Genomic DNA, 57181 nt, shown 5'->3' on the forward strand with positions numbered 1-57181 from the left:
CAGGAGATCCCCAGCAAGCCCATGACCTGGCCGGATGACATTATCGGCAGGCGCAAGGTCGCGGTGCCTGCGCAGGATCGTCTCCGGGCGCGCCAGCAGCGCAAGGTGTCGCAGCGTGTCCCCCGGCAGGAGGCCGAGCAGTCCGGCGAGCACGAAGCGGTCACCGGACGTGAAGGCAGGCTTGGACACCTGGCGCTGCAAGACTGTCAGCTGGTGCCGCAGCACCAAGATCTCGATCTCCTTGTCATGATCGTTTCCCGGCGGCAGCCGCAGGAACGCGAAGACGGCCGTCACGATGAGGTAGACCAGACGCAGCGGCACGACAGATCATCATGCCGCGGCGGTGCAGACCTCACGATCCCGAGACTCGAGGCATGTGATCATCAGCCAGCGTTCTGACCTGCGCGGATGAGTTTCCGGCACCCACACGTCCAAGCGCGGTGGACCGCAGGAACGTCGCTGAGCCGCCGGACCTTCGGCGGCGCGGCACCCCAGCATCTCGGCCGCCTGCGGCATCAACGCGGGCTTGAGCGCGCCACCGAGGGTGACCGCCCAACCGCGGGCAGCCCCACCGCGCCAGGCGGACCCCGCCACGACACTGTCCGGATCCGCGAGACAGCCGGACCGCGACACCGGTGCCCGCAGTATTTCCAACCGTACGGGCAGGGGTCGTGCGTACACTCGAAGACATGACCGCCGCCCATGACTACGACGACGTGCACCACCTCGTCGAGCAGCTGACCCCCGACCAGTTGGTCGAGGTCCGCGCCCACGCGCTCCGGCTGGTCACCGGCCGCCGGACCTTCGTGCCGTGGAGCGAGCTCAGGCGCACCGCCGCCCGCCTGCCGCGCATCGACCACGCCGAGTTCCGCAGCGACGTCGACGCCGCGATCGACCCCGACACCCTGCTCGGGGACGCTCGGTGAGCGACCCGCACAACCTCCTGCTGGACACCTCCGCCATCATCGATCTCGAACGGCTCGACGAACAGCACATCGCAGGCACACTCGGCTGCCGACCGGGTGACCTGCGCCCGGCGGTCAGCTCCATCTCGATGGCCGAACTCGCAGCCGGTCCGCACGCGGCCAAGACCGCCGACGCGCGAGCCGTACGGCAGGCGGTGTTGCAGTGGGCGGAGTCCACCTTCGACCCGATCCCTTTCGACACCGACGCGGCCCGCGCCTACGGGATCATCTACGCGCTCGTGCTGGACCTCGGCCGCCAACCGCGCAAGCGGCTCGCCGACCTGCTGATCGCATCAGTCGCCGCGGCCAACGCTCTTCCCCTGGTCACCCGGAACCCCGACGACTTCGCCGGACTCGAATCCCAGATCCAGGTGATCACTGCCTGAAACGGCCACCGTAGGGACGGCCGAACGGGTCAAGTGGCCATGTTTGCTCGGTGGTTGCTCATATGTCGCGGTTCGGTGCGGCACACGGCGACACAACCCGGCAGGACAAAAAGGACAGTCATGGACAGGTTGTCGTCAGACGGCACGTCGCGGCACCGTACGGCAGTGAACCCGTCGACTTTTAATCCGTAGGTTCTGGGTTCGAGTCCCAGGCGCCCTACTACTCAGACCCCGTCTGATTTGTGCTTTCTCGGGCCAGGCGGGGTCTTGGCGTGCAGCAGGCCGCCGATGTTTGCTCCATGTTTATGAGCTTGAAGGGTCGAAGTTACAGCGCCGAAGGGTAGTGACGACCGGCGTGGGACCGTGTACCGCTTCGAAATCCATCGCATAGAGCTTGAGCTGGGAGTTCTCCGGAGTGGCTACGCGGCTCGGTGGTACTCGTTGATCAGCCCGCCGAGCACCTTCCGGCGCTCGATCCGACCTTCCAGCGGTACGGTGGCCCGCTCGTTGTGATCGGGTGGTCGCTGCGCGCGGGACTGGTGCGGCCGATGCCCGTTGTAGTGATCGGCGTACTCGGCCAGCACCGAGTGCAGGTGCCGTTCGCCGTAGATCAGTATGCGGTCGGTGCACTCGGCTCGTACGGTGCGTACCCACCGCTCGGCATAGCAGTTGGCCCGCGGCGTTCGCGGCGGGGTCTTCAGCACCGTCACGCCCTCGCCGGCGAAGACCTCGTCGAAGACATCGGTGAACTTGGTATCTCGGTCGCGGATGAGGAAGCGGAAGGAACCGGCCCGGCCGCCGAGGTCCATGAGCAGGTTGCGGGCCTGCTGCGCCGCCCAGGCGCCGGTCGGGTTCGCGGTCACGCCGAGGACATGAACACGCCGGGTCGCCACTTCCATCACGAACAGCACATACAGGCGCTTCAAGAAGATCGCGTCGACGTGGAAGAAGTCGACGGCCAGCAGCCCTTGCGCCTGGGCACGCAGGAAGGTCCTCCACGAGGTGTCGACGTTCCGAGGAGCCGGGCCGACCCGTCCGTGTCGAAGCATCCGGCGTACGGTCGCTTCACTGACCTGGTAGCCGAGCCGGACCAGTTCACCGTGCACCCGACGACATCCCCAGGCCGGGTCCTCCCCCGCCAGGCGCAGCACCAGGTCCCGGATCTCCTTGCTCATCGGGGGACGGCCGGACGTGCTCGGATACGTCCATCGGCGCCGGATCAGGCGGCGGTGCCAGGCCAGCGGTGTGCCCGGCGTGACCAGCCGATGAGCCCGCAACCCGGGCGGCAGGAGTCGTGCCAGCGCGGTCAGGACCGCCCGATCGGCCCAGTCCGGCTTGGGCCGGGCGACCTGACGCCGCAGCACCGCCGCCTCATGCCGCAGCACCATGATCTCGACGTCCTTGGCCGCCTCGCTCCGGCCCAGCAACGCCAGCCAGCCGAACACCCGGACCACGATCAGATACAGGAGACGGACAGACACAAGAACCGATCTTGCCCGTACCGCCGCATCTGGTCGACTTGCAGGTCAAGCACCCTGCGACGACTTTTGAAGCGGTACACCGCTGCGGCGGGACTCGGGCCGATGGCGGAGCAGCTCACAAAGAACCTCTGGGTGGTTCCCACGAGGGTCCGTGACCACTTCGGCTGGCACCCCGTGGGCAAAGGCATTCTGCACGACCTCGAGTACGGCTCATACCGAAGCTGACGTGGCTGGGGCGGCCGTACAGTGCTGGAGCGGGCATCTCTACGGGAGCGAGCACGGACCAGGCCCCTGTTTTTCAGAAGGTCGGGTAGCCCGGATGGATCTCCCCTCCGGGTTCCCGCAGATCCGTGCGTAGCAGTCTCCCGTCACACGGCTCTTGTCGTTCTGGTCATCTGACCGCCGGTTTTGCCCAGGCCCGGTGCGTGAAGTGCCGAGGTCGCCGGACCACCTCGTCGCGCATCGCCCGGGGGGACGCCGAAGCCGGCTGCCAACGTGGGCAGCCGGCTCGTTCTGGTGCAGGTCACCACCATGTACGGCGTTCGCACCACCGCGACGGCCAGGAGCCTCGCCTCGTTACTCGCTCCCCCACCACTTCGATGAATCTGCGGCGACCGGCCCCGGCACGGGTGTACGCCACCGGAGCCAGCCGATGATCAGTTCTTGGGATCGCCCTCGAGGCCCGCGCCGAGATAGGTGGGGACGTCGGCCAGCATCTTGTGCGTTTCGGGGCTCAGTTCGTTACGGCGCCGGTGCAGCTCCTCGATCTTCGCGGCCAGCTCGGGGTCCTCGTCGTCACTGATGTCGAAGATGTCGAGTCGCTCGACCACGGGCAGGCCGACCTTGTCGGAGTTCAGGGTCGCGGGATGCGTCAGGTATTCCCAGAGCCCGTCGAGGTCCTCGATGACGTAGGTGGCGCCCCAGTCGAAATCGCCGCCGTGGTCGCGGCCGACGACGAACGACTTCACCGAGGACACCTGCCGGCCCTGGTTGCGGAGGCTTTCAAGCGCCTCCTCCACCTGCGCCGACGGGGCATCCGGCTTGAGCTTGATGCGATTGACGTGGTAGATCATCACACTTCCTAACGACGTAAAAAAATCTAACGTCGTTAGATTAGGGGTGCGGCGACTCGATCGTCAAGCAGGGCGTTACTGTGCGGTGCGACACCGAAGTGAAGTGACGGGACATGCCGAGCAGTACACGACGCGCGCGCGAGCGGGCGAACATCCGCGCCAGCATCGTCGAGACCGCCATGCGCCTTCTCGAGTCCGAGGGCGCCGCGGCACTGACGATCCGGCGTATCGCCGCCGACGTGGAGTACACGGCGCCGATCGTCTACCAGCACTTCGCCAACAAGGACGCACTTGTGCTGGAGCTGGTCGTACGCGGTTACGACCAGCTACTGGCCGAGCTGAGGCGGGTCGACGAGGCATCCGACATCGACGGACGCATAGTGCGGGTCGCCGCCCAGTACGTTCGCTTCGCCGGCGAGCACCCCCACCTCTACCAAGCCATGAACGGCACCGTGACCAGCGCGGATGAGCGTCGGCGCGCTGCGGCGCCTGCCATCGATCTGCTCACCGAATTGCTGGACGCGTGGTCTGAAGCGCACGGCGTGACCCTGCCTGATCAATCGGATGCCTGCGAGATCCTCTGGGGCACCCTGCACGGCATGGCCGCACTTGGATATCTCGGCACCGTCGGGACCGAACGGGCGCAACGCCTCGCCGAACAGGCGTGCAGCACGATTCTTCTCGGCTGGCGCGCCGCTGGGTCCGCGAACGGTCTTCGCGCAGGCTCCTCGCCGAGGTCGGGGAACTCGGGCTAGTGTCCTCCGCGAGTCGGCCGAGGTCGGTGCCGAAGCCGTCGGCTCTGCCGGTGCGGTGCCGGGCGGCGACATGAGTGCCGAGGCTCAGCCTCGGACGGGGTACGGGATCCGGCGCGCGTCGGCCAGGTTGGCGGCGAGTTGCTTGCGCGTCTGGTGAGCGTGCGACAGCCAGGCGGGCTGGCCCGGGCCGCTTCGCCAGGACTCGCTGAGTGGGCTGTTGTCGACGGTGTTGAACCCGAACTCGTCGTACAGCCGCGTGACGAGCTCCACCGCCTCGGGGTGGTCGCTGGAGACCGAGAGGGCATGCCGGCCGGGAGTGCCCGGGGGCCTTGCGGACAGGAAGAGGCGTGGAGCCTGGATGTGGGTGAACGCCTTGGCGACCTTTGAGGTGGGCAACTGCTCCTGCCGCAGCTCGTGCACGGTCTTCTCCCCTGAGTCGATGGTCGGGAAGTGTCCGTCACGCCAGGGCATGTAGTTGTTGGTGTCGAGCACGATCTTGCCGGCCAGCTGCTCCACAGGCATGTCGTTGACCAGCTTGAGGGGGACGGCGGTGATCACGGAGTCACCCGCTTCGGCGGCGTCGGCCGCTGTCGCGGCACGGGCCGAGGGCCCGAGCTCGTCGACGAGGTGCGTCAGCGTCTCCGGTCCTCGTGAATTGGCGATGACCACCTGGTAACCGTGGGCAACGGCTGCGCGGGCGAGCTGACTGCCCACCTCGCCCGCTCCGATGATGCCGATCGTGGTCATGCGTCGCTCCCCTGCGGGGAGATGATGCCGGCGAGCTCGAGCTTGGACTCGTCCTCGCTGCCCGGGACCGCCGTATAAGCGACGACTTTGAGGTCGGTGTCCCCGTCCGTCAGGACGTCGCAGTCGACGCTCACCTCCCCGATGACGGGGTGCCGGATGGTCTTGCGGTCCTCGGCGTGCCGGCCCACGGCGGCATCGGCCCAGAACGCGGCGAACCGGGGATTGCCGGCGACCCTGCTGGCCACCAGTTCGGACACGCGCGGATCTTCGGGGAACCGGGCCGCGGCTCGGCGCAGGTCGGCCACGAGGGCCCGGTCGGCGGCCTCGGCGTTGATCGGGATCACCGGCCAGCTCGTCAAACGGCCGCGGTCCGAGGCGATGGGAAAGCGCAGCCGCACCAGGTTGCGTTCCTCGGCCCCGATCCGCGTGGGTTCGCCGAACAGCGCTGCCCACCTGGCGTTCCACCAGACGAGCTTCCAGTCTGCGGCGAAGACCGCGACCGGAGTGGAGCCGAGCAGGGCCAGCAGCCGTTGCATGCTCGGCGGAATGTCGTCGACGACCCGCTGGTCCTGCGGCGGCCCGAACCCGGCAAGCCGATGGAGGTGGTCCCGCTCGTCCTGGGAAAGCTGCAGCGCGCGGGCCAGCGAGCCGACGACCTGCTCGGAGGGGCTGACGGCCCGGCCCTGCTCGAGCCGCACAAGGTAATCGACGGAGAGGCCGGCCAGCTCGGCGAGCTCCTCCCGCCGCAGGCCCGGCGATCGACGCGCCCTGTCCATCGGCAGTCCGGCGGCTTCTGGCGAGAGCCGATCCCGCCAGGCCCGAAGTGTCACTCCCAGTTGATTATCGACGATATGTCCGTTCTTCACCTCTGCATCCTAAGCAGCCGAACGTCGGTTTCCGTGCTCGCCCGGTGGTACTGCTGGTCCTACTGAAAACCGTTCTCTGGCTGGTCCCGGCAGACTCGGCAAGGCTCTGGGCATGCCCAAGACCACATTCATCACCGGCGCCAACAAGGGCCTCGGATTCGAGACCGCCCGCCGCCTCACCGAACTCGGCCACACCGTGCTCCTCGGCGCCCGCGACGCCGATCGCGGACGCCGTGCGGCGGCGGAGCTCGGTGCCCGCTTCGTCCAGATCGACGTCACCGACGATGCCTCGGTCGCGGCCGCGGCCGCCGACGTCGCGGCCAACGAGGGCCGGATCGACGTTCTGATCAACAACGCCGGCATCACCGGCAGCGTCGTGTCGGCCGAGGAGCTGACCGGCGCGGAGGCCGCTCTGGTGCTCGACACCAACGTGGCCGGCGTCGTGCGCGTCACCACCGCCTTCCTGCCGCTCCTGCGCGCCTCCGGCGCTCCGGCCGTCGTCAACGTCACCAGCGGCCTGGGCTCCCTCGCACTCACCCACGACCCCGAACGGGTCGAGTCCAAGGTGATCGCCCCCGCCTACGCGGCCTCCAAGGCCGCCGTCACGATACTGACCACGCAGTACGCGAAGGCGTTCGGCGACGTCCGGTTCAACGCCGTCGATCCCGGCTACACCGCGACCGACCTCAACGGCCACACCGGCACCCAGACCGTGACCGAGGGAACCGACGCCATCGTGACGCTGGCCACCGAGAACCCCAGCGCCGGAACCGGGCGGATCATCGACCGCTACGGCCCCCTCCCATGGTGAAGCGGAGGGGGAGCACGCACCAGCCCCGCTCGGGCCGGCAGCGGCCATCGTACTGATCGCCGGCGACAAAGCAGGGGAATGGAACCGGTGGTACGGCACGGCGATTCCCCTGGCGGGGAACGCTACGCCGCATACCGCACCGAGAAGGAGAAGGAACGCTTATGAGCGAGTCGTGAAGTTGTCCGACACCAAGGCCAAGGTCCGTGAGATCGACCCCGATTGGGACTCCCCCGAGCGCGTCGCCGCCCGGGAGGTCGGCCGCGAGCGACTCCGGGCGGAACCGCGCGGCGCCCAGCTCGCCGAGATGCGCAAACGCCTGGGCATCTCCCAGAAGCTCCCGGCCGAACGCATGGGTGTCTCCCAGGCGCGTGTGTCCCAGATCGAGCACGGCCAGATCGGCGGCCTGGACATCTCGCGTTCCTACGTCGTCGCCTTGGGCGGCACGCTGGACGTGGTGGCCGACTTCGGCGACCACACCGTGAAGGCCGCCTGAGCCATCCTGAACCCGGACATGGTCAAGGGCCCATGCTTGCTCGGTGTTTGCTCGCCTGTCGCGGTGCGGCACGGCACGCAATGACGCCCGGCGAGCACGAAGCGGTCGCCAGGGGTGAAGGCGGGCTTGGACACCTGACGCTGCAGGACCATCAGCTGGTGCCGCAGCACCTCAGATCTCGATCTTCTTGTCACGATCCCCTCCCGGCAGCAGCCGCAGGAACGCGAAGACGATCGTCGCGGTGAGAAGACCAGACGCAGCGGCACGACAGATCATCATGCCGCGGCGGCGTAGGCCTCACGCCCCCGAGACTCGAGATACGTGATCATCAGTCAGCGCTCTGGCCTGCACGGATGGATTCTCGGCACCCGCACCGCGGCGACCTGGGCCATCAGGATGAAAAATCCTCAAGGCTTCGGCGAGTCGGGGTGGAAGTGCAGGGAGGTTGGCTCAGGTGCTGTTCAGCTGCTTCAGGGCCAAGTGCCGGGGATAGATGTGAAGGCGGTCGGCTCCGGAGCCGGGGGCATGGGGCTCGAACTGGCCGGGGCCGAGTAGAACGTGTACGCCTTCGGCTCGCAACGATTCGACGCCGCGGCGGAACGGGACACGGGAAGCGAACGCCGTGTTGACGAAGGGCAGGACCACCACGGGGACGCCCAGGCCGGGGGCCTCGGCGAGCAGGCCCAGAGCGTAGGCGTCGGTGATGCCCTGGGCGAACTCGTCGATGGTGTTGTAGGCGGCCGGCGCCACGATGATCGTGTCCGCCCGGGGCGATCTGGGCTCGCCGGGGAGCGGACCTCGCGGCGCTCCGGCTCATGCCGGTCATGCTGCCGATGCCGGTCTGCGACACCCCGGTGTGCTGGCGCACCGATCGGGAGGAAGGCCGGATCGAACGCCGGAAGGTGCTCGGCGGGTTGATCGACGAGTACCGCCGAGCCGCGTAGCCGTTTCGGAGAGCTCCCGGCCCAAGCCCTTCGCGATGGATTTCGAAGCGGTATTACAGGGGTCAGCCGGTGAAATCGGCCCGGTGGTCCGCGGCCCATCGAGCGTAGGTGCGTGCCGGGTGCCCGGTGATCTGCTCGATGACGTCGTTGACCGGCGCGGGCTTGCCGACCGCCTGCGCCATGAGACCGAACAGCGCCGTCAGGAACTCGTGGTCCATGAACCGGCTCATCTGCTGCAGCACGGGTTCGGGGTCGACGTCCTCGACGGTGAGCGGACGCTCCAGCGCCTGGCCGAGGATGTGGACCTGCTGTGCCTGGGTGAGCGACTCGGGGCCGGTCAGGTCGTAGGCCTGCCCCGCGTGCCCGCCGCCGATCAGAATCCGCGCGGCCACCTCGGCGACGTCTCGCTCGTGCACCGCGCTGAAGGCCGCTTCCGCGTACGGTGCGCGGATGACGTCACCGCCCTGGAGCTGCATCGCGAACGTCAACGAGTTGATGGCGGGGAACAGCAGCCGCAGGAACGTCCACTCGATCCCGGACGCCTCGATGGCCCGCTCGACGCTGCGGTGATAACGGGCGATCACGTCGGGCTGCGGCTCGGTGCCCGGGACGACCGCCCCTGAGGACAGGAGTACCAGCCGCCGTACTCCGGCCTGGCCTGCGGCCTCCAACAGCGGAGTGAAGTCCAAGCCGTACTGCGGGACCAGGAAGGCGGCCTCGACGCCGGTCAGCGCCGCGGGCAGCGTCTCGGGTTTGGTCAGATCGCCCCGCACGACCTCGGCTTCCGCCGGGAGTCCGGCTCGCTCCGGAGTACGGGTCAGCGCCCGAACCGGCACGTTCGCGGCGACCAGTTCCTCCACCGTCTGACGGCCGAAGTGAGCGGTGGCACCGATGACCAGATACATGAGGGATTCCTTTCGTGTGAAGACACCGGGGGACTGCGGACTGGCGGAGGTAGGTCAGCGCACCTTGCGGAAGAACTGCCGGATGTCCTGGACGAGGAGATCGGGCGCGTCGTGTGCGGCGAAGTGTCCGCCCCGGTCGTAGACGTTCCAGGAGATGATGTTCTTGTGGTCGCGGTCGGCGAACGTCCGGATCGACTGGTAGTCCCAGGCGAAATTGGCCAGCCCGAGGGGCACGGTGGTCGGCTCGGGCACGATGGCCCCCCGGCCGTTGGACTTCTGCCGGGCGGGGGCGGTCGCCGCGTCCTCGCAGTAGAACCGGGCGGCGGAGGCGGCGGTGTTGGTCAGCCAGTAGACCATCACGTTGGTGAGCACGTAATCCGGGTCGAGCGAAGGGCCGAAGAGCTGGGCGTGCCAGCCCAGCAGGCCGGCGGGAGAGTCGGCCAGAGCATGCGCCAGGTTCTGCGGCTCGGTGGACTGGAGCTTGTCGTAGGCGCCCCGGTTCTGGGTGAACCACTCGGCGAACGCGAGCTTGCCGCGCTCCTCCTCGCTGAGTCCGCCCAGCTCGGCGGGGTCACCCGAGGGGAATGAGAAGACCTGCGTCACGTGCACGCCGCACACGTGCTCGGGGTCGGCCCGGCCGACCTCGGGCGAGATCAGCGATCCGCCGTCGTTGCCGGCCGCGCCGTAGCGGTCGTATCCGAGCCGGCGCATCAGCTCGGCCCAGGCCCGGGCCACCCGGTACCGGTCCCAGCCGCGTTCCCGGGTCGGCCCGGAGAAGGCGAAGCCCGGCACCGACGGAATGACCAGGTGGAACGCGTCCGCCGGATCGCCGCCGTGGGCCCGGGGGTCGGTGAGCGGGCCGATCACGTCCAGCCATTCGACCACCGAGGTCGGCCAGCCGTGGGTCAGGATCAGCGGTGTCGCGTCCGGCTCCGGCGAGCGTACGTGCAGGAAGTGGATGTTCTGGCCGTCGATCTCGGTGGTGAACTGCGGATACGCGTTCAACCTGGCCTCCCAGGCGCGCCAGTCGTATCCCGTGCGCCACCGCTCGACCAGCTGCTTGACGTAGCCGACCGGGACGCCGTACTCCCAGCCGGGTGGCACCGGCCCGGCGGGCGCCGGCTCGCCGGCGGGAAGCTCCTCGGCCCACCGGGTCCGGGCCAGCCGCTGCTGGAGATCGTCGAGGTCGCTCTGGGGGATCTCGATCCGGAACGGGGTGATCGTGCTGTCGTTCGTCATGGCTTCACCATAGGAACCGAATAGGCAAGGTTCGTTCCTAATAGCTGTGCAGACTTAGAGATGGCGGAAACCTCGGCACGGCTTGTACCGATTCAAAATTCATCGCGTAGATCCTGAACTGGGAGTTCTCCAGGGCGGCTACGCGGCTCGGTGGTACTCGTTGATCAGCCCGCCGAACACTCTCCGGCGGCCGATCCGGCCTTCCAGCGGCACCACGGTCCGCTCATCGTGATCGGGCAGCCGCTGCGCACGGGACTGGTACGGCCGGTGGCCGTTGTAATGAGCGGCACACTCGATCAGAACGGACCGTAGGTGCCGCTCGTTGTAGGTCAGCATGCGGTCGGTGCGCTCGGTCCGCACAGTGCGGCCCCACCGCTCGGCACAGCAGTTCGCCCGCGGCGTTCGCGACGGAGTCCTCACCAGCACGCCCGCGCCGGCGAAGACCGCGTCGAAGACAGCGGTGAGCTCGGTGTCTCGGTCGCGGATGAGGAAACGGAAGGGACCTGACCCGGTCGCCGAGGTCCACGAGCAGGTTGCGGGCCTGCTGGGCCGTCCAGGCACTGGCGGGGTTGGCGGTCACGCCGAGGACGTGCACGCGCCGGGCTCTCCCGCGCCAGGCTCAGCGCCAGGTCTCGGATCTCCTTGCCCGTCCTCGGGCGGCCGGACCGGCTCGGGTACGTCCACCGATCTCGGACCAGGCGGCGGTGCCAGGCCAGCAGGTTGCCCGGCGTCACCAGCCGATGAGCCCGCGACCTCTGCGGCAGGAGTCGCGCCAGGGCAGCCGGAACCGCCCGATCGGTCCGGTCCGGCTTCGGCCCGGACGACCTGACGCCGCAGCGCTTCAGATCGCCCCCTCCGCAGCCGCTACCGCTCCCCGGCGAGCCCAGGTCACCCCGGGCGGACGCGATCATCGTGGCGCCGGCCACCTACAACACCATCGGCGAGTTCGCCCGGGGCATCGCCGACACCTACGCCCCGGGCCTGCTCGCCGAGGCCCCCGGCCTGGGCATCCCCCGTGATGGTCCTGCCCTTCGTCAACACCGCTCCCACCGCCCGCGCCCCGTTCCGCCGCAGCGTCGAACGACTCCATGCCGAAGGTGTGCGCGTCCTTCCCGGTCCCGGTCGATCCGAGCCCCACGCCCCCGGCTCCGGGGCCGACAGCACCGGCGCCTACCCCTGGCATCCGGCTTTGAGCAGCCTCAAGAACCCCGCACGGAAAGACCGAGAATCTCGCGACAGGGATTCAAGGAAGAAGACCCTTCGGGTGGGCGGCCGCGGCCGCAAGACCAGGAGCCTCCCCGAGCTCAGTGACGCCGGCGCCCGGCCTCCGGCATGGGCATCGCCGGACTGTTCTTATGCCGAACTGTTCTTGTGAGCTGTCAAACGGCGGCGCGGCGCGCCGCCGTACCCCGGCCCTCTGCCGCCCGCCGTCCGGGCGTGCGGCCTGGGCGCCGGTCCCGGCCGGCGGAGCCCCGGACCGTCTCCGCACCGCGCGCCCGCCGCACCACACCACCGCGCCGACCACCGGCACGCCACCGCCCGACGTGCCACGCAGCCGCCCCGCCGTGATCAGATAGCTGAACCTCCGGAAGGCTGAATCCACATGACCAGACGGGCTATACGCGCTCTCGCCGCTCCCGCAGCTCTGCTGACCTTGATGGTCACCGGCGCGTCCACCCCCCTCGACTCCTGGGTGTCGGAAGCGGAATACGAAGCCATCTGCCACCCTTACGAAACCGAACGCGGCGCGGAAGGGAACCGGCGCTATGCCGACGACACCTCCGCGCCCGTAGTACCGCCCCGGCCTGGAGCGGCCAGAGTGCGGAACATCGTTCTCTGCACGACGATCAACCGTTGACCTGCGACCAGACGCGTCATGCCTCCGGCGGGGGCGCTCCGACTCCGCGATCCGATCCGACGCCCTCCCTGCCGGAGGTGCTGCGTCCTCCGGAGGCGACAGCGACGACGGCGACCGGAGGCGACACGATCCGGAATCCGGGCACAACGAGCAGTCCGGGAGAGGGGAGGCCCTACTCGGACAGTGCGGGGGTCCGGCGCGGCTCCGCGTCGGCCGGTGGGCGGGGGGCGGTGAGCCGGGCTTCCAGGCCGTCGAGGAGTGCCTGCAGGCCGTATTCGAAGGTCCGCTCGGGGGCGGCGGCGTAGTCCGCGGCCATCGGGGTCTCGATACGGGCGCGCAGCCGAGGGAATTCCAGGGCGACCTCGCGTGCCTTGGCCATCGTGTCCTCGACGACGGCCGCGGCGTCCGCGCCGTCCCTGCCCAGCCGCCGAATCAGGGAGACCATGGCCGAGGCGCCCAGGACGTTGCCCAGGACGAAGGTGAAGACGGCGGCGGCGGCGGAGTCGGCCTGCGCCCCGGTGAAGCCGGCCGCCTCGTAGACCGCGAGGCTGCGGTCGTCGTAGCGTGCCTTGCCCGGGCCGTGGAAGAGGTGGGAGCCGAAGGCCTGCACCAGCCACGGGTGCCGGCCGAGCATCGCGTGCAGGCCGGTGGCCAGCGTGACGGCTGCGGCGCGCCAGCCGGCCGCGTCGGGGTCGGGCAGGTCGATCTCGTCCCAGACCCGGTCGCCGGCCAGGGCGATGAGGTCGTCCTTGTTCTTGACGTGCCAGTAGACCGCGGTGGCGGCGGCGCCCAGCCGCCTGCCCAGGCTGCGCATGTTGAGGCCGTCCAGGCCCTCGTCGTCGAGCAGCTCGATCGCGGTCCGGACGATCTGCTCCTTGGTCAGGGTCTCGCGCGGCATGGGCTCACGATAGGCCACCCCACCCTCCTTGCACAAAGTTCAAGAGATGGCTTGCACTTAGTTCGAGAAGCGGGTTACCGTCCTATTGAACTTAGTTCAAATCGACGGGGTGCCGGAGGGCGCCCGCGAAGGAGACCCACGTGAACGCTCTCACCACCGTCATGCAGCTGCTCGTCGCCGTGGCCTTCCTGAGCATCCCCCTGGTCCGCCACCGCTACGGAGCCGCCGCGACCGCCCGCGCGCAGGCGGAGCTGGCCCGTCAGGGCGTGCGGACCACGGTCCTGGCCGAGAACGGGATGAGGTTCGACGCGGGCGGCCACGAGACCGCCGCCCCGGCCGCGGTCGCGGCGGTGATGGCGGCGCTGGCCGCGCTCAACCTGTCCGGCGGCGACTGGGCCCGACCCCTGACCTTGGTCTTCCAGGCGCTGGTCCTGGTCGTGAACTGCCTCATCCTGTACAGCCAGCTGACCGCCGCGACGTCCGTGCAGGCCGCCTTCCGGCGCAATGGCGACCCGATGCTCGCCCGCATCGACGTGCCCGCCCTGCTCAAGGCGGCCGAGGGCGGCTTCCCCTCCTGGACATGGACCCTGCAGAACGTCCGGCACGCCGTGGTGTTCGGCGCCTCGATCCTCGCTCTGGCCGCCGCGGCCCTCGCCTGACACCGCCTGCCCTCTCACGCGGAGCCGCTTCGCCCGCTCCGCCGCCGAACCCGTCGACCAGGCACCCCGGAGGTCCACCATGCCGGTACCCGTCGCCATCGCCGTCACCTTGCAGTTCCTGCTCGCCGCGGCCTTCCTCATCATCCCGATCACCGTCTGGATCACCGGAGGCGCGGCCCAGCACGCTGCCGAAACAGAGGTCGTCAGGCAGGGCCACCCCGCAGCGGTCCTCGTGCGGCACGGGATCAGGTTCAAAGAGGAGCGCTGGGAGTTCGCGCTCGCGCTCGGCATCGCCGCGGTGATGGCGACGCTGGCTTGGCTCAACCTCACCGCCCACCGAAGCGGCCGCATCCTGTCCTGGATCATCGAACCGGTCGTCCTGCTCGCCGCCGGCACGGTCACCGCCGGCCAGGTGTTCGCCGCCCGCTACACCCAGGCCGCCTTCGCCCGGTCCGACGACCCCGCCGTGCGCGACATCGACACCCATGCCGTGATCGCCGCCGCGAGTACCGAGTTCCCTTCCTGGCTGCGCCCGCTGGTCCTGACGCGCTTCGCGCTCACGACTCTGGGCTCGCTCCTCGTCATCATCCTGCTGGCCACCCCGGAAGCCGGCACGCACTTCCCCTGATGGGCGTTTCGGGCGCGATCAGCGTTTCCTCGGCTCAGGGACACCTTCCGGGCAGGCGAACAGGGTGATCGGCAGTCCCCCGGCGTGATGACGAACGTGAGACTGCGGGTACGGGAAGTTCATTCACCCAGATCAAACGGAGAGACGGCCAGCTTCCATGATCGGTTGCGCGCTGAAGACGCCGGAACCGATCACTGCACGGTCCCCCGGTCCTGCCGGAGGGCGATTCGTCTTCGCCGGGACACATAGGGGCCGGGTCCGGCACTGGTAGGAGACGGCGGCGGCCGGCGCCCAGCCGTATCCGCCCCAGCCGTATCCGCCGCACCGCGGAGGGCGCCGCGTGCGGCGCGGGACACCGCCGGCCCGACACCCGCGAGGGTGCGCCCGGTCGCACCGGGGACAGAGGCCGGCACCACGGCGGGCATGCGCCGGCGCGGTGGCCGTGAACAGGGTTCCCACGACGGCCAGGCACAACCGCCCGGCGAATGTCACTCCGCCGCCGTGGCGGTCGGTGACGGGGTCAGGGCCAGCTGAATCAGGTCGAGCAGCGCTCAGCAGCCGCCCGTCAGGGCCACGTCACGCTCCACACGCCGACCGACACGGCGCCAGGAGGCACCCGCGCGCCCCACGGGCGCACGGTCGCCACCGCGACCACGGATCCGGCGAGCAGCACCGCCGCACCCGGCCACGTGACGTCGGGCAGGCCGAGGTCCGGGAATCCCCGGGGAATCCGGATCCGGCGTCGCGGCCCATGCGGCCGACGGCGGAACCGCTCCGACCGAGTACGGCCGGCATCCTGCAACCGCGACATGCGGCTGCCGGAGGGCACAGCCATGGCCTGGCGCGGGCGACCGCCGACGACCGGGACTTCACCTACTCTGCCGACGGCCGCCTGACCACCGCGTTCGGCCCGCGCTCCCACCGTTTCCGGGAAGGGCCGATCCGCCCTATGCCTTCTCGCGGTGGACGTCCTCGCGGTGGACGTCCTCGCGGCGGACGCTCTCGCGATGGACGTCCTCGATCACCATCGCCTGGCGCGGAGCATCGAGGACCACGTCGGAGAAGACACCGAACGCGAAGATCAGGATTCCACCGAGTACACAGATGCCGATCCCCGTCCACAGGAGCGCCCAGTTCGGGCCGAGCGTGAGCGCCACTCCGCCCACGGCGAATCCGGCTGCGACCACCGATACGGCGAGCCATGACTTCGGCCGCCCCCAATGACTCGCTTGCCCACCGGCCATCCGCACTCCTCCTCATCTGGATTCGCTGCGTGCAGCTACTTCGATGATGCGCCTGGAGCGGACGATGGGAAACGCGATAGAGAAACCGCCCCGGGATCCCATCGCACAGATTCGTGCTGGTCGGAAGAGTGTCCGCCGCCCAAGGCCAAAACATGATCACATGCAGATCACCGACGAGTCAAGGGCGCATTTCGCGCATCATCCGATTCATCTATCACAGATGCCGGCCGATGACCAGAGTGACGCACGTCACATTGACTTCATCGGTGCCACCGATATCTCATGACGATCATCACGAAATGAGGAGAAACCACCGCCGATCGGTCACGGAGTCGACGTATGCGCATTGATGTCCAGGCTCGATTCCGCACGGAGTGAGGCACCCGCACAAGAGGTTTCTCCTGCTCATCCATGGATTCTCGGCAATCCCGGAGGCTCATGATGAAAACCAACGCACCATCCGCCGGTGTTCCTTTCGCTCGAACCGGCGCCTCCGATCCGCTGTCGCGGTGACGCCGGGCGCGTCGTCGCCCTTGGCGCCTCGGCGCGATCCGCGCGGTGCCGGGCACCCGCGGGCACTCCACCGGGTGGGCCCGCTCCACACGGTCCGCCGCTCCCGCCGGCCGACTCCGGCCGGGGCCGTCCGCGTCCCGGAGAGACCCGCCGCCCGGCGCTCCTGCCCCGGCATCCGGAACACAGCCTGATCCACCCGGCGGTTCCTCGACTCACGACCAACTCACAGGGGGAAGACTTGGTCGCCATCGCCATCGCCACTCGGCGGCAAGGGGCATCCGGCGCCCCTATCCGTTTCCCGCGGGGAAGGACTGCGTCCCGTCGCCCGCCATACGCCTCCGGCGCGGGCCGTCACTCATTGCGATCAGTTGGCGTCGCCACCCCGCCCCGGCACGAAGAGCCGTGAGGCAGGGAAATCCACCGTCCGGCACATCTGAGCGGGATCTGGATACGGGTCGGGATGCCCATGTCCTTGAACACGGCTCCGATGCCCGGCACAAGTCCGTCTCGGCACGGGAATGGAGTCCGCCCTCACCGAGGACGGATCTCCTCCTCCACGCCCCCGGGCCCCGTCGCACCCGCCTTCAGCAAATCGAACAGACCGCGCGCCGAGCCTGCCGCCCCATGATGCCATGGCGGTTCGCTTATGGCATTCGGAGGTTTCCACATGCCACTATCCGCCACCCTCGACGACTTCATGATCGACCCGTACTCGATTTATCGGGACATGAATTCGAGGGCGCCGCTGACCGAGATCGGTCCCGCCGAATTCGTCGTGACCGATCCCGCGCTGATCCTCGAGATACTCGAGAACCACGACAAGTTCACGAGCGTCCACAATCTGGAAGGCCAGGTCCCGGTCTGCGACGAGGCGCGAGCCGTTCTGGAGAAGACGCTGTTCTACCGGGGCGCGCTCTTCAACGAGACACCGCCGGCGCACTCCGCCTTCCGCAAGACCTTCATCCGGCCGTTCACCCCCGCCGCGGTGGAGAGACTGGAGCCGAGGATCCGCGAGCTGGCCGCCGGCATGTGCGGTGACCTGTCCGGCAGGCGCACCTTCGACGTGATGCAGGAACTGGCCTTCCCCCTGCCCATCAAGATCGTTTCCGACATCATCGGCATCCCGGAGGACGACCGGCAGCAGGTCAAGCAGTGGAACGACATGTGGATCGCGCTGCAGGTGGCCCCGCTGCCGCCGGAGGCTCAGGTGGGCGCCGCCATGGCGGTGCGCACCTACGAGGACTACGTGCGCGGCCTGATCGAGGAGATCCGGACCGAGCGTCGCCCGAGTCTCATCCTCGACATGGCGGAGGCCATCGGCACGCCGGGCGCGGTGCACGACGTGGACGACATCATCGTCGCCATCAGAGTCATGATCGCCGCGGGGCACGAGACCACTTCCGGGTTGATCGGCAACGCGGTCAACCGGCTCATCGAGACCGGCCGCTGGGCCGAACTCGCCGGTGGCCCTGACGCCATACCGGCGTTCATCGAGGAGACGCTGGCCGCCGACCCCTCGGTACAGAGCGCGCCGCGGTCGGTCGAGGAGGAGACCGAGATCCGCGGCATCACCGTTCCCGCACGTGCCCGGCTCCACCTGGTGATCGGCGCGTACCCGATGCTGACCGCCCGGAACGACGTGGACGGGGCCGCCGCCCACAAGCACATCGGATTCGGACACGGCATCCACCGCTGCGTGGGATCCCACCTGGCCCGGACCGAGGCGCGCGTCGCGCTGGAGACGTTGCTGAGGGCCGTTCCGGCGGCACCGCGCTTCGACGAGTCGGCGCCACCGGTCCGCCTGCCCGGCGGCTTCGTCTTCCGCAGTTTCAGTTCGCTACCCATCTCCTGGTGAGGAAGTCACCGCCATGGCCGTCAAACCACCGCTGGTGCCGCACGCCAAGCCAATCGTCGGACACGCTCTCGACATCTGGCGGGATCCGCTGAAGTTCTTCAACTCGGCCGCCCGGGTCGCGCCGCTGTCCCGCATCAAGATCGGCTGGAAGGACGCCTGCCTGGTCTCCAATCACGAGCTGCTCTACCAGATCCTGGTCACCGACGCCAAGAAGTACGACAAGGGCATCCAGTACGAACGCGCGCGGAGCATGCTCGGCAACGGCGTGCTACTGGCCGAAGGCGATTTCCATCTGCGGCAGCGCCGGCTGATGCAGCCGATGTTCAACAAGCCGTCGATCAACGACTACATCGACGCCATGCACACCTACAGCACGGCCATGGTGGACTCGTGGGCGGACCGCGACGTCGTGGAGCTGTATCCCGAGTTCTACCGGCTGGCCACCCGGGTCGTCATCGACACGCTGTTCTCCACCAAGATGAGTGACCGCGACGTGGAGCTCGTCCGCGAGAAGATGCCCATCGTCATCTCCGGCATCGAGAAGCGCGGCGCCCTGCCGCCGCGCCTGTTCGACACCATCCCGACCCCCGAGAACCGCGCTTTCTACTCGGCCATCTCCGATCTCCGCGCCCTCGGTGACCGGTTGGTCACCGAGCGGTTGGACATGGAACGCGAGCACGACGCCCGCGCCGACCTCATGGACGTGCTGACCCGGACCGATGACGAGGTGGCCCGCCGGGACAACGACCGCGCCCAGATCCTCAACGAGTTCCTGACCTTCCTCACCGCCGGTTCCGAGACCACGCCGAGCGCCATCGCCTGGTCCTGTTACCTGCTGGCCCGCCACCCGCAGATCCAGGAGGAGGTGCGCGCCGAGGTCGCCGACTTCGATCCGGGCACCAACACGGTGGCCGCCGTCCAGGGGTTGCCCCTGCTGCAGGCGGTGGTGAGAGAGGCACTGCGCCTCTACCCACCGGTGTGGGCACTGGGGCGGCGCACCCTGCAGACCACCACCCTGGGGGGTTACGAGCTGCCGCCCGGCACGCAGGTCTTCTACTCCGTCTACGCCATCCAGCGGGACGAGAGCGTCTACGACGAGCCCGACGAGTTCCGGCCGCACCGGTGGATCGACGACGCCAAGAAGTATCCGCGCACCGCCTTCCTGCCGTTCGGCGCCGGGATACGCAATTGCATCGGCGAGCACTTCGCGTGGGTTGAGATCTCCATCGCGATCGTCAACATCCTCAAACGCTACGAACTGTCGCTGCAGCCGGGCCAGCAGGTGCCGCCCGCGGCCATGGGCGCCCTGGTACCGGGCAACCTGCCGATGCGGTTACGCAGGATGGTCTCGCGATGACCTCCACCGCCGCGCGACTGGTCGATCGCGTCCGGACGGATGTGGCGGCGCTGCTGGACGAGTTCGCCGTTCTGACAGCCGGCTCGCGGTCCAGCGGCACCGGCGTGTCCGCATTCACGCAGCGACTGTCCGACTACGTCATGCGGTTCGGCAGCATGCGGCGCACCCGGGTGGCGGCGCACGTCCTCGACGGGTACCGCCGCACCGACGAGGCGACCGTCACGGCGCTCGGCCATGCCTGCGCCGCGCTGGAGCTGTTCCACGCGGCCGCGCTGATCCACGACGACATCATCGACGACAGTCCCATCCGGCGGAACCATCCGGCCTTCCACATCGGCTGGGGCGGGGCGGATCCCGGCGGGCGGGAACCGTCGTCGATCTCGTCGACCCGGCTCGGCATCGCGGCCGGGCTGCTGGGTGGTGACGTGCTGCTGGTGCTGACCGCCCGCGCGATCGACCGCGTCCCGGCGCCGGCCCGGGATCGGGTGGCGCGGTTCTTCCAGGAGATGCAGTTGCGGACCGTGGTCGGCGAGTTCCAGGACTCGGTGCTGCAGCACCACCGGGTCCGGGCCGACCGCACCGCCGTCGCGGAGATGTCGGTGAACAAGACCGGCTGGTACACCGTGATCGCGCCCATGATCCTGGCGGCCCACTGCGCGGACGCCGACGCGGATGCGATACCGCTGCTCATCGCCGCGGGGTCGGCCTTCGGAGAGGCGTTCCAGCTGCTCGACGACCTGGTCGAGGTGTACGGCGAGTCCGCCGTGACCGGCAAGAGCCCGCTGGACGACCTGAAGGCGGGCAAGGCCACCGTGCTGCACCACATCGTCGCCACGCACTGCACACCGGCGCAGCGGGCGACGCTGGCGCAGATCTACGGTCGCGGTGACTGCACCGAGCACGATCTCGAACAGTACAGACGGCTGGTCGACGCCCACACCGCCCACATATCCGACGAACTCCGCGAGCTCATGGAGCAGGCCCGGTCACTGCTGCGTGACGCCGGATTCCGTGAGCACACGGTCGATCGGATCGAGAACGAATTGAGCCCCCGCTTCCAGATCCCAGCCCTCCTGAATGAGAGCGCCTGACACCATGGCAGTGAATTTCACCCGCACTCTGGCAGGCACCCATGTGCTGCTACCGAGTTTCGAACACTGCGTGCCCGCGCTGGAACGCCCTGACAACGACCAGGTCGTCAAGGACAGCCATGAGTGGTGCCGGCAGGGCTTGGCCGACCTCCTGCCGCCCGCGGAGCTGACCACGCTGCTGGAGGAGCGCGCGTCGCTGTGGACCGCGCTGGTCCTGCCCACCGCGCCCTATGAGTTCCTCGTCGCCGCGGCGCGGTACACCGAATACCTGTCGATCCTCGACAACGCGCTGGTGGACAAGGACCGGCTCGGCAGCGACCCGGTGTACGTGGCCGAGATGAAGGCCGCCATCGATGTGCTGTTCGAAGGGAACCGGGTGGACTCCCCGGCCAACGAGGAACTCGCCATCTGGTTCAAGCCGCTGCACGACTGCCTGTCCACTCTGCGGACCTATCTGACGCCCGAGGTGTGGGACGACTTCCACCGGGAGGTGGAGCGCTTCTTCATCGGGTGCGTCGAAGAGGTCCATTACCGGAACTCCGCCGAGGTCTACGACTTCGACACCTACCTGCGGATGCGGCGCAACAGCGTCGGCATGGGCATGTACTTCGCGCTCGGCGCGTCGCTGGCACCGCCGTTCGCGGCGGAGACGGTGGACGGCTCGGCGTATCGCGAACGGCTGCTCTCCCACGCCCTCGATCACATCGCGCTGGCCAACGACCTGTTCTCGTTCCGCGCCGAAGCCGACGCCGACGACGCCGTGAACGCCGTCGCCACCCTGATCCTCAGTGAGAACCGTTCGGTCCAGGAGGCATTCGACCGGGTGGGGCTCGAGGTCCAGCGCAACGAGATCGCTTTCCGGCGGGCCCTGCACGAGACGGTCGCCGCACTGGGACGCGAGCACGCGGTGAGCGTCTACGGCGGACTGCTGTGGCACATGATGTGCGGCAACGTCGAGTGGTCCTACCGCACCACGCGATACAACGGAGAAAGGCACCAGTGGGATGGCCGGTATCCTCAGGTCGTTCAGCTTCAGCAAGGCAGCACCGTCTTCACCGACAAGACCTACGCCGCCCTCATCGCCGAAGGGCTGGCATGACCGCACGGCCGGGCACACCACCCGCGTGCACCACGGTTTCGGTCTGGTGCGGCAGCTGTGGCGGCTGGCCCGCGATCCGCTGGCCTATGTGACGGCGCAGAATTCCTCCGCCGACATCCATGTGTTCACCGCGCTGGGCAAGAACTTCGTCTTCATCGCCGACCCGCTGCTGATAAACGACATGCTCGTGGACCGGCGCGGTGACTTCGAGAAAGGCGTGTTCTACGACCGGGTCCGGCGGTTGGCGGGTAACGGCGTCGTGCTCGCCAACGGCGCCGAACACCGCAGGCAGCGCGGCTATCTGGACCGCTTCTTCAAACGCGAGCACGTGGTCGGGCTGTCCGGGCTGATGACGGAGGTCGTGCGGGAGGAGCTGTCCGGCTGGAACGCCACGCTCGACATCGACGCGGCCCTGCACCGGATGACGTTCAAGATCCTGGCCGCCACCATGTTCGGCACCGAGATCGATCACGAGAAGTTCGACCGCATCCACGAGTGGCTCGCGCTGACGCTCGAGGCGATCATGTTCCGCACCGTGGTCCCCGGTTGGTACCTGCGCATCCCCACCAGGCGGAACCGCCTGCACGACAGCGCCATGGACCGGTTGCGCGCGGCCATCACGTCGGCGATGGAGTCGTCGGGCACGGCTGAGGCGGACCGTCTCGACCTCATCTCGGTCATGCGGTCGGTGCGCCACGACGACGGATCGCCGCTGACCGCCACTGAGATGGCCGACCAGATCGTCGCGGTGACCATGGCCGGCGCGGAGACGGCGGCCACCGCCCTGTCCTGGCTCACCATGGAACTGGCCCGCGACCAGTCGTTGCAGGACGCGCTGCGCAGCGAGCTGTCCGAGGCGCGGCGTCGCGGCGCCGCCTACGGCCCGGACCTGTCGGAGACGCCGCTGCTCAAGCAGACGTTGTCGGAGCTGCTGCGCTGCCGCCAGCCGATCCTGGTCATCTCCCGGCGCACGGTCCGCGACACCGAGATCCGCGGTGTCGCGCTGCCCGCGGGAACCGAGGTGATGTACAGCCCCTGGGCCATGCACCGGGACCGTACCTGGTTCCCGGCCGGGGCTGCCTTCGAGCCGGAGACGTTCGGCGCCGGCCGCTGCCCGGTTCCCAAGGGCTCCTACACGCCCTTCGGTCTCGGTCCCCGGCACTGCGTGGGCGAGCAGTACGCCTGGCAGATGATGTGGATCGTCGTCGCGGAGATGCTGACGGCGGTGCGCATCGATTCGGCGACGGCGCAGCACCCGGACGGTCGGCCCTTGGCCACCATCATCCCGGGGGCCGTCGGCGCGACGATCGAGCGGTTGTGGCCCGAGCCGGTGGGGGACCCGGCATGACCCGCCTTCTGGAGCCGAGCGAGGTCTTCCACGCCTTCCTCGACTGGCAGACCGGATTCGAGGTCGAGGTGCGCGCGCCGGTGACACCCGCCGCGGCGGCGGCCGGACTGGCGCGGATGTACGCGGCCTTCCCGCGGCTCGCAGCCCGGATCACCCGCACGCCGGACGGTTTCGCGTTCGAGGCGGCCGCGGCGCCGGCCGTCGAGACGACCGCGTACGGCGCCCGCGCCCACACCGCGCTGTCGGCGTTCGCCGTCGAGGCCTCCCGCCCGGAGGCCATCCGCGTCACCGGACGGCTGCACCACGCGCTCTGCGATGTCACGGGCATCCTGTCCGTGGTCGATCACCTGCTCGGCCTGCTCGGCATCCGCCCCGAGGCGGATTCGATGCCTCCGCAGGTCGCGCGGGACTGGCCGATCCCGGCCGAGGCGGTGTTCGGCGAAGCGCAGTCCGCCGACGCGGTCCGCCGGACCCGGCTCTTCTACAGCCAGGCCCCCTCGGCGCCGCTCAAACCCGCGCAGCCGGTGACCCTGCGTCTGCCCGCAGAGCAGGTGCGGGACATCGACGGCGCCTGCGACGCCGCGTCCACCTCGCTGACCGCGGTGATCGCCACGGCCGTCGCACCGTTCGTCCCCGGCCACTCCGACCGGGTGGTGGTGGGCGTTCCGGTGGACTGCCGGGTGTTCATCGAACCCGGGCGGATGGAACGGACTCCCCCGCGCGCCATCGGCAACTGCAGCCACGGCGCGCTGGTGCCGGTGCCGCGTTCGGCCCGCACCCCGGCCGAGCTCCTGGAGGTGGCACGGGCCTGCGACGCCGAACTCATGGATCGGCTGGAAGCGGAGACCCCGGCGGCGCCGTTCCGCGACGGCCGCCTGTACCTGCCGGAGCACAACGCGCCCGCCCAGCTCGTGGTGTCGAACGCGCGCGGCGCGGCGCGGCGGTTCCCGCGCCTGGCCGACGCGCGGAAGGTGCTCGTGCTGCCGGAGTCCTCGATTCCCGCGCTGCCGATGATCGCCGTGAACGAGAGCCCGGCGACGCAGGACGTCGACATCACCCTCATCGCGGACCCAGCCGACTACGTACCCACCGACGTGCGCCGGATCGTCGACGCGCTGGCGCACGCACTCACCGAGATCGGGGAACGGAAATGACCGAACTATCCGAGGGCCTCGCCGAGTCCGCGGACGCCCTTCCCACCATTCCGCGCGGCCGGACCTCGGTGTTCGCGCTGCCGACCGGGCTCATGGACATGGCCGCCGCCGGGCCGATCCACCGGCTGCGGTACGCCGACGGCCACATCGGCTGGATCGTCACCGACTTCGATCTGTGCCGCAAGGTGCTGACCATGCCGGAGTTCAGCTCCCGCCCCGACCTGCGGCACTCGGCCATCCACGAGGCCATCGGCGACGGCCAGCCGCCGGAGGAGCGACCGGGCATGTTCGTCGGCATGGACCCGCCGGAGCACACCCACTACCGGCGCATCGTTGCCGCGGCGCTGCGGCTGGGCGAGATGCGGCAGCTGCAGGCGAGCATCACCGAACGGGCGCGGACCCTGTTCGACGCCGGTGCCGGCGAGCGGATCGACCTGGTCTCGGAGGTCGCCTCGCCCCTGCCCGCCCTGGTCATCACCGAGCTGCTGGGCGTCGAGGAGGCTGTCAGCCACACCCTCGCCGACTGCCTGGAGCGGATGCTGTCGCTGGACTCCACCGCCGACGAGGTACGGCGGATGTTCAACACGATCTTCGACGAGCTGGGCGCGGTGGTGACGCGGCGCCGGCAGGACGGCGCTCCCGGGTTCATCAAGAACATGATCGACGACGGGCGGTTGTCCCACGACGAGATCACCAGCATCGCCTTCCAGCTCTACACGGCCGGTCATGAGACCACCACGAACATGATCGCGCTGAGTTACCTGTACCTGCTGGAGAACCCGGAGACGGCCGCGGCGATCAGCGGGTCCGACACCGCGGTCGCCGACGCCATGGAAGAGTTCCTGCGGTTCTTCTCGATCATCCAGTACGGCATCTCCCGCGCCGCGGTCCAGGAGGTCGAGCTGGGCGGGGTGACGATCCGGCCGGGCGAGACGATCACGATTTCGCTGCCCGCGGCCAATTTCGACAGCCGGCGGTTCCCCGACCCGTACCGGCTCGACGTCACCCGCCGCGACCGCGGGCATCTGGCCTTCGGTTTCGGGGTCCACCAGTGCGTGGCGCAGCAACTGGCGCGGGTCGAGATCACCGTGGCGCTCCGGGTCTTCCTGGAGCGGTACAGCGGCTTCACGCTCGACTCCTACGAGATGAAGTCCGACACCATCGTCCACGGCCTGACCCGGCTGCTCGTACGGCGGGCCGGCACGCGACAGGCATGATCCAGGCCGACCGGACCCGCTGCTGCGGTGCGGGCATGTGCGTGCTGATCGACCCGGTGGTGTTCCAGCAGGACGACACCGGGCTCGTGGTCATCGACACCGGCGCCGCCCGCACCGCCGACCCGGTGCTGCTACGGCACGCCGTCAGCTGCTGCCCCGGGCAGGCGTTGTTCGACGACGGCAGTGCCGCGCCGCCCGCGGAATCCGCTGCCACCGAACGGAAGTGACTGACCTCATGGATCGACGCATCGCCATAGTCGGCATCGGCGCGCGGCTGCCGGGCGGGCGCGGGCCCGCCGGGGTCTGGCGCATGCTCCAGCGGCAGGAGGACGAGATCGGTGCCGCCCCGGTGAGCCGCGTGCGCTTCCTCGCCGACCACCGCATCACCGATCCCCGTTTCGACGCGGTCTGCCGTACCGGTGGATTCGTGGAAGGCTGGGATGAGTTCGACTACCCGGCTTTCGGCATCTCGGCCCGCGAGGCCGAGGTGATGGACCCTCAGCAGCGGATCCTGCTGGAGACGGCGTTCGAGGCCGTGGGCGACGCCGGATTCACCCTCGACTACCTGCAGCGTCACAGCACCGCCGTGGTGAGCGGATGCATCACCCGCGACTACTGGCTCAGCGCCCGCCAGGACGCGGGCCTGGACGCCATGAGCAATGTCGGCAACACCGGCAGCGGCCTGTCCGGCCGGTTGTCGCACGTGTTCGGCCTGACCGGCCCGTCCCTCACCATCGACACCGCCTGCTCGTCGGGACTGGCGGCCGTCGCCATCGCGATCGACAACATCCTGCTCGGCACCTGCTCGATCGCCATCGCCGCCGCCACCAACCTGGTGCTCGACCCGTACGAGACGCTGTCGTTCTACCGGTCGGGCATGCTCGCCTCCGACGGGCGCTGCAAGTTCGGCACCACCCGCGCCGACGGATTCGTCCGCAGCGACGGTTTCGCCGCGGTGGTCCTGCGGCCCCTGGAGGACGCGCTGGCCGAGGGGGATCGGATCTACGCGGTGATCGAGGGGATCGCCACCGGCAACGACGGCGGGCGCAGCGGGTCGCTGCCCACCCCGTCGGCGGACGGCCAGGCGGACGTCATCCGCCGCGCCCTCACGCTGGCCGGACGTTCCCCGGACGACGTCGACTACGTGGAGGCGCACGGCACCGGCACCACGGTCGGTGACCAGACCGAGATCGACGCTCTCACCGCGGTCTTCGGCGACCGGGGGAAACCGTTGCCGGTCGGGTCGGTGAAGACGCGGATCGGTCACTGCGAGGCCGCCTCCGGTATGGCCGGGCTGGTCGTCGCCGCCTTGGGCATCCACCACGCGACGGTGCCGCCGATGCTCGTCCACGGCGACCTGCGGGCCGACCTGGCGGACACCGGCCACGGCGTGTACGCCAACATCGGCGGCGGGCTGCCGCTTCCGGACGACGCGGTGATCGGCGTCAGCTCGTTCGGCATCACCGGAACCAACGCGCATGCCGTCCTCGTGTCACCGCCGCCGCCGAAGGAGTCCGAGCCGCGACCGCTCCCGTCGCTGCCGCGGCTCAGTTCCCCGGCGGTCACGCTCCCGGCCGCTCACCTCGCCGCCGATGCCGGCCGCGTCGACGCGGCACTGGCCTACCGCGTCAACCACACCGCGGGGCACCGGCGGGTCGGCGCGGACGCCCCGCCGGCCGAGCCCGGCCCGGGCCTCCTCGGCGGGCTCTGGCGCGAAGCGCCGAAGGTGGTCTTCGCCTTCGGCGGATTCGGCGCGCACTGGCTCGATCCCGCCACGGCGGCCGACCCGGTCCTCCGTGACCACCTGCACACCGCCTACGCGGCGGTACGGGCCGGCCTGCCCGAGCGGGAACAGCCGCTGCTCGACGGCGGCACCGCCGTCCCGGCCGCGCTGCAGCCGTACGCCACCTGGGCCTCGCAGGTGGCGGTCGCGTTCACGCTCCGGGACTACGGGGTGACGCCGGACGCGGTGCTGGGGCACAGCTTCGGCGATATCGCGGCCGCGTGCGTGGCGGGCGCCCTCGACCTGGAGGTGGCCGCACGGCTGCTGGTCGCCCGCACGGAGGCGGTGCGGGCGTATTCGGACAACACCCGCATGATCGTGATCACCGGGGAGGACGTCGCCCGCGACCGCGCCTGGATCCCGCCCGCGGCGGACGTGGCCGTGGTCAACAGCCCGAGCTGTGTGGTGCTGGCCTGCCCCGCCGACGCCCTCGACGCCGTCGCCGAGCTGGCCGCCGCCCGGGGGCACGACGCCCGCCCGCTGGAGGTCGTCTTCGGCTCGCACAGCCGGTTCGTCGAACCGGCGCTCCCGGTCTTCGCACCCGCCGTGGAGACCGTCGACCGCGACCGGACCACCGCCGTCCCGTTCTACTCGTCCACCTCGGCGGCCGGGGCCACCGCCAAGACCGCGGTCGCGCCGGAGCACTGGCTCGACAATCTGCGTACCCCCGTCGATCTGCCGCCGGTGGCCGCGAGACTCGCCGAGGACGGCTACCAGATCATCCTCGACATCGGGCCGCGGGCGGTGCTGGCCGGGCACCTGCGCACCCAGTTCAGCGGCACCGTCCTGACCACCGACGCGGTGGAGGACGACGACTTCCTCCGCTCCGTCATCGGCGCGCTCTTCACGGCGAACGTCCCGCTGCGCCCGGACCGGTTGCCGCAGTGGACGTCGGAGCTCGCCACCGCGCTGACGTGGAGACCCGCTCCGCGCCGCGTCGCCCCCGTCCGTCCGGCCGGGCGGCCCTCCCCGGCGGCGGCCGCCCCGGCCGCGAGCCGGGCGGTCGAATCGGTGACCTACCGGCTGAGCGGACCGCCGCTGCGGTTGCTGGCCGGGCACCGGGTGCGCGGTGAGACGGTGGCGCCGGGCACGCTGACGCTCAGCTACCTGGTCCGCTCGCTGCGAGACGCCGACCGGCCGGTGCGCATCGACGCGGTGCGGTTCGTGGAGGCGATCGTCATCGACGACACCGACTACCTCGCGCTCACCGTCTCGCGCAACGGATCCCAGGTGGAGGTCCACTTCGCCACCGACCCCGCCGCCACCCCCACCCTGTGCTGCACCGCGACCGTGACGCCGGTCCGCTCCTCCGACGCGACGGCGACCATCGATCTGCCGCTGAACCTGGTCCCCCTGCCGGTTGACGCCTTCTACCGGGATTTCGCCGCGGCGGGCAATCTGTGGGACGGGCCGTTCCGCTCCATCTCCGAACTGTGGGCGTCCTCCTCGCACGCCTTCGTCACCGCCGATCTCGACAGCCCCACCGGGATCGGCGGCGAGATCGACCCGGCCCTGTTCGACGCGGCGCTGCACGGCCTGGCGGCGGTCCACTACGGTCTGGCCGACGGCGCGGAGGCCACGTGCCCCTTCTACTTCGAAGGGGTGGACCGCATGACCTTCTACGGGCGCCCCCTGCGCGGGCGCACCCGGTCGATCATCGCGCCGAGCGCCTCCGGGACCGGTTTCGACATCGCCGTTCTGGACGCCGGGAATCGGCTCGTCGTCCGATGCGAGGGCGTGCGCATCCGCCCGTTGGGGAGCCGGGCCGCCATTCCGGCACTGCACCGGATCTGGGTGCCCTTCACCGGCTCCGCGGCGTCGGGCCGCGCCGAGCATTTCCTGGTCGATCTGTTCGACTCGCCGCTCGGGGGCGCCGTGCGCGCCGCCGCGCAGGGCGCCGGCCACGACCTGGTGGAGTCCGTCTGCGCCGAGCTGGTCTCCGGCCTGGGCCCGGGTCGCGAACTGCTCGTCGACGCGCGCACCCCCACCGCTCTCCCGCAGCTGACGCTGGCCGACCATCTCGCCGGGATCGGGCAGGTGCTGACCCGCCTGGCCCACGCCGCCGCCGAGGCCGGTGCGCCGCTCGGCGTGATCGTGACCGATCCCGAGCAGCGGCCCGCGGACGAACTCGCCGGCGCGGTCAGTGGATTCCTGTTCGCGCTGGCCGGGTCGCTCCCGTACGAGTTCCCGGCCCTTGCCGCCGCGGTGGTGTGCGCCGCCGCCGACGCCCCGCTCGGCGAGCTTCCGCCGATCCGCGACCTGGCAGCGCGGGGCGAGCATCGCCTGCGCCGCGACAGCCGGGGCGCCCTGTCGGTGGCGCGGCTGACCGATCAGCCGCAGCGGCCCCGACCGCGGTACGCGCACCCCGCCGAGCCCCATCTCGACCGCTGGACCGCCGAGGTGCGGCTGCACGCGGGACATGCCTGCGATCTGGAGCTGGTCTGGTCCGATCCCCGGCACGGACCACGCGGCATCGGCATCCGGCCCATGCCCGACCGGTACCGGAAGGCGCAGCGGTTGCCGGACGTGCTGTGGGCGGCGCACGCCGCCCAGCGGATCGACGCGGTGGCGCGGCTGGGCAGCGGTGACGAGCTCGTCGTCTCGGGCGACCCCCACCGCGCCGCCCTGCTGCGGGCCGCACTCGACACCCGGCGCGGCACGGCCGGCACGGCGGTACGGCGCATCGGGATCGCGCTGGACGAACCCGATCCCGGTATCGACGTCGACCTGCTGATCACGGCGGTGCCCTCCGGGGACGCCGAGCGCGAGTCGGCGGAGTTCACCCTGCCCCACCTCGCGCCTGCGGGTGTCTGGCCGCGATCGGTCGCCTATCGGACCACCCCTGCGGACCCCGAGCCCGCGCTGCTCGATCTCGCCGCTTCCGACGGCGGTGGGCATGCGCCGATCCGCGGGCAGGGTACGGCCGAGCGCCGCCGCGCGGCAGTGATCGTCGGCGGCCGCGGCGGTCTCGGCTCCGCGCTCGCCGCCGATCTGGAGGCGCGCTCGTTCAGCGAGATCGTCCTGGTCGGAAGCCGCGACGATCCCGGCGTCGAGGCGCCGTTCCGCTACCTCCGCTGCGACATCGGCGAACCGTCCGCGGTCGACCGGCTGACGGAACAGCTGTCCCTGATCGAGGCCGATGAGGTGTTCGTCTTCCACCTCGCCGGGCGGCTCTCGACCGGGCCGCTCGCCGATCTCGATCCCGGTGACTGGACCCGCGTCCTGTCCCCGAAGACGGACGGCACCCGGCACCTCGTGGAGGTCTCCCGCCGCATCGGCGCGCACATGCTGGTCGCCTACTCGTCGGCGTCGGCGGTGCTGCCGTCTCCGCAGTTCGCCCACTACGGCGCCGCCAACGCCGCCATGGAAGGCATCCTCGCCGCGACCGACCAGGTGCAGGTGCGGAGCGTGCGGTGGGGTTTCTGGGCCGGGGCCGGGATGCTGCACGACCTCGATCCGACCCGCTCGTTCACCCCGGCCGGGGTCGGGGAGATCGGCGTGGACGACGGCCACGCCTTCCTCTGGAACGTCCTCACCACACCGCACACCGGTTTCCCGATCTGCTACCCGGCCGACTGGGCGGAGTTCGGGGGACGGTATGAGACGCTGCGGCGTGACGCGCTGCTGAGTCTGCTGCGCCCGGCCGGCATCCGTGAGATCTCCTCGGCGCCGGCCGGATCGGCGGACCGCGGTCCGGCCGACGAGGCGAGCCCCCTGGAATCGCTCATCATGGAGACCCTCAAGATCCCGGAGGTGTCGGTCGTGCGCGGCGCGGACCGGCTGCGCGACCTCGGTCTGGATTCGCTGCTCGCCGTGGAGCTGCGTACCAAGATAAAAGCGGCGTTCGGTCACACCATCCCCATCCGCACCCTGCTGGGCCCCACCAGCCCCGCCCGGCTGCACACCCTCGTCACGGGAACCGAGGCCCGCTCCGCGTGAGCGCCGCCGATGTCACCGCCCCCTTGCCATGAGGAATCCATGAGCACCGAAACCGATTTCCGCAGACCGATCTCCGCGACCGAGCTGATGTGCTTCTCCATGCGGGACCTGGCGCCGCCGTATGCCATCCAGTACGTGGTCGAGGGCATCGGCGCGATTTCGGCCGCGGCCCTTCGTGACGCGGTGTCCGTGGCCTCGGCGTGCAGTCCGGGGTCGCGTCTGACCCGGTCGGGGAAGGACTGGGTCGACAGCGGTGTCCCGCCGAGCGTCGAAGTGGTGACCGGACGTTCTCTGGACTACTCGCACCCGCACGGCGATCCGGTGCTGACGGGTGCGATCGGCGCTGCGGGCGACGGCCCCGAGCCGACCGTCGAAGTCGTGCTGCTCCCCGGTTATCCCGTCACCGTGGTGTTCCGCGCCTTTCACGGTGTGATGGACGGGCGGGGTCTGGCCATGTGGGTGACCGACGTCTTCCGGGCGCTGCGCGGGGAGGAGCCGCTGGGCGCGCCGGACCCGACCGCCGACCACGACCTGGTGGCGCGCCTGGGCGCGAAAGGCTCACCCACACCGCTGGCTCCGAGGTTCTCCTCCGCCCTCGGCCACGGGGCACCGGTACGCGGCGAGCCCGCCTACCTCACCCGGCTGCGCACCGTCCGCGCCGCACCCCCGGCCGCGGTGGCACGGATCGCGGCCGTCCTCGCCCGCCACAGCGCGACCCCCTCACGCTTCATGATCCCCATCGATCTGCGCCGCCACGATCCCGGCCTGCGTTCCACGGCCAACCTGTCGCTGCCGCTGTTCCTCGATGCGACACCGGGACAGCGGTGGTGGGAGATCAACGACCAGTTGCTGACCGGGCTGCTGGAGCGGCGCGAGCTGAACGAGATGGCGAGCGCCGGACTGGCCGAGGCCCCTGCGGTGCTGTCGAGGACGATCCAGCGGGGGATGCGCCGGCTGGGCGCGCACTTCGGGCGCAATGTGGTGTCCGGGCTCATCTCCCATATCGGCCGGGTCGATCTCGGTGAACTGTCCGGGCCGGAGTTCACGGCGACCTCGTTCCGGATCATCCCGGTGCACACCATGATGATCCCGCTGGGGTTCATGCTGGTGGAGACGGATTCGGTGCTCGAACTCGCGGTGTCGGTGCGCAACGGCCGCGGCATCCCGGAACGGCTGGACCGCCTGCTGGACGAGATCGTGGCGGAACTGGAGGGCGCGGTCCCGGACGCCGGGGACGGCGCGGGGAGGCGGAGTCCCGCCGGATCGCCCGCCGAGGCCCCCGGCGCCACCGCGGTCACGCTCTTCCGGGATCGGGTCGCGGCGGCGCCGGACGCGATCGCCGTCCGGGGTCCCGAGGGGGAGCTGACCTATCGGGAACTGGCCGCCCGTGCCGATGCCGTCGCCGCCGAACTGCTCGGGCTCGGCGTACGCCCCGGAGACGTGGTCGCCGTCCTCGCGGGGCGGACGCCGGGAGGAGTCGTCGCCCAGTGGGCGGCGCTGCTGGCGGGAGCCGCCTTCCTCCCCCTCGACCCGAGCCATCCGGTGGAGAGGATCCGGGAGACGCTCCGCCGCTCCGGGACACGCCACTGCCTGGTGGAGCGCCGCCATCTGGAGATCGTCGGCGACACCGCGGAACCCATCGTGCTCGAGGAGTTCGCGGAGGCGGCCGCGGAACCCGTCCCGGTGGCGGTCGATCCGTCGGACACGGCGTACGTCGTCTACACCTCCGGCTCGACCGGGCTGCCGAAGGGCGTCCGCGTCACGCACGCCGGTGTGGCGAACTGGTACGCCTCGGCGAAGGAGTGGTACCGGCTCGGCCCCGGCACGAAGTACTGCCACTACCACACCCCCGCCGCCGACCTGGCGTGCATCGCGTTCTTCGCCGCCCACCTCAGCGGCGGGTCCCTGGTGCTGGTACCCGACGAGCTGGACCCCGTCACCATCCGCGGCATGCTCACCACGTCCGGGGCCGACACGGTCCTGCTCACCCCCAGCCTGGCCGAGGTGATCGTGAGCCTGGGCTTCGAGCCCGCCCCGATCCGGACATTGATCTTCGCGGGTGAGCAGCTGAACGCCCCGCTCGCCGCCGAGGCCCGACGGTTCTTCGGCCCGGACACGCTGATGGTCAACAGCTACGGCCCCGCCGAGGTGACCTTGACCTGCACCAACCACACGCTCGGGCCGGAGATCGACCCGGCCGGCGGCCCCGTCCCCATCGGACGCCCTTCCGCCGGCACTCCCGTCTTCCTCCTCGACGCCGACCGCAACCCGGTTGCTCCCGGTGAGATCGGCGAGCTGTACTTCGGCGGCCCGCAGGTGGCCCGCGACTATCTCGGCCAGCCGGACCTGACCGCAGAACGGTTCGTCGTCCTCGACGGCGGCGAACGCGCCTACCGTACAGGCGATCTGGCACACGCCCTGCCCGACGGCACTCTCGTCTTCCACGGTCGCGTCGACGACCAGGTCAAGATCCGCGGATACCGCATCGAACCCAACGAGGTCCGCTTGGCGATCGAACGCCACCCCGCCGTCCGCCAGGCCGCCGTCGTCGCCCACCGACGCAACGGGTCAGATCACGCCCTGGCCGCCTTCGTGGTCTCCGACACCACCATCGACCCGGCGGTGCTACGCGCCCACCTCGCCGAACGCCTTCCCTCATACATGATCCCGGCCACCGTCCACCAGCTCCCCGCCCTCCCCCTCAACGGAAACGGCAAACTCGACCGCTCCCGCCTGCCCGTCCCCCTCGGTCCCGGTCCCGACCCAGAGCCTCCGGCGGCCGCCGAGTCGGTGCCCGCCCGCATCCAGCGCATCTGGGCCGACATCCTCGGCGTGCGCCTCACCGCTCTGCATCCCGACTCCGAGTTCTTCGCCCACGGCGGCGACTCCCTGTCCGCCGTCCGCATGCTCTCCGCCGTGGCCCGCATCCTCCCCGTCGAGTCCGAATCCGACTTCATCACCGCCGTCCGCCGCTCCACCGGCCCCCTCACCCTCGCCCGCGTCTGCGAGGCGGCGCACCGCGCCGTCGCCTGACTCCGCCCCGCCGTCGGAAACCGCGCCGCATGCGCTGGCCGGCCTGGCATCCCGGTCACGGACGAGGAAGCGGAGGGAACCGACCCGCCGGCTCCCGCGGCACGGACCCCACCCGTCCGGCGGCGCCGGTGAGCACGACCGTTCGGCCGGTTCGTTCCCGGCGGGTGCGGTGGCACCCGCCGGGGGCTCGGGCCCCATGTCCCGGCGCGACGCCTACGGCGAGGACCGGCCGCCCCCGTTGTCCTCGGACAGTTCCCGGGTACGGCGCAGCAGAGCCTCCCGGACGCCGTCCGGGGAGAGGACCCGCAGCGGGGTACCCAGGCCGAGGAGGTACCGGGCGAGCTGGTCGGCGTCGTTGGCGCCGATCTCGACGATGGTGGCATCGGGCCCGTCCGGGTGGTGGGTGCCGATCGTCGGCGGGATCAACCGCAGGGCCTGGTCCATGGGGTGCGGGAGCCGCACCCGCCCGTACAGGGGGTAGACGACGCTCGCGATGCCTCGGGAGACGAGGAGGGCCGGGTCGGGCGGGTCGACGAGCTCGGCCGGCCGGCCGGTCGGCTCCGCTCGCACCACCCGGTCGGCCCGGAACGTCCGCCACTGGTCCCCGGCCACGTCCCGGGCGACGAAATACCAGCGCAGGCCCGTGTACACCAGGCGGTAGGGGTCGACCTCCCGGACACTGTCCCTGCCCGCATGGTCGCGGTACGACAGACGGGTGCGCTCGCCGCGGCGACAGGCGGCGGCCAGTTCCAGCAGCATGCCGGGGGAGATCCGGCTCCCCTCGGGCCGGGGGGTGTGCACGAAGGTGGCGTCCATCTCGCCCAGCCGGTCGGCGATCCGGGGCGGCAGGACCTGCCGCAGTTTCAGCAGCGCCGACACCGCCGCCTGGTCGCCGCCGAGGACGCCGCTGAGCGCGGCCTCGCGCAGTGCGACGGCCACGGCGAGCGCCTCCTCGTCGTCGAGGAGCAGCGGCGGCACCCGGGTGCCCCCGCCGAGGCGGTACCCGCCCCAGGGCCCGGGATCGGACTCGATGCAGTAGCCGAGGTCCCGCAGCCGGGCGATGTCCCGCCGCACCGTGCGTCCGGTGACCGCCATCCGCTCGGCCAGCTCGTGGCAGGTCCAGACCGGCCGGGTGGGCAGCAGCGAGACCAGTCGCAGCAGGCGGGCGGAGGTGCTGATCACATCTCGTAGTGTTCCCCATGACCAGGACCGAATCTGTCCTGGTCCCGTCCTAGGGTCCCCTCCATGAGCACTGCACCCGCAGCCGCGCCTGCGATCCGTTTGCTGTCCGTCGACTTCGACTGCCCGGACCCCGCCGAGCTGGCCCGTTTCTACGGCGAGGCTCTCGGCCTGCCCGTCGTCTACTCCAGCGACGACTTCGTCCTGCTCGGCCGGGAGGGTTCACCGGGGCTGGGTTTCATCCGGGTCGCCGACTACCGGCGTCCGACCTGGCCGGACCCTTCCCAGGGGAAGCAGGCGCACATGGAACTGGGCGTCGACGACCTGGAGGCGGCTCAGGCGCGGATGCTGGCCCTGGGCGCCGTGGAGCCCCCGGTCCAGCCCCATCCCGAGCAGCGGAGGGTCTTGCTGGACCCGGCCGGCCACCCGTTCTGCATCTCCACGCAGAGCTGAGCGCCGTCGGCCGCCGGGCACGGGCGGCGGCGGACCGGCCCGCGATCTGAACCGCCATGGGCCGTCGGCAGCACCGGCGGCTACGGGGTCGAGGACTCCGTGCGCCGGGCGGCCGCGGGGTCGCCGAACAGCTCGGTGAACCGCTCGCGCGTGAGGAACGCCAGCTGCGCCCGCTTGGTCGGCATGTCGATCTCGTCCTCGAAGGTGAAGCCGGACATCTTCAGCCGGTTCAGGGCCCGCTCGTTGCGGACGTCGGGCTCGACGACCAGGCGCCGCGCCTCGGGGTCGCGGAACAGGAACCGGCCCAGGGCCGAGCCCACCGCCGCGGTCAGGCCGGAGGGCGGCTGCTGGCCGGGCATGAGCAGCAGGTGCATGCCGACGTCGCCGGGCTGCACCTCGTAGCGCTCGCCGACCGGGTCGGCGTCCGGCTCGTAGCTCTGGAACAGCCCGATCGGCCGGTCGTCGAGCCGCATCAGGAAGGCGTGGTGCGTGGGCAGGCTGTCGACCAGCTCGTAGATCTCCCGGACCCGCTCGACGGAGTGGTCGAGCATGCCCCAGAACGCGGCGCGGGGCTGGGTGACCCAGCCGTGCACCAGTTCGGCGTCCGTCTTCGGGTCCAGCACGGTCAGGCTGAACCGGCCCATGCCGGGCAGGTCCTCTTCGTACACGACCACGGCCATCGTCGGGTCTCCTTCCACGGGGATGAGTTCGCCGGCGGCCCAGTGCGCCGACTGGTCGAGGAAATGCGGGTCGCCGGCGCGGCCGGACGCTCCGAACGGGACGATCCACCGGCTGGCGGACCGGTCGCCCGCCTGCCAGACGTAGCGGGCGACGGGCCCGCGCCAGCAGGCGTCGGAGACCCCGGGCACGCTGCTGGTGGCCAGCACCGCGTCGTTGTCGCCGGCGAGCCGGGTGCGGGAGCGCAGGGCCGCGACGGCGGCGCCCGCCGCCGGATCGGCGCCGAGGTGCACCGGGTGCAGCAGGTGGCGCTCGCCCCAGGTGCCCGGCTCCGGGCCGGCCGCCACCTCGTCGAGCGCCGCCGCGGCCGGCGGCAGCGGGTCACCGCCCAGCCTCGGCAGTCCGGTGACCAGGCCGTCGAGCGCCAGGCCCACGCGCGTGGCCGGGTCGGTCCACGGGGCGAAGAGCTCGTCGAAGGCGCTCGGTGCCCGCAGCGGCCGCAGAGCGGGTTCGTCCGCCAGCCGCCGGGCGAGGGCGGCCCGCCAGGCGGCGAACGCGCCGGCGTCGGCGCTGCCGGCGTCCATGCGGCCGTTCCAGGCGAGGAGCCGCTCGCGCAGGGCCGCCCCGGCCGGGCTCAGCCGCTGCGCGGGCAGCCGCCGGAGCAGGCCCAGCAGGGCGGCGGGGTCGACGGACGTGTCGGTGTGCACGGCTTCGGCGGGCGTGCCGCCGGCCAGGAGTGCCCGGATGCGGCGGGCGCGGTGCGGCGGAGCGAAGTCGCCGCCGAGCTCCGCGGTGTCCCCCTCGCGGCGGTCGTTGGCGTGCACCTCGACGTCCGGCACGGCGGCGGACGGCATCGGGGCGTACCCGGCCCGCCAGCGGTAGCGGGGGTCCCAGCCCGGGACCGGCTCGGCACGGCAGCGGTCGTCGCGGACCGGCACCCGGCCGGCGACCAGGCGCAGCACCGTGCCGGTGTCGTCGGCGACGAGGACGCTGTTGACCGGCTCCACCCAGTCGCGCAGGGCCTCGGCGACGTCGCCGGCGCGGCGGGCGCGCAGCAGCGGCAGCAGCGCGTCGAAGCCCAGCTCGCCGTCGACGCGGGCGGGCGTGCGCAGGCTGATCGCCTCGCCGGTGGTCCGGTCGACGTCGATGACCGGACCGCGCGCCGTTTCGACGATCTCGACCTCGACCGGGTCGCCGCCGCGGACCGCGATCCGCTCGACGTGGTGGGGCACGGCGCTCCAGCCGTCCGCCTCCCGGGCCTCGATCCGCCCGCCGCGGCGGCGCAGCCGTTCGCGGTAGAGGTCCTGGTAGTCGGCCATCGCGTTGGTGACGGCCCAGGCGACCGGGCCGGCGTGGCCGAAGTGCGGCACGCCCGGAACCCCCGGGAAGGCCAGCCCGGCCACGTCGAACTCGGGACAGGCGAGGCGGACCTGCTGGTAGATCCCCGGCAGTTCGAGTACGCGGTGCGGGTCGCCGGCGATCACGGCGGGCCGTCCGGCGGCCGGGTCCCCCGCCACCGCCCAGGCGTTGCTGCCCGCGCCGGCCGGTCCCTCCATGGCGAACAGGCCGTGGGCCCCGGGTCCCAGGGTGGCGCTGACGTGGGCGCGCCACAGCTTGTTCGGGAAGGTGGAGAAGAGGATGTGCTGGACGAGGAAGACGCCGAGCGGGGACCAGGGCCGCCACGGGTCGGGAGCGCATCCGGTCGCGCCGAACTCCGGGGCGTCGGCGTGCGGCAGGGCGTCGTTGACGCCGTCCACGTAGGCCTCGATCCAGCGCCTGGTCTCCGGGAGCAACCGCTGGAAGCAGCGGCGGGCGGTGTCGTCCAGCCGGGCCCGCCGGGCGAACCGGTCCCAGGGGACGTGTTCGGGGCCCAGCCGTTCGGCGAGGCGGCCCTCGGAGCGCCATTTCTCGGTCTGCACCTGCCAGGCGCGGTCGGTGACGGCCGTGAACCCCTGCGCGTAGGCCAGGTCGTCGACGGTGTCACCCCACATGCGCGGAATGCCCCACTGATCCCGATGGGTGGCACCCCTCCGCATGTGATCCTCCTTAGGTTACCCTCTCCTTACTAAGGATGACCTTACCGGAGGAAACGTGGCTAATTGGGAGGCATTGGTCCTCAGGGCACTCGGCGGCCGGAATTTCCGGCTGACGGTGCTCGGGGCCGAGCCGGTCGGCGGGCGCTACCACCGTCTGCACGTTGACGACGGTGGGTTGCTCAACGCGTGCGGCGTCCACCCGACGATGTGGATCCGGCTCTGGTTCGACAACGGCGGGCGGCCGCACCAGCGGGCGTACACCCTGGTCGACCCCGACCCGGAGGCCGGACGGTTCAGTCTCGAGTTCGCCCTGCACGACGGGTGCGCGGCCCGGTGGGCCACCGCGGCCGCCGCCGGCGACACGATCGAGGCGACCGTGCAGGGCACGGCCTTCACCTGGCCGGATCCCGGACCCGAGCACCTCTACGCCGTCGGCGACGCGGCGTCGCTGCCGGCGATCAACAGCCTGCTGGACTCGGCGCCCGACGTCGCCGCCACCGTCTGGCTGGAGTACGCCCACGACGACGAGCGGGCGCTGCCGGTACGCGCCCGGGATCACCACACGGTGACGTGGCTCCCGCGCCGGGACGACGGCCTGCTGCTGGTCGACACCGTCCGCGCCGCGGTGCCGGCCGCGCCCGCGGCGTACTACTGGATCGCCTGCGAGGCCGCCAGCACCCGCACGCTCACCCGGCACCTGCGGCGGGAACTCGGCGTCGGCAAGGACCGGATCTCCTCGCTCGCCTACTGGAGCGCCCGCTGATGCGCCGCAACGGGATCCTGCTGAGCCTGTACACCACCCAGTACATCGGGGTGGGCTTCGTCTCCATCGGACTGATCGCCATCCTGCGCGACGGCGGCACCTCGCTGGCGACGCTGGGCGCGCTGACGCTGATCGGCCTGGTCTGGCCGCTCAAGGTGCTCTGGGCGCCGCTGCTCGACCGGTTCGGCTCGCAGGCGCGCGGCCACTACCGGTCCTGGCTGCTCATCCTGCAGTCCGGCCTGGTCCTCACCCTCCTGGCGCTGCTGCCGTTCGACCCCTCCGGCGGGAACCTCGGCCCGCTCGTGCTGGTCTGCGCCGCCTACGTGCTGCTGTCGGCCACCCAGGACATCGCCGTCGACGCGATCGCGGTACGGCTGCTCGCCGAGTCCGACCGCGGTTCGGGCAACGGTGTGCAGCTCGCGGGCGTGTCGCTGGGCACGGTGCTCGGCGGCGGCCTCTGCCTGGTCGTCTACGACCGGGGCGGATGGACGGCGGCGGTCCTGCTGCTGGCCGCGCTGACCGCGCTCGGCCTGATCACGGTGTGGCGGTTCCGGGAGGAGCCGCGCACCGACCGGGCGCCGGGGCTGGGTACGGCGTACCGGGCGCTGCTGTCGGTCTTCGCCCAGCCGGGCTGCCGCCGGTGGACGTTCGCGGTGGTCACCCTGATCTACGTCGGCTCCGGCGCGGCCTGGGCCCTGGTCACCCCGGCGCTGGTGGACGCGGGCTGGTCCGAGAGCCGCATCGGGATCGTCACCGGCGTCGTGGTCAGCATCCCGGCGATCGTGGCCGGGCTCGTCGCGGGCGGCTTCGTCAGCCGCGTCGGCCGCGCCCGGGTCCTGGTCGCCGGCGGCGCCCTGCTCGCGGCGGCGACCGCGGGCCTGCTGCCGCTGCTGTCGGGCCAGGCGCCGGCCACCGGCACGATCGTCGCGCTCAGCGCCTTCATGGCCGCCTACACCGGGGTCAACGTCGTGATCTACACCGTGAACATGGACTACTCGCGGCCGCACAGCGCCGGCACGGACTTCACGGTGCTGTCGTCGGTCGGACTCGCCTGCTCCTTCGTGTCGTCGTCGATCGGCCTGACCGCCGCCGCCTGGTTCGGCTACCCCGCCGTGGCCCTCGGCTCGATCGTGCTGCTGGGCCTGGGCGTGCTGCTCGGCCTCCGGCACCAGGGCCGGTTCGCACCCGCCCGCACGCCCGCCGCCGTCCAGCCGAACCCGGCCGCTTCCGCCTGACCCCTCGCAACCCCCGGAGGAAGACCCCATGCTGCCCGCTGCCCGCGAGCACCTGCTCACCAACGCCACGGCCGACCGGTACCTGCGCACGGTCACCGAGGGCGCGGCCCGTGTCGCCGACCGGATCGCCGGGACCGGCCGGCCGTTCACCGGGATCACCCCGGAGCACCTCGCCCTCGAGGTCGACGCGGTCGACCTCGACCGGCCCCTGGGCGACGCGACCGCCGCCCTGGACGAGCTGAACGACGTGTACCTGCGCGACGCGGTGTACTTCCACCACCCCCGCTACCTGGCCCACCTCAACTGCCCGGTGGTGATCCCGGCGCTGCTGGGCGAGGCGGTGCTGTCCGCGGTCAACTCCTCGCTGGACACCTGGGACCAGAGCGCGGGCGGCACGCTGATCGAGCAGCGCCTGATCGACTGGACCGCCCAGCGGGTCGGCCTCGGCCCGCTCGCCGACGGGATCTTCACCAGCGGCGGCAGCCAGTCCAACCTGCAGGCCCTGCTGCTGGCCCGGGAGGAGGCGCTCGCCGCGTCCGGCCTGCCGCGCGCGCAGGCGCTGCCCCGGCTGCGCGTCCTCGCCTCCGCCGCCGGCCACTTCAGCGTGCAGAAGTCGGCGAAGCTGCTCGGCCTGGCCCCCGACGCGGTCGTCACCGTCGAGGTCGACGCGGACCGGCGGATGCGCCCGGCGGCGCTCGACCGCCCGCTCGAGCGCTGCCGCCGTGACGGCTCCACCGTCATGGCCGTGGTCGCCACCGCCGGCACGACCGACTTCGGCTCGATCGACCCGCTGCCCGAGATCGCCCGGCGCTGCGCGGCGGCCGGCGTGTGGCTGCACGTCGACGCCGCGTACGGGTGCGGGTTGCTGGCCTCGCGCACCCGCCGCCACCTGCTCGACGGCATCGAGCGCGCCGACTCGGTCACCGTGGACTACCACAAGTCGTTCTTCCAGCCGGTCAGCTCCAGCGCGCTGCTGGTGCGCGACGGCCGTACCCTGCGGCACGCCACCTACCACGCCGACTACCTCAACCCCGAGCGGATGGTGGCCGAGCGCATCCCCAACCAGGTGAACAAGAGCCTGCAGACCACCCGCCGCTTCGACGCGCTCAAGCTGTGGATGACCCTGCGCATCATGGGCGCCGACGCGATCGGCGAGCTCTTCGACGACGTGGTGGACCGTGCCGCGGCCGCCTGGAACCTGCTCAGCGAGGACCCCCGCTTCGAGGTCGTCACCCGCTCGCAGCTGAGCACCGTCGTGTTCCGCTACCTGCCCACCGGACCGGGCCGCGTGTACGCCGACGCGGCCAACCTGCACGCCCGCAAGGCGCTGGCCGCCTCCGGCGACGCGGTGGTCGCGGGCACCACGGTCGACGGCCGGCAGTTCCTCAAGTTCACCCTGCTCAACCCCGAGACGACGATCGACGACATCGCCGCCGTCGTGGAACTCGTCGCCGAGCACGCCGGCCGGTACGTCGAACGCGCGATCGGCCCGGTGCTCGCCTGCACCCCCTCGTGACCCATCACTCGACCTTCAGGAGACCCGCCATGTCCACCCACGACTTCATCGCGATCGGGCTCGGCCCGTTCAACCTGGGGCTGGCGTGCCTGACCGAGCCGATCGCCGAACTGGACGGGCTGTTCCTCGAAGCCCGCCCGGAGGCGGACTTCGGCTGGCACCCCGGGATGGTGCTGGACGGCACGCACCTGCAGACGCCCTTCCTCTGCGACCTGGTGACCCTCGCCGACCCGACGTCGCCGTACTCGTTCCTCAACTACCTCAAGCAGTCCGGGCGCCTGTACCCCTTCTACATACGGGAGGACTTCTATCCGCTGCGCAGCGAGTACAACAACTACTGCCGCTGGGCGGCGGGCCGGCTGAGCAACGTGCGCTTCGGCCAGGCCGTGACCGAGGTGCGCTACGACGACCGGGACGGGCTCTACACCGTCCACGTCGGCGATCGGCACACCTACCGCGCCCGGCACCTCGTCCTCGGGACCGGGACGCAGCCGCACATCCCGGAGGCCTGCCGGGACCTCGGCGGCGACCTCGGCGACGTGGTGCACAACTCGGCGTACCTGACGCACCGCGACGCCCTGCGCCGCAAGCGCAGCATCACCGTCGTCGGCAGCGGGCAGAGCGCCGCCGAGGTCTACCACGACCTGCTCGGCACCATCGACACCGACGGGTACCAGCTCAACTGGGTCACCCGGTCGCCGCGGTTCTTCCCGCTGGAGTACACGAAGCTGACGCTGGAGATGACGTCACCGGACTACGTCGACTACTTCCACGCGCTGCCCGAGCCGACCCGGTACCGCCTGGAGAACGAGCAGAAGGGACTGTTCAAGGGGATCAGCTCCGAGCTGGTCAACGCCATCTACGACCTGTTGTACGCCAAGAGCGTCGACCGGCCGGTGCCCACCCGGCTGCTGACCAACACCGCGCTGACCGGTGCCGCCCGCGACGAGGCCACCGGCACGTACACCCTGGAGCTGCGCCACGAGGAGCAGGGGCGCGAGTTCACGCTGACCACCGAGGCCCTGGTGCTGGCCACCGGGTACCGGCACACCGTGCCGGCGTTCCTGGAGCCGATCAGGGACCGGATCCGGTGGGACGCGGCCGGCCGCTACGACGTGGCCCGCAACTACAGCATCGACGTCACCGGCCGCGGCATCTTCGTGCAGAACGCCGGCACGCACACGCACAGCATCACCTCGCCGGACCTCGGCATGGGCGCCTACCGCAACTCGTGGATCGTGCGCGAGCTGCTCGGCCGCGAGCACTACCCGATCGAGAAGAGCATCGCCTTCCAGGAGTTCGGCGCGCCGGCGGGGATGCCGGCATGACCGCCTCCTTCGTCCGCGGCGAGTACGCGCTGCGCCCGCTCGACGTCGAGGCCGACATCGAGCTGCTGCACCGCTGGGTGACGCACCCCAAGGCGGTGTACTGGATGATGCAGGACGCCGACGTGGCCACCGTCGCCGCCGAGTACCGGCGCATCGTCGCGCACCCGCACCGCGGGGCGTATCTGGGCCTGTACCGCGGTGAGCCGGCGTTCCTGGCCGAGCGCTACGACCCCCGCCACGTCGAGCTGGTCGGGCTGTACGAGCCCGAGGACGGCGACGTCGGCATGCACTTCCTCACCGCGCCGGCCGAGACGCCGGTGCACGGCTTCACCCGCGCGGTGATCACCACCGTGATGGCCTGGCTCTTCGCCGACCCCGCCGTGCGCCGGGTGGTCGTCGAACCCGACGTCCGCAACACCGCCGTACACGCCCTCAACGCCGCCGTCGGCTTCACCGTCGTCGGCCCGATCACCAAGCCCGAGAAGACCGCACTGCTCAGCGTATGCACCCGCGCGCAGTTCCTCGCCGCCACCGGAGTACCCGCGTGACCAACGCCGCCACCGCCCACCTCAACCCCGCACACTGGGAGCGCGCCAACCGGCTGCTCGTGCGCAAGGCGCTCGCCGAGTTCGCCCACGAGAGACTGCTCACCCCGGTCCCCGACGGCGACGGCTTCACGGTCCGCAGCGACGACGGCACGGTGGAGTACCGGTTCACCGCCCGCATGTACGCGCTCGACCACTGGGAGATCGACCCCGACAGCATCACCCGGCGCCGGGCCGGCGCCGAACTGCCGCTGGACGCGCTGGACTTCTGCCTCGACATGCGCGGCGCGCTCGGGCTGCGCGACGAGATCCTGCCGGTGTACCTGGAGGAGATCACCGCCACCCTGGCGAGCAGCGCCTGGAAGCTCGGCCACCGCACCCGGTGCGCCCGGGAACTGGCCACCGCCGACTTCCAGGCCATCGAGTCCGGCATGACCGAGGGGCATCCCGGCTTCGTCGCCAACAACGGCCGGATCGGCTTCGGCGTCGACGACTACCACCGGTACGCGCCGGAGGTGGCGGCGCCGGTCCGGCTGGTCTGGCTGGCCGCGCACCGCGACCACGCCACGTTCACCTGCAGCGCGGACACCGACTACGACCGCCACATCCGCGCCGAGCTCGGGGCGGAGACCGTCGCCGCGTTCGCCGCCGTCCTGTCCGACCTCGGTCTCGACCCGGCCGACTACCTGCTCCTGCCGGTGCACCCGTGGCAGTGGTGGAGCAAGCTGTCGGTGACCTTCGCCGGGGAGCTCGCCACCCGCCGGCTGGTCTTCCTCGGCCGCGGACCCGACGAGTACGTGGCCCAGCAGTCGATCCGCACCTTCTTCAACGTCTCCGACCCGGCGCGGCACTACGTCAAGACCGCCGTGTCGGTGCTGAACATGGGCTTCATGCGCGGGCTGTCCGCGGCGTACATGCAGGCCACCCCCGCCATCAACGACTGGCTGGCGGAGCTGATCGCGGGCGACGGGGTGTTCCGCGCCAGCGGGCTCACCATCCTGCGCGAACGCGCCGCGATCGGCTACCGGCACCGGCAGTTCGAGGCGGCCACCGACCGCTACTCGCCCTACCGCAAGATGCTCGCCGCGCTGTGGCGCGAGAGCCCGGTGCCGTCGCTGCGGCCCGGCGAGCGGCTGGCCACCATGGCCTCGCTGCTCCACGTCGACCAGCAGGGCCACTCCCTGGCCGCGACGCTCGTCGAACGCTCCGGGCTGCCGCCGCGGGTGTGGCTCCGCCGCTACCTGGACGCCTACCTCACCCCGCTGCTGCACGCGTTCTACGCCTACGACCTGGCGTTCATGCCGCACGGCGAGAACGTCATCCTGGTGCTCGACGGCGACGCGGTGAGCCGGGTGATCTTCAAGGACATCGCCGAGGAGATCGTCGTCATGGACCCCGGCGCGCCCCTGCCCGAGTCCGTCGAGCGCATCCGCGCCGACGTGCCGGAGGACATGCGGCTGCTGTCCATCTTCACCGACGTGTTCGACGGCTTCCTGCGCTACCTCAACGTCATCCTCGCCGAACGCGGGGTGCTCACGCAGGAGGAGTTCTGGGGCACGGTGGCCGAGTGCGCTCTCGCGTACCAGGAGAGCGTCCCTCACCTGGCCGACCGGTTCGCCCGCTACGACCTGTTCGCGGCGGAGTTCGCGCTGTCCTGCCTCAACCGGCTCCAGCTGCGCGACAACCAGCAGATGGTGGACCTCGCCGACCCGTCGGCCGCGCTGCAGCTGGTCGGCACGCTGCGCAACCCGATCGCCGCCTTCGCGCCCCGGCGGGCGGACACGGTCCCGGCCGCGCCGTGACCGCACCCGCCGCACCGGCGCGGCCGCGGACCCGGTGGCTCGTCCTCGCGGTGCTCTGCCTCGCCGAACTCGTCGTGGTCCTCGACCACACCGTGCTCAACGTCGCGATCCCGACGCTGACCGCGGAGCTCGGTGCGGACACCGCGCAGGTGCAGTGGATCATCAACGCGTACGCGCTCGGCCAGGCCGGCCTGCTGCTCGCCGCGGGATCCGCCGCCGACCGGTACGGCCGGCGGCGGATCCTGATGGCTGGCCTGGTGGTGTTCGGCGCGACGTCGCTGGCCGCCGCGTCCGCCTCGGGTCCCGGCGCCCTCATCGCGGCCCGCGCCGGCATGGGCCTGGGCGGCGCGCTGCTGATCACCGGCACCCTCGCCGTCGCCGTCCAGGTCTTCGACGCGCAGGAGCGGCCCAAGGCCATCGGCATCTGGGCGGCGGTCAGCGCGCTCGGCTTCGCGTCCGGGCCGCCGCTGGGCGGGGTGGTGCTCGCGCACGCCTCCTGGAGTGCGATCTTCCTGCTCAACGTGCCGGTGGTGGTGGTCTGCCTGGTCGCGGCGCGGGCGCTCGTGCCGGAGTCGCGCAACCCGGCCGGCGGCCGCCCCGACCTGGCCGGAGCGCTGCTGGCCACCGCCGGCACCACCGGCGTGGTGTACGCCATCATCGCGACGGACTGGCGGGCCGCCGCCGCCGGCGCGGCGCTGCTCGCCGCCTTCCTCGCCTGGCAGCGCCGCGCCCGCGACCCGATGCTCAACCTCGCCCTGTTCCGCGACCGGCGCTTCACGGGCGCGGTGACCGGCATCGTGCTGATCACCTTCGGCAGTTCCGGTGCGCTGTTCCTGCTCACCATGCAGTTGCAGTTCGTCGGCGAGCACGATCCGCTGCAGGCGGGCCTGCGGATGGCGCCGTTCGCGCTGAGCGTCGTGGTGCTCAACGCCTCCGGTGTGGCGGCGCGGCTCATCCGGGGCCTGGGCGCGCCCCTGGCCATCGCCGGCGGCATGGGCCTGCTCGCGGCCGGGCTCGTCGTGGTCGCGCAGTCCGGCGGGGACGGCTACCGGTCGCTGCTGGCCGGGCTGCTGCTGATGGGCACCGGCTGCGCCGTCGCCAACCCGGCGATCGTGGAGGCGGTGTTCAGCGCCGTCCCGCCCGACGACGCGGGTGCCGGCGCCGGCATCGAGGGCACGATGACCGAGCTGGGCAGCAGCCTGGGCGTCGCCGCCCTGGGCACCCTCATGCAGGTGCGCTGGAGCGCGCTCCTGCCGGCCGCCGCGGCCGCCGACTCGCTGCCCGCCGCGCTCGCCGCCGCCGGCACCGCCGCCGAGCGGGACACGGTCCTCGCCACGTTCGCCGACGCCCTGCGGTACGGCGAGCTCGCCGGCGCGGCGGCCGTGCTGGCCGGGGGCTGCGTCACGGCGCTGCTGATCCACCTCGCGCGCCGCGACGCCGCCTGACCGGCGCACGCAGCGGCCGGGCCGGGCCGGCGGTGCAGCGGTTCGCCCGCGTGCCCGGCGCGTGGCACTCCGTCCTTCCCGCCGCCGGGGTCCTCCCGGCGGCCGGTGGTCAGCCCCGCGTCTCCCAGACCACGTCGACGCCGGCCTCCGCGGGCGCGACCGGGTCCCGGGGGACGCGCTCCACCTCGCGGTAGCCGAGACGCCGGGGTACGGCGCCGCTCGCGTGGTTCGCCGCGTCGTGCTTGATCACGATCCGCTCGATCCCGGGCAGTGCGAGTCCTGCTGCGGTGAGCGCCCCGGCCGCGGCCGTCGCGTACCCGCGGCCGGTGTGACCGGCGTGCAGCCAGTAGCCGATCTCCAGGGCGCCGGGGCCGACGCGGGCCATCAGCCCGATGGACCCGGCGACCGTGCCGTCCGCGAGCCGGATGAGGTAGTTGAACTCGGTGCCCTCGGCCCAGCCCTCCTCGGAGCGCCGGATCCAGCCGAGGGCGTCGTCGAGCGAATGCCCGTCGTGGGCCCAGGCCATCCAGGGCTGCAGATGGGCGATCGACTCGCCGATCGCCGCCGCGACGCCCTCGGCGTCCGCCTCGGTCACCCGGCGGAGGACGACGGGACCCGCGTCGATCTCTTCGGGAGGTGGGACTCGTTCCATCGCTGGATGGTCGCACGAGGGGACGGAAGGCTCAACGGAGCCGTGCCGCCCGGGGTTCAGGCGACCGGCCGCGGACGGTCCGGCCAGGCCGCCCGCTGCAGCCGGGCCGTCAGGACCCGCAGGTGGTCGACGAGCTCGCGGGGCTCGTGGATGTCGAAGTCGAACCCGAAGGCGGCCACCCACACCGCCAGCTGGTCGAGGTCGTCGGAGCCGATCCGCAGCGTGCAGGTGCGGTCGTCGACGGGCTCGATCACGCCGAGGGTGGGCGGCACCTCCTCGGCGACCTCTTCGGCGGAGCCGTGCATCGTCAGCACCGCCTGGTACCGGAACGGGCTGGTGGTGATGCCGGTGGCCAGATACGCCGCCACGTCCTCGGCGGGGAGCCCCCGGGGCGTGAAGCGGGGGCCGCCCGGGACGCGCAGCGCCACGCGGTCGGCGCGGAACGTCCGCCAGTCCCGCCGTTCGGTGTCCCAGCCGAGCAGGTACCAGCGCCGCCCGCTGTGCACCAGCCGGTAGGGCTCGACGTCGCGGACGGTGGCCGAGCCGTCGTGGGAGGTGTAGTCGAAGCGCAGGCGCTCGTGGCCGCGGATCGCGGTGGCGACGGCGGTCAGCACGTCCGGATCGACGGTGGGCCCGAGCGACGGCACGGTGACCACGGCGGCGCCGAGCGAGTCGACCCGGTGCCGCAGCCTGGCGGGCAGCACCTGGTCCAGCTTCGCCAGGGCGCGCACGGAGGTCTCCGCGATCCCGGTGACCGCGGCGCCGGCCACGGTGCGCAGCCCGATGGCCATCGCGACCGCCTCGTCGTCGTCCAGCAGCAGCGGCGGCAGGCGGCTGCCGCCGCCCAGCCGGTAGCCGCCGCCCCCGCCACCGGCAGCGCTGATCGGGTAGCCCAGCGACCGCAGCTTGTCGACGTCGCGGCGGACCGTCCGGGCACTCACCCCGAGCCGATCGGACAGCTCCCGGCCGGACCAGTCGCGCTGCGTCTGCAGCAGCGTCAGCAGGCGGAGCAGCCGGGCTGAGACCTGCAACATGCGGAGGAGTCTGCCACCGGTCGCGGACAGGAGATGACCGCGGCATCCCTAGCGTCGGAGGCGACGGAGGAAAGGAGAACCCCCATGACCGTTCTCGTGACGGGCGCCACCGGCAACGTCGGGCGCCCCCTCGTGGAGCAGCTGCTGGCCGGCGGGCACAAGGTGCGGGCGCTGACCCGCAACCCCGCGACGGCCGACCTGCCGGCCGGCGCGGAGGTCGTCGCCGGGAACCTGTCCGACAGCGCGAGCCTGCCGGAGGTGTTCGACGGCGTGACCGCGGCGCACCTGATCGGCTTCGGTGACGGCTACGCGCCGCTGGGCAACGGCGCGGAGATCGCCGACATCGCCCGGCGGGCCGGGGTCCGCACCGTGACGGTGCTCAAGGGAAGCCAGGACAAGGAGCCGCTGGAGGAGGCCGTGCAGGCCGGCGGGCTGAGGTGGACCTGCCTGGCGCCGGTCGAGTTCATGTCCAACACGCTGGAGTGGGCGGAGTCGATCCGCGCCGAGGGCGTCGTCCGCGACGCCTTCCCCGGCATCAGGAGCGCGATGGTGCACGACGCCGACATCGCCGCGGTCGCCGCCGCCGCGCTGACCGCCGACGGGCACGGGGGCCGGACCTACTGGCTGACCGGTCCGCAGGCGCTGACCCATCCGGAGAAGGTCCGCGTCATCGGTGAGGTGCTCGGCCGCGAGGTGCGCTTCGTCGAACTCAGCCAGGACGAGATGGTCGCCAGGTGGCGCGCGGAGGGGTATTCGGACTCCGACATCGCGTTCTTCGTCATGATGCGGACCGATCCGCCCGAGGCGGGTCGCACCGTGCTGCCCACCGTCGAGCAGGTGACCGGCAGGCCCGCCCGGACCTTCCGGCAGTGGGTGGAGGAGAACGCCGCGGCCTTCGGCGCGTGACCGGCGGCTCCGGTGACCGGTGAGGTCCGGGACCACGGGCGGCTCCCGATGTCCGCCCCTCGGGGTTCCCGGGCGGGGCGCCTCAGGTCACCAGGCCCCTGCGGTAGGCGTAGACCACCGCCTGCACCCGGTCACGCAGGCCCAGCTTGGTGAGGATGCGCGACACGTACGTCTTGACCGTCTCCTGGCTGATCACCAGGGTGGCGGCGATCTCGCTGTTGGACAGGCCGTCGGCGATCAGGCGCAGCACCTCCAGCTCGCGGGGGGTCAGCGCGGTCTCGTCCGGCGTGGCCCGGGCGGGGCGGATCCGGGAGGCGTACCTGCCGACGAGTTGCCGCGTCACCTCGGGCGCCAGCAGCGCGGCGCCCGAGGTGACGGTGCGGATGCCGTGCAGGAGCTGCGCCGGCGGGGCGTCCTTGAGCAGGAACCCGCTCGCCCCCGCGCGCAGCGCCTCGTAGACGTACTCGTCCAGGTTGAACGTCGTCACCACGAGCACCTTGACGGGGTCCGCCACCCCGGCGCCGGCCAGCAGGCGGGTGGCCTCGATGCCGTCGAGCACCGGCATCCGCACGTCCATCACGACGATGTCGGGGCGCAGCCGCCGGGCGAGGTCCACCGCGGTGCGGCCGTCACCGCACTCGCCCACCGCCTCCAGATCGGGCTGCGCGTCGATGATCGTCACGAAGCCGGTTCGGATCAGTGCCTGGTCGTCGCAGACCAGCACCCGGATCGGCGCGGTCACGACCGGCCCCCCGCGGGGATGCGGGCCTGCACGAGGAAGCCGCCGTCCGCCTGCCGGTCGGCGCCGAACCGGCCGCCGAGGGCCTCGACCCGCTCGCGGAGCCCGGCCAGGCCCCGCCCGCTCCCGCCGGGAGAGGCGGCCCCGGAGCCGGGGCCGTCGGTGCTGACCGCCACGCTGATCTCCTTCTCGCCGTAGCGCACCCGGACCGCGGTGGGGCTGCCGTGGGCGTGTTTGAGGGCGTTCGTGAGGGCTTCCTGGACGACCCTATAGGCCACGAATTCGGCGCTGCCCGCCGATTCCGCCGGGTCGCCCTCCTCGACGAGCTCCACCGGCTGCCCGGCCCGGCGGGTCTGCTCCACCAGCGTGCGGAGCCCGCCGACGGCCGGCACGCCGGCGTCGGCGTCGGCGTCGTGATCGGCCTTGAGCAGGTCGAGCATGTGCCGCAGGTCGGTGATGGCCCGCCGGCCGGTGTCGGTGACGGCGCTCAGCGCCGCGTCGAGGCGGTCCGGGGCGGCGGTCAGGTAGCGGGCGGCCTCGGCCTGCACGACCATCGCCGTCACGTGGTGGGTCACGACGTCGTGGAGCTCGCGGGCGATGCGGGTGCGTTCGGCGGCGCGGGTGGCCTCGGCGACGTGGCGGCGGCGTTCGGCCTCGGCGGCGCGGGTGGAGCGCAGCCAGGCCCCGATGCCCCACGCCAGGGCCAGCAGCAGGTAGAACACCACGTACCCTTCCAGCGGCTCGGTCGCACCGATCCGGCTGAGCGCGAACGCCAGCGGCACGTACGCCAGGGAGAGGAGGACCACGGTGGCGCGCCGGTGCCGCTCCAGGTGGGCGCCCGCGCTGATGAGCGCGATGGGCATCGCGTTGCTCGCGAACACGTGGTAGCCGCGGAGCTGGTCGAGGACGAAGCCGAGCGACACCAGAGCCAGGCACACGGCCGGCCACCGCCGCCGCACGGCGAGCGGAAGGCACTCCAGGGCGATCACCACGAGCGCAGCCGCGTCGAAGGGGCGGGCCGGCAGGTCGCCGACCTGGGTCCCCTTGCCGTGGAGGGCAGGCAGGAGCGACGCGGCGGCCAGCAGCAGCCCGAACGGCGCATCCCGGACCACGACGCCGCACCGCCGCCACAGGTCCGTGGCCCGCCGCAGATCGATCACCGGGAGAGCGTAGCGGCCGCGCCGCGCCGGACCGGGACCACGTTGCCCCGCCGGCGGGCCAGCCACATGAACACCGCCGTCAGCAGCAGGCCGGCCACCACCGCGTACAGGCTCGCCTCCGGCCCGAAAGCGCCGCCCGTCAGCAGGGAGGGGCCCGACGTCACGCCGTGCAGCAGCCCCTGCGTCACGCCGTTGCCCGAGACCTCGGTGCCGAAGATGCCGGCCGCCGCGAAGTTCCAGCCGAAGTGCACCCCGATCGGCACCCACAGGGTGCGGGTGGCGGCGTAGGCGGCGGCGAGCATGCCGCCCGCCTCGATCGCGATGGCGAGCGCGCCCCACAGGTCGGCGTGCGGGTTGAACAGGTGCGACAGCCCGAACAGCACGCCGGTCAGCGCCAGCGCCGGCCACGTCCCCGTGCGCTCCTCGATGATCCTGAACAGGATGCCGCGGAACAGCAGCTCCTCCGTCACCGCGGCGGCGGCCATGAAGCCGAGCAGCCCGGCCGCGCCCCCGAGCGAGCCCTGGCCGTCGATCCGGTAGCCGCCCAGGAGGGCGATGTTCGCGATGACCGCCGCGAACATCGCGACCCCGATCAGCGTCCCCCGCGTGACGGCGCCGGCGGCGCCCCGCGCCGCCACCTCCACCGGCGCGCGGCGCTCGGACCACCGCACCGCGCGGGCGTACACGAGTACGGCGAGCACGGCCGTCGCGACGCCGAGGAGCAGGGTGAGGAGCGGGTCGCCTTGCACCGCGCCCACGGCCGCGCTACCGGCGAAGGCGACCGCCGCGACGGGCACGAGCTGTTTCAACAACCGCATGACGACTCCCTTACGTGGGGGGTTTCGCGGCGGGGTCCCGCCGCACGGGAAACGCTAGGGATCCGGCGGTCCGGGATCGTCCCCCCTCGGTGGACATCCGCCGGTAGCTCGCAAGGGGGACGGGCGCACCCGCGATCCGCCGCGCGCCTCCTACGACCGGCCCGGCGCGACCGGCCCGGCCCGGCGCGGGCGCGACCGGTCCGGCCCTCAGAACGTCTCCAGCACCGGGCAGGCTCTGGCGTCCGCCCGGTTCCCGCCCTCGTGACCGAGGCCCGCGTCGAAGATCTTGTGGCAAGATCACGGAATGCTGCGACTCACCGATTTCATCATCGACTGCCCGGACCCGATGGAGCTGGCGGCGTTCTACGCCGAGGTGACGGGCCGTCCGGTCAAGGAAGGCAGCACCGGGAACTGGGCCGGCATCAAGTTCGGCGAGATCGAGCTGGCCTTCATCCGGGTGGACGACTACCGCGCCCCGCAGTGGCCCGACAGCGAGCACCCCAAGCAGTTCCACCTCGACTTCGAAGTGGACGACATCGAGTCCGAGCAGCGCCGCGTCCTCGACCTCGGCGCGACGCTGCGGCAGGACTTCACCGGCCCCGACGGCTACGGCTGGCGGATCTACACCGACCCGGTCGGCCACCCCTTCTGCCTGTGCCGCAACAAGGGCGTCGTCTGGACCGACCAGGGCCCGCTCTGGCCCTAGCCGGGCTCTTCACCCCCCTTCCCCCACCGGCGAGGACCTCGTCGGACGCTCGGATGAGCCCGGCGTCCGGCCACGGACGAGGAAGCGGAGCGAGCCGGTCCGCGCCCCCGGCGCAGCCGTGACACGACCATGACACGGCGCGGACGGGGCGGGGACACCGCCGCCCGACAGTGGACGGGGCCGGCCGCCCGGCCGGCCGGGCGGCTCCGGCCCGGCAGGGGCCGGCGAAGGTGATCACGGGAAGGGGAGGGCCGTGGCTGATGACGGACGATGGAACCGGCGTTCGCTGTTGCGGGGCGCCGCCGTGGTGGCCGGTGCCACCGCGACCGCACCGCTGCTGGGCAGGGCGGCCGCGGCCGACGGCGGGGACGCGGACGCGCTGTTCAGGGCCGGACGGTTCGAGCAGGCCGGACGCGCGTACGAGGAGATCCTGAGAAAAGACCCCGGGAACGTGCACGCGGCCCGCCGGCGCGGCCAGGTCGGGCTGCTGTCCAACCGGTTCCCCGACGCCGAGGAATACCTCAACAGGGCCATCGCGCTGGCGCCCGGCGACAAGGAGGCCCACCGGCTCCTGGCCGACTGCTACACCCGGCAGGACAGGTTCCCCCTCGCCGTGCCGCGCTGGCGGGCGGCCGGCGAGGAGAGCTACGCCAAGCTGTTCGCGGCGTTCCGCGGCGAGCCGTACCGGATCCACGGCGACACCGCGCGGGTGCCGTGGCAGCAGATGGACCCGATGCCGCTGGTGGAGGCGTCACTCAACGGCGGACCGCCGATCGGTCTCTCGTTCTACACCCGCGTCGCGTCGCTGAACGTGTCGGCGCGGGCAGCCGGGGAAGCCGGGCTGGTCGCCGTGACCGAGGACAGGTTCGAGTACGAGGGCAGAGCCGTGACGTACTACTCCGGGGTGCTGGACTCCCTCAAGCTGGGCGGCATCGAACTGCGCAACATCCCGGTGAGCTGGTCGGACGCGCAGGACGGCCCGGAGCCGGGGGACGGGCTGATCGGCACGTGGATCCTGTACCACTTCCTGACCACCATCGACTACGCGGGCCGGTCGCTCATCCTGCGCCGCAGAACCCCCGAGACGGCCGGGAAGGCGCGCGCCGCCGCCGAGCGGGCGGGCGCCGATCCCCTGCCGCTGTGGCTGGCCGGTGAGCACCTGCTGTTCAGCAGGGGCGGCGTCGCCGGCTCCGGCACCCGGGTGGTGGCCCTGAACATCGGCGGAACCGGTGAGATGGTCGCGAGCATGTCCGGGGCGACGGTCGAGCGGTTGCGGATCCGCGTCGACCACGACCGCCCGATGGAGACTTCGGCCGGAGGACAGTTCGTCACCGTCTACCCCTGCTACCCGAAGGAGGTCCGTCTCGGCGGCGCCGTCGCCGAAGACGCCTACTGCTACGCGGACCGCAGGCCCGACGAGCCCCGCCGTGAAGGGTTCGACGTGCTGGCCAACATCTCCCACAGCTTCTACAAGCCCTACAACGTCACCCTCGACTTCACCGGCATGAACGTCTACGTCGCCCGCGGCAAGGCCGCCTGATCCCCCGCGGCCGGTGCCGCACCAGGCGGTGTCCCGGGGCGCCCCGACCGCCGATGACGGCCCTCCGCTCGGATCCGTGCCGTCACGCGCCTTCCGCCTGGAACGAGAGGCACGGCAGGCCGGCCGAGCGGTAGAGCACGGCGATCAGGGCCACCACGGCCGCGAACCAGGCGAGGAGCACGGCGGGGCCCAGCTCGGCGTAGCCGTACCCGGCCAGCGCGCCGAGCGCCCCCATGCCTGCCACGGCCCAGCGCAGCACGTCGAGCGGGCTGGAGATGACGCCGTGGTCGTCGACACGGGCGTGGAGAGCGAAATCATCAGGACTCCAGCGGGCATGCGGAACCATCGACCCCGACCACCGCAGAACCGCCGCGATGAACACGAGTGACAGGCAGGCGGACACCGCCGGCACGAGCAGCACCCGCACCCGGCGAGTACGCCAAGTGGCGACGCGGCCATCCGCCGGTGGTCGGCGCGCGACCTCTGTCTCGGGGCGACCGCGGTCGCGCTGTCCGGCGCGCTGCCCGTCCCCGGGCAGCAACCGGAGCCCTCCGGAAACACGGCTGACGGCCGGGCGCCGCTCCCCGGGGCGGGGAGCCCGGATCCCGGGGTCCGCCGGTTCAGCGGCGGGGTTCAGGCGATCAGCAGGCGGAGGCCGAGCTCCGCCGCGTCGAGATCGAGGAGGTCCCGGTTGCGTCCGGCCCACCGGCCGGACGCGAGGTCGTCACGGAGGTCGCGCACCGCGCGCCGCTCGGCGTCCGGCCCGACTCTGGCCCAGACCGACACCCCGCGGCGGACGTCCTCGTCCAGGTACGCCTCCGGCCGGCGCCAGTAGGCCTCGAAGAAGCCGTCGGCGCAGTCCCACGGGACGGGCACCGGTTCCACCCGGGCTCCGATCGCGCGGGCCAGCTCGGTCAGCGAGGGGCGGCCGGCGAGGAGGCCCGCGACCTCGGGCAGGTAGTCGCGGGTGAGCCAGAACCGGTGGAGCCATCCGGCGTCACTGGTGTCGTGCGTGAACACCACCACGCGGCGGGCGACCCGCCGCAGCTCGCGCAGGCCGGCGATCGGGTCCCGCCAGTGGTGGACGGAGGAGATCGCCATCGCGGCGTCGAAGGACCCGTCATCGAACGGCAGGCTCTCGGCGGATCCGATCAGGCACGGCGCCGCGTCCGGAAGGCGCTGCGAGCGCATCAGCGCCGACGGCTCCACCGCGAGGACGTGCCGGTCGGGCGGCTCGTAGGACCCGGTGCCCGCCCCGACGTTCAGCACGGTCCGGGCGTCGCCGAGCGCGGCCCAGATCCGCGCGGCGATGCGCGGTTCGGTGCGCCGTGTCACGGTGTAGGCGGCTCCGATGGTGTCGTACAGCTGCGCGTCGGACATCGCCCCCGCCTCTCCGCCGGTCCATGACGCGAAGCTACCGCCCGGCGCACCACCCGGCGTCTGACCACGGTCGGATATGCGCATCCGTCCGGGGTCGCACCGCCCGCCCGTGCCCGCCCGCCACGATGCGACCCGGGCCAGACGCGCGCCCCCCGCCCCGCCCCCCACCATTCTCGTGTGCCCCGGCGCACCGGCCCGGGCACACCGACACGGACGAGACGGGCGGTAAACCATGAGCATCGATCTTCGCGGGCGCATCACGCGATGGCGGCAGGCCGACGCGGACCGGCGGGCCGCCAACATCGCAGCCAACCTGGACCGGCAGCCCCCGTTCCCCGGCCGGTGGGTGAGCGCCGTCTCGCTGATCGCCGGCCCCACCCTGATCATGGCCGGGACCCTCCTGCGCTCCCCGTTCTACTACTTCGTGCCGTACCAGCTCGTCGCCTACACCGAGCACCCCTCCCTCATCACCGCCGCCTACGTCTGCTTCGCCTTCGGGTTCGTGCTGCTGCTGCCGGGGGTGGTGACGCTGGCGCAGAGGATCGCCGCCACCAGCCCGCTGTGGGGACTGTGGGGCGGCTGCTTGGTGATCATCGGCCTGTTCACCCGGACCTTCCAGTTCGGCACCGACCACCTGGCCTTCCACCTGACCGACACCCTCGGCCTGCAGACCATGCTCACCGGCATCGACGGCTACTACAACGCATGGCGCGAGACGGTCTGGCATCCGTTCAGGTCCATGTCCGGGCCGGCCTTCTTCGGCTGGGTCGTGCTGGCCGTCGGTGCCTACCGCTCCGGCGCCCTGGGACTGGGCCGTTCGATCGCACTCGGCCTGATGTCGGCGCTCGCGCTCGGGACGCTCAAGGGCACCGAGCCGCAGTCCTTCCTCGCCGTGGGCGGCCTCTGCATCGCCTTCATCCCCCTG

At 71.6% G+C, this 57181-nt stretch carries 52 protein-coding genes (1 of these 52 cut by a window edge); 32 read left to right on the plus strand and 20 right to left on the minus strand.

Going from position 1 to position 57181, the window contains the following annotated elements:
• A partial coding sequence (locus ABD823_RS16460) for a hypothetical protein (protein ID WP_344860420.1) occupies window positions 1-321 on the minus strand: 321 nt, incomplete at its 3' end.
• 368 nt (window positions 322-689) lie between these two features.
• Here ABD823_RS16460 and ABD823_RS16465 point away from each other — a divergent pair.
• Together ABD823_RS16465 and ABD823_RS16470 are read left to right on the plus strand one after the other, a co-directional pair.
• Complete coding sequence (locus ABD823_RS16465) at window positions 690-926, plus strand: hypothetical protein (protein ID WP_344860421.1); 237 nt, start codon at window positions 690-692, stop codon at window positions 924-926.
• Window positions 923-1351, plus strand: coding sequence for a type II toxin-antitoxin system VapC family toxin (locus ABD823_RS16470; RefSeq protein WP_344860423.1), 429 nt, complete (start codon window positions 923-925; stop codon window positions 1349-1351). The genes ABD823_RS16465 and ABD823_RS16470 overlap by 4 nt, the downstream gene beginning before the upstream one ends.
• Before the next feature lie 419 nt (window positions 1352-1770).
• Here the strand turns inward: ABD823_RS16470 and ABD823_RS16475 are convergent, their stop codons facing one another.
• Window positions 1771-2832, minus strand: coding sequence for an integrase core domain-containing protein (locus ABD823_RS16475; RefSeq protein WP_344860425.1), 1062 nt, complete (start codon window positions 2830-2832; stop codon window positions 1771-1773).
• A 656-nt stretch (window positions 2833-3488) separates the two neighbouring features.
• Window positions 3489-3905, minus strand: coding sequence for a Dabb family protein (locus ABD823_RS16480; RefSeq protein WP_344860426.1), 417 nt, complete (start codon window positions 3903-3905; stop codon window positions 3489-3491).
• A gap of 113 nt (window positions 3906-4018) precedes the next feature.
• Between ABD823_RS16480 and ABD823_RS16485 the strand changes: the two genes are divergently transcribed.
• On the plus strand, window positions 4019-4660 hold the full coding sequence (locus ABD823_RS16485; protein ID WP_344860428.1) for a TetR/AcrR family transcriptional regulator: 642 nt from the start codon (window positions 4019-4021) through the stop codon (window positions 4658-4660).
• An 84-nt stretch (window positions 4661-4744) separates the two neighbouring features.
• On the opposite strand, the gene ABD823_RS16490 is transcribed toward ABD823_RS16485, so the two are convergent.
• Window positions 4745-5407, minus strand: coding sequence for an NADPH-dependent F420 reductase (locus ABD823_RS16490; protein ID WP_344860430.1), 663 nt, complete (start codon window positions 5405-5407; stop codon window positions 4745-4747).
• Window positions 5404-6273 carry a helix-turn-helix transcriptional regulator gene (locus tag ABD823_RS16495; RefSeq protein ID WP_344860432.1) on the minus strand — a complete coding sequence of 290 codons (870 nt, stop codon included), beginning with the start codon at window positions 6271-6273 and terminating at the stop codon, window positions 5404-5406. The genes ABD823_RS16490 and ABD823_RS16495 overlap by 4 nt, the downstream gene beginning before the upstream one ends.
• A 112-nt stretch (window positions 6274-6385) precedes the next feature.
• On the opposite strand from ABD823_RS16495, the gene ABD823_RS16500 reads away from it, so the two are divergent.
• A complete protein-coding gene (locus ABD823_RS16500; protein WP_344860433.1) occupies window positions 6386-7084 on the plus strand; it encodes an SDR family NAD(P)-dependent oxidoreductase in 699 nt (232 codons plus the stop codon).
• 172 nt (window positions 7085-7256) lie between these two features.
• Window positions 7257-7577, plus strand: a complete 321-nt coding sequence (locus ABD823_RS16505) for a helix-turn-helix domain-containing protein (RefSeq protein WP_344860435.1) — start codon at window positions 7257-7259, stop codon at window positions 7575-7577.
• Window positions 7578-8027: 450 nt separating this feature from the next.
• On the opposite strand, the gene ABD823_RS16510 is transcribed toward ABD823_RS16505, so the two are convergent.
• A complete protein-coding gene (locus ABD823_RS16510; RefSeq protein ID WP_425566620.1) occupies window positions 8028-8333 on the minus strand; it encodes an HFCD family protein in 306 nt (101 codons plus the stop codon).
• A 59-nt stretch (window positions 8334-8392) separates the two neighbouring features.
• Here ABD823_RS16510 and ABD823_RS16515 point away from each other — a divergent pair, with 59 nt between their 5' ends.
• A complete protein-coding gene (locus ABD823_RS16515) occupies window positions 8393-8521 on the plus strand; it encodes a hypothetical protein (protein WP_344860438.1) in 129 nt (42 codons plus the stop codon).
• Window positions 8522-8583: 62 nt separating this feature from the next.
• On the opposite strand, the gene ABD823_RS16520 is transcribed toward ABD823_RS16515, so the two are convergent.
• The 3 genes from ABD823_RS16520 to ABD823_RS16530 form a co-directional block, all read right to left on the minus strand.
• Complete coding sequence (locus ABD823_RS16520) at window positions 8584-9426, minus strand: NAD(P)H-binding protein (protein WP_344860440.1); 843 nt, start codon at window positions 9424-9426, stop codon at window positions 8584-8586.
• A gap of 54 nt (window positions 9427-9480) precedes the next feature.
• Window positions 9481-10665: an epoxide hydrolase family protein gene (locus ABD823_RS16525; protein WP_344860442.1), complete on the minus strand. Its 1185-nt coding sequence runs from the start codon at window positions 10663-10665 to the stop codon at window positions 9481-9483.
• A gap of 138 nt (window positions 10666-10803) precedes the next feature.
• The gene (locus ABD823_RS16530; protein WP_344860444.1) at window positions 10804-11025 is read right to left on the minus strand and encodes a hypothetical protein; all 222 of its coding nucleotides are present in this window, start codon (window positions 11023-11025) and stop codon (window positions 10804-10806) included.
• A 552-nt stretch (window positions 11026-11577) separates the two neighbouring features.
• Here ABD823_RS16530 and ABD823_RS16535 point away from each other — a divergent pair.
• On the plus strand, window positions 11578-11976 hold the full coding sequence (locus tag ABD823_RS16535; protein WP_344860446.1) for a hypothetical protein: 399 nt from the start codon (window positions 11578-11580) through the stop codon (window positions 11974-11976).
• A 719-nt stretch (window positions 11977-12695) separates the two neighbouring features.
• Here the strand turns inward: ABD823_RS16535 and ABD823_RS16540 are convergent.
• Window positions 12696-13421: a TetR/AcrR family transcriptional regulator gene (locus ABD823_RS16540; protein ID WP_344860448.1), complete on the minus strand. Its 726-nt coding sequence runs from the start codon at window positions 13419-13421 to the stop codon at window positions 12696-12698.
• Between the two features lie 140 nt (window positions 13422-13561).
• On the opposite strand from ABD823_RS16540, the gene ABD823_RS16545 reads away from it, so the two are divergent.
• Together ABD823_RS16545 and ABD823_RS16550 are read left to right on the plus strand one after the other, a co-directional pair.
• Window positions 13562-14080: a hypothetical protein gene (locus tag ABD823_RS16545; RefSeq protein ID WP_344860450.1), complete on the plus strand. Its 519-nt coding sequence runs from the start codon at window positions 13562-13564 to the stop codon at window positions 14078-14080.
• Between the two features lie 79 nt (window positions 14081-14159).
• The gene (locus tag ABD823_RS16550; protein ID WP_344860452.1) at window positions 14160-14708 is read left to right on the plus strand and encodes a hypothetical protein; all 549 of its coding nucleotides are present in this window, start codon (window positions 14160-14162) and stop codon (window positions 14706-14708) included.
• A 947-nt stretch (window positions 14709-15655) separates the two neighbouring features.
• Here the strand turns inward: ABD823_RS16550 and ABD823_RS16555 are convergent.
• Window positions 15656-15952, minus strand: coding sequence for an HGxxPAAW family protein (locus ABD823_RS16555; RefSeq protein WP_344860454.1), 297 nt, complete (start codon window positions 15950-15952; stop codon window positions 15656-15658).
• Between the two features lie 160 nt (window positions 15953-16112).
• On the opposite strand from ABD823_RS16555, the gene ABD823_RS16560 reads away from it, so the two are divergent.
• From ABD823_RS16560 to ABD823_RS16610, 11 genes are all read left to right on the plus strand, one after another.
• The gene (locus tag ABD823_RS16560; protein ID WP_344860456.1) at window positions 16113-16238 is read left to right on the plus strand and encodes a hypothetical protein; all 126 of its coding nucleotides are present in this window, start codon (window positions 16113-16115) and stop codon (window positions 16236-16238) included.
• An 894-nt stretch (window positions 16239-17132) separates the two neighbouring features.
• Window positions 17133-18320 carry a cytochrome P450 family protein gene (locus ABD823_RS16565; RefSeq protein WP_344860458.1) on the plus strand — a complete coding sequence of 396 codons (1188 nt, stop codon included), beginning with the start codon at window positions 17133-17135 and terminating at the stop codon, window positions 18318-18320.
• A gap of 13 nt (window positions 18321-18333) precedes the next feature.
• Entirely contained in the window at window positions 18334-19677 is a 1344-nt protein-coding gene (locus tag ABD823_RS16570) for a cytochrome P450 (RefSeq protein WP_344860461.1), read from the plus strand.
• On the plus strand, window positions 19674-20768 hold the full coding sequence (locus tag ABD823_RS16575) for a polyprenyl synthetase family protein (protein ID WP_344860463.1): 1095 nt from the start codon (window positions 19674-19676) through the stop codon (window positions 20766-20768). Before ABD823_RS16570 ends, ABD823_RS16575 begins: the two co-directional genes overlap by 4 nt.
• 43 nt (window positions 20769-20811) lie before the next feature.
• Window positions 20812-21867, plus strand: coding sequence for a terpene synthase family protein (locus ABD823_RS16580; protein ID WP_344860465.1), 1056 nt, complete (start codon window positions 20812-20814; stop codon window positions 21865-21867).
• Window positions 21868-21892: 25 nt separating this feature from the next.
• Window positions 21893-23215: a cytochrome P450 gene (locus ABD823_RS16585; RefSeq protein ID WP_344860468.1), complete on the plus strand. Its 1323-nt coding sequence runs from the start codon at window positions 21893-21895 to the stop codon at window positions 23213-23215.
• The gene (locus ABD823_RS16590; RefSeq protein ID WP_344860470.1) at window positions 23212-24369 is read left to right on the plus strand and encodes a hypothetical protein; all 1158 of its coding nucleotides are present in this window, start codon (window positions 23212-23214) and stop codon (window positions 24367-24369) included. The genes ABD823_RS16585 and ABD823_RS16590 overlap by 4 nt, the downstream gene beginning before the upstream one ends.
• Window positions 24366-25586, plus strand: a complete 1221-nt coding sequence (locus ABD823_RS16595; protein ID WP_344860472.1) for a cytochrome P450 — start codon at window positions 24366-24368, stop codon at window positions 25584-25586. Before ABD823_RS16590 ends, ABD823_RS16595 begins: the two co-directional genes overlap by 4 nt.
• A complete protein-coding gene (locus ABD823_RS16600; RefSeq protein WP_344860474.1) occupies window positions 25583-25813 on the plus strand; it encodes a ferredoxin in 231 nt (76 codons plus the stop codon). The genes ABD823_RS16595 and ABD823_RS16600 overlap by 4 nt, the downstream gene beginning before the upstream one ends.
• Window positions 25814-25821: 8 nt before the next feature.
• Entirely contained in the window at window positions 25822-31308 is a 5487-nt protein-coding gene (locus ABD823_RS16605; RefSeq protein ID WP_344860476.1) for a beta-ketoacyl synthase N-terminal-like domain-containing protein, read from the plus strand.
• Window positions 31309-31347: 39 nt separating this feature from the next.
• Complete coding sequence (locus ABD823_RS16610) at window positions 31348-34341, plus strand: non-ribosomal peptide synthetase (protein WP_344860478.1); 2994 nt, start codon at window positions 31348-31350, stop codon at window positions 34339-34341.
• Between the two features lie 213 nt (window positions 34342-34554).
• Here the strand turns inward: ABD823_RS16610 and ABD823_RS16615 are convergent, their stop codons facing one another.
• Window positions 34555-35523: a helix-turn-helix transcriptional regulator gene (locus ABD823_RS16615; protein ID WP_344860480.1), complete on the minus strand. Its 969-nt coding sequence runs from the start codon at window positions 35521-35523 to the stop codon at window positions 34555-34557.
• A 63-nt stretch (window positions 35524-35586) separates the two neighbouring features.
• Between ABD823_RS16615 and ABD823_RS16620 the strand changes: the two genes are divergently transcribed.
• Window positions 35587-35973 (plus strand): VOC family protein, encoded by a 387-nt coding sequence (locus ABD823_RS16620; protein WP_344860482.1) that lies wholly within the window; start codon window positions 35587-35589, stop codon window positions 35971-35973.
• An 80-nt stretch (window positions 35974-36053) separates the two neighbouring features.
• On the opposite strand, the gene ABD823_RS16625 is transcribed toward ABD823_RS16620, so the two are convergent.
• On the minus strand, window positions 36054-38687 hold the full coding sequence (locus ABD823_RS16625) for a GNAT family N-acetyltransferase (RefSeq protein WP_344860484.1): 2634 nt from the start codon (window positions 38685-38687) through the stop codon (window positions 36054-36056).
• Window positions 38688-38742: 55 nt separating this feature from the next.
• On the opposite strand from ABD823_RS16625, the gene ABD823_RS16630 reads away from it, so the two are divergent.
• From ABD823_RS16630 to ABD823_RS16660, 7 genes are read left to right on the plus strand one after another with little or no spacing between them, the layout of a single operon-like run.
• Window positions 38743-39450 (plus strand): siderophore-interacting protein, encoded by a 708-nt coding sequence (locus ABD823_RS16630; RefSeq protein ID WP_344860486.1) that lies wholly within the window; start codon window positions 38743-38745, stop codon window positions 39448-39450.
• Window positions 39450-40685 (plus strand): MFS transporter, encoded by a 1236-nt coding sequence (locus tag ABD823_RS16635; RefSeq protein WP_344860487.1) that lies wholly within the window; start codon window positions 39450-39452, stop codon window positions 40683-40685. Before ABD823_RS16630 ends, ABD823_RS16635 begins: the two co-directional genes overlap by 1 nt.
• Before the next feature lie 28 nt (window positions 40686-40713).
• Entirely contained in the window at window positions 40714-42201 is a 1488-nt protein-coding gene (locus tag ABD823_RS16640) for a pyridoxal phosphate-dependent decarboxylase family protein (protein ID WP_344860489.1), read from the plus strand.
• Window positions 42202-42230: 29 nt separating this feature from the next.
• Window positions 42231-43529: a lysine N(6)-hydroxylase/L-ornithine N(5)-oxygenase family protein gene (locus ABD823_RS16645; RefSeq protein ID WP_344860490.1), complete on the plus strand. Its 1299-nt coding sequence runs from the start codon at window positions 42231-42233 to the stop codon at window positions 43527-43529.
• A complete protein-coding gene (locus ABD823_RS16650) occupies window positions 43526-44077 on the plus strand; it encodes a GNAT family N-acetyltransferase (protein ID WP_344860492.1) in 552 nt (183 codons plus the stop codon). Before ABD823_RS16645 ends, ABD823_RS16650 begins: the two co-directional genes overlap by 4 nt.
• A complete protein-coding gene (locus tag ABD823_RS16655; protein ID WP_344860494.1) occupies window positions 44074-45876 on the plus strand; it encodes an IucA/IucC family protein in 1803 nt (600 codons plus the stop codon). Before ABD823_RS16650 ends, ABD823_RS16655 begins: the two co-directional genes overlap by 4 nt.
• Window positions 45873-47321 carry an MFS transporter gene (locus ABD823_RS16660; RefSeq protein ID WP_344860496.1) on the plus strand — a complete coding sequence of 483 codons (1449 nt, stop codon included), beginning with the start codon at window positions 45873-45875 and terminating at the stop codon, window positions 47319-47321. Before ABD823_RS16655 ends, ABD823_RS16660 begins: the two co-directional genes overlap by 4 nt.
• A 109-nt stretch (window positions 47322-47430) precedes the next feature.
• Here ABD823_RS16660 and ABD823_RS16665 read toward each other — a convergent pair whose 3' ends face one another.
• Together ABD823_RS16665 and ABD823_RS16670 are read right to left on the minus strand one after the other, a co-directional pair.
• Complete coding sequence (locus ABD823_RS16665) at window positions 47431-47973, minus strand: GNAT family N-acetyltransferase (RefSeq protein WP_344860497.1); 543 nt, start codon at window positions 47971-47973, stop codon at window positions 47431-47433.
• A gap of 56 nt (window positions 47974-48029) precedes the next feature.
• Window positions 48030-49007: a helix-turn-helix transcriptional regulator gene (locus ABD823_RS16670; protein WP_344860499.1), complete on the minus strand. Its 978-nt coding sequence runs from the start codon at window positions 49005-49007 to the stop codon at window positions 48030-48032.
• A gap of 84 nt (window positions 49008-49091) precedes the next feature.
• On the opposite strand from ABD823_RS16670, the gene ABD823_RS16675 reads away from it, so the two are divergent.
• The gene (locus ABD823_RS16675) at window positions 49092-49913 is read left to right on the plus strand and encodes an NAD(P)H-binding protein (RefSeq protein ID WP_344860500.1); all 822 of its coding nucleotides are present in this window, start codon (window positions 49092-49094) and stop codon (window positions 49911-49913) included.
• 82 nt (window positions 49914-49995) lie between these two features.
• Here the strand turns inward: ABD823_RS16675 and ABD823_RS16680 are convergent, their stop codons facing one another.
• The 3 genes from ABD823_RS16680 to ABD823_RS16690 are packed head-to-tail and all read right to left on the minus strand — an operon-like array spanning window position 49996 to window position 52630.
• Window positions 49996-50655 (minus strand): response regulator, encoded by a 660-nt coding sequence (locus ABD823_RS16680; protein ID WP_344860502.1) that lies wholly within the window; start codon window positions 50653-50655, stop codon window positions 49996-49998.
• Complete coding sequence (locus ABD823_RS16685; protein WP_344860503.1) at window positions 50652-51812, minus strand: sensor histidine kinase; 1161 nt, start codon at window positions 51810-51812, stop codon at window positions 50652-50654. The genes ABD823_RS16680 and ABD823_RS16685 overlap by 4 nt, the downstream gene beginning before the upstream one ends.
• Window positions 51809-52630, minus strand: a complete 822-nt coding sequence (locus tag ABD823_RS16690) for a CPBP family intramembrane glutamic endopeptidase (protein WP_344860505.1) — start codon at window positions 52628-52630, stop codon at window positions 51809-51811. The genes ABD823_RS16685 and ABD823_RS16690 overlap by 4 nt, the downstream gene beginning before the upstream one ends.
• Before the next feature lie 304 nt (window positions 52631-52934).
• Here ABD823_RS16690 and ABD823_RS16695 point away from each other — a divergent pair, with 304 nt between their 5' ends.
• Window positions 52935-53336, plus strand: a complete 402-nt coding sequence (locus tag ABD823_RS16695; protein ID WP_344860507.1) for a VOC family protein — start codon at window positions 52935-52937, stop codon at window positions 53334-53336.
• A 253-nt stretch (window positions 53337-53589) separates the two neighbouring features.
• On the plus strand, window positions 53590-54876 hold the full coding sequence (locus ABD823_RS16700) for a tetratricopeptide repeat protein (protein WP_344860509.1): 1287 nt from the start codon (window positions 53590-53592) through the stop codon (window positions 54874-54876).
• 82 nt (window positions 54877-54958) lie between these two features.
• On the opposite strand, the gene ABD823_RS16705 is transcribed toward ABD823_RS16700, so the two are convergent.
• Window positions 54959-55303 carry a hypothetical protein gene (locus ABD823_RS16705; protein WP_344860510.1) on the minus strand — a complete coding sequence of 115 codons (345 nt, stop codon included), beginning with the start codon at window positions 55301-55303 and terminating at the stop codon, window positions 54959-54961.
• 206 nt (window positions 55304-55509) lie between these two features.
• Window positions 55510-56256 (minus strand): class I SAM-dependent methyltransferase, encoded by a 747-nt coding sequence (locus tag ABD823_RS16710; RefSeq protein WP_344860512.1) that lies wholly within the window; start codon window positions 56254-56256, stop codon window positions 55510-55512.
• Between the two features lie 232 nt (window positions 56257-56488).
• On the opposite strand from ABD823_RS16710, the gene ABD823_RS16715 reads away from it, so the two are divergent.
• On the plus strand, window positions 56489-57181 hold the 5' portion of the coding sequence (locus tag ABD823_RS16715; protein ID WP_344860513.1) for a hypothetical protein. It continues 111 nt past the right edge of the window; 693 of the gene's 804 nt are visible here — the first part of the coding sequence; its start codon is at window positions 56489-56491; the stop codon falls past the right edge of the window.

The organism is Planomonospora alba (assembly GCF_039534085.1).
Lineage (GTDB): Bacteria > Actinomycetota > Actinomycetes > Streptosporangiales > Streptosporangiaceae > Planomonospora_B > Planomonospora_B alba.

Excerpts from the sequence above, each read along its gene's own strand:
- ABD823_RS16465 (WP_344860421.1), top strand. The coding sequence starts at position 690 with ATGACCGCCGCCCATGACTACGACGACGTGCACCACCTCGTCGAGCAG.
- ABD823_RS16480 (WP_344860426.1), bottom strand. The coding sequence starts at position 3,905 with ATGATCTACCACGTCAATCGCATCAAGCTCAAGCCGGATGCCCCGTCG.
- ABD823_RS16485 (WP_344860428.1), top strand. The coding sequence starts at position 4,019 with ATGCCGAGCAGTACACGACGCGCGCGCGAGCGGGCGAACATCCGCGCC.
- ABD823_RS16490 (WP_344860430.1), bottom strand. The coding sequence starts at position 5,407 with ATGACCACGATCGGCATCATCGGAGCGGGCGAGGTGGGCAGTCAGCTC.
- ABD823_RS16500 (WP_344860433.1), top strand. The coding sequence starts at position 6,386 with ATGCCCAAGACCACATTCATCACCGGCGCCAACAAGGGCCTCGGATTC.
- ABD823_RS16515 (WP_344860438.1), top strand. The coding sequence starts at position 8,393 with ATGCCGGTCATGCTGCCGATGCCGGTCTGCGACACCCCGGTGTGCTGG.
- ABD823_RS16520 (WP_344860440.1), bottom strand. The coding sequence starts at position 9,426 with ATGTATCTGGTCATCGGTGCCACCGCTCACTTCGGCCGTCAGACGGTG.
- ABD823_RS16525 (WP_344860442.1), bottom strand. The coding sequence starts at position 10,665 with ATGACGAACGACAGCACGATCACCCCGTTCCGGATCGAGATCCCCCAG.
- ABD823_RS16540 (WP_344860448.1), bottom strand. The coding sequence starts at position 13,421 with ATGCCGCGCGAGACCCTGACCAAGGAGCAGATCGTCCGGACCGCGATC.
- ABD823_RS16550 (WP_344860452.1), top strand. The coding sequence starts at position 14,160 with ATGCCGGTACCCGTCGCCATCGCCGTCACCTTGCAGTTCCTGCTCGCC.
- ABD823_RS16555 (WP_344860454.1), bottom strand. The coding sequence starts at position 15,952 with ATGGCCGGTGGGCAAGCGAGTCATTGGGGGCGGCCGAAGTCATGGCTC.
- ABD823_RS16560 (WP_344860456.1), top strand. The coding sequence starts at position 16,113 with ATGCAGATCACCGACGAGTCAAGGGCGCATTTCGCGCATCATCCGATT.
- ABD823_RS16565 (WP_344860458.1), top strand. The coding sequence starts at position 17,133 with ATGCCACTATCCGCCACCCTCGACGACTTCATGATCGACCCGTACTCG.
- ABD823_RS16570 (WP_344860461.1), top strand. The coding sequence starts at position 18,334 with ATGGCCGTCAAACCACCGCTGGTGCCGCACGCCAAGCCAATCGTCGGA.
- ABD823_RS16575 (WP_344860463.1), top strand. The coding sequence starts at position 19,674 with ATGACCTCCACCGCCGCGCGACTGGTCGATCGCGTCCGGACGGATGTG.
- ABD823_RS16590 (WP_344860470.1), top strand. The coding sequence starts at position 23,212 with ATGACCCGCCTTCTGGAGCCGAGCGAGGTCTTCCACGCCTTCCTCGAC.
- ABD823_RS16595 (WP_344860472.1), top strand. The coding sequence starts at position 24,366 with ATGACCGAACTATCCGAGGGCCTCGCCGAGTCCGCGGACGCCCTTCCC.
- ABD823_RS16600 (WP_344860474.1), top strand. The coding sequence starts at position 25,583 with ATGATCCAGGCCGACCGGACCCGCTGCTGCGGTGCGGGCATGTGCGTG.
- ABD823_RS16605 (WP_344860476.1), top strand. The coding sequence starts at position 25,822 with ATGGATCGACGCATCGCCATAGTCGGCATCGGCGCGCGGCTGCCGGGC.
- ABD823_RS16610 (WP_344860478.1), top strand. The coding sequence starts at position 31,348 with ATGAGCACCGAAACCGATTTCCGCAGACCGATCTCCGCGACCGAGCTG.
- ABD823_RS16620 (WP_344860482.1), top strand. The coding sequence starts at position 35,587 with ATGAGCACTGCACCCGCAGCCGCGCCTGCGATCCGTTTGCTGTCCGTC.
- ABD823_RS16625 (WP_344860484.1), bottom strand. The coding sequence starts at position 38,687 with ATGCGGAGGGGTGCCACCCATCGGGATCAGTGGGGCATTCCGCGCATG.
- ABD823_RS16635 (WP_344860487.1), top strand. The coding sequence starts at position 39,450 with ATGCGCCGCAACGGGATCCTGCTGAGCCTGTACACCACCCAGTACATC.
- ABD823_RS16640 (WP_344860489.1), top strand. The coding sequence starts at position 40,714 with ATGCTGCCCGCTGCCCGCGAGCACCTGCTCACCAACGCCACGGCCGAC.
- ABD823_RS16645 (WP_344860490.1), top strand. The coding sequence starts at position 42,231 with ATGTCCACCCACGACTTCATCGCGATCGGGCTCGGCCCGTTCAACCTG.
- ABD823_RS16650 (WP_344860492.1), top strand. The coding sequence starts at position 43,526 with ATGACCGCCTCCTTCGTCCGCGGCGAGTACGCGCTGCGCCCGCTCGAC.
- ABD823_RS16665 (WP_344860497.1), bottom strand. The coding sequence starts at position 47,973 with ATGGAACGAGTCCCACCTCCCGAAGAGATCGACGCGGGTCCCGTCGTC.
- ABD823_RS16670 (WP_344860499.1), bottom strand. The coding sequence starts at position 49,007 with ATGTTGCAGGTCTCAGCCCGGCTGCTCCGCCTGCTGACGCTGCTGCAG.
- ABD823_RS16675 (WP_344860500.1), top strand. The coding sequence starts at position 49,092 with ATGACCGTTCTCGTGACGGGCGCCACCGGCAACGTCGGGCGCCCCCTC.
- ABD823_RS16690 (WP_344860505.1), bottom strand. The coding sequence starts at position 52,630 with ATGCGGTTGTTGAAACAGCTCGTGCCCGTCGCGGCGGTCGCCTTCGCC.
- ABD823_RS16695 (WP_344860507.1), top strand. The coding sequence starts at position 52,935 with ATGCTGCGACTCACCGATTTCATCATCGACTGCCCGGACCCGATGGAG.
- ABD823_RS16710 (WP_344860512.1), bottom strand. The coding sequence starts at position 56,256 with ATGTCCGACGCGCAGCTGTACGACACCATCGGAGCCGCCTACACCGTG.